Annotated in this window: 46 protein-coding genes, 1 tRNA gene and 2 rRNA genes (2 of these 49 only partly in view); 24 read left to right on the forward strand and 25 right to left on the reverse strand. The window is 65.0% G+C overall.

Going from position 1 to position 55,601, the window contains the following annotated elements:
- The 7 genes from AC1VV3_RS19105 to AC1VV3_RS19135 form a co-directional block, all read right to left on the reverse strand.
- Positions 1-294, reverse strand: the 5' end (the start) of a protein-coding gene (locus AC1VV3_RS19105) for an urea amidolyase associated protein UAAP2 (protein WP_482962147.1). Its footprint begins 342 nt before the window's first position; only the first 294 of its 636 coding nucleotides appear in the window; it begins with the start codon at positions 292-294; its stop codon lies off the left edge, out of view.
- A gap of 13 nt (positions 295-307) precedes the next feature.
- A complete protein-coding gene (locus AC1VV3_RS19110; protein ID WP_482962148.1) occupies positions 308-1,132 on the reverse strand; it encodes an urea amidolyase associated protein UAAP1 in 825 nt (274 codons plus the stop codon).
- Positions 1,129-1,608, reverse strand: coding sequence for a CopG family ribbon-helix-helix protein (locus AC1VV3_RS19115; protein WP_132266068.1), 480 nt, complete (start codon positions 1,606-1,608; stop codon positions 1,129-1,131). The genes AC1VV3_RS19110 and AC1VV3_RS19115 overlap by 4 nt, the downstream gene beginning before the upstream one ends.
- 13 nt (positions 1,609-1,621) lie before the next feature.
- Complete coding sequence (locus AC1VV3_RS19120) at positions 1,622-2,404, reverse strand: ATP-binding cassette domain-containing protein (protein ID WP_314466664.1); 783 nt, start codon at positions 2,402-2,404, stop codon at positions 1,622-1,624.
- Positions 2,401-3,216, reverse strand: a complete 816-nt coding sequence (locus AC1VV3_RS19125; RefSeq protein ID WP_482962149.1) for an ABC transporter permease — start codon at positions 3,214-3,216, stop codon at positions 2,401-2,403. The genes AC1VV3_RS19120 and AC1VV3_RS19125 overlap by 4 nt, the downstream gene beginning before the upstream one ends.
- Positions 3,217-3,297: 81 nt before the next feature.
- Entirely contained in the window at positions 3,298-4,392 is a 1,095-nt protein-coding gene (locus AC1VV3_RS19130) for a putative urea ABC transporter substrate-binding protein (RefSeq protein WP_132266073.1), read from the reverse strand.
- A gap of 195 nt (positions 4,393-4,587) precedes the next feature.
- Complete coding sequence (locus AC1VV3_RS19135) at positions 4,588-5,061, reverse strand: CopG family ribbon-helix-helix protein (protein ID WP_132266307.1); 474 nt, start codon at positions 5,059-5,061, stop codon at positions 4,588-4,590.
- Positions 5,062-5,353: 292 nt separating this feature from the next.
- Between AC1VV3_RS19135 and AC1VV3_RS19140 the strand changes: the two genes are divergently transcribed.
- The 4 genes from AC1VV3_RS19140 (at position 5,354) to AC1VV3_RS19155 (ending at position 11,350) form a co-directional block, all read left to right on the forward strand.
- Positions 5,354-6,442 carry an MBL fold metallo-hydrolase gene (locus tag AC1VV3_RS19140; protein ID WP_482962150.1) on the forward strand — a complete coding sequence of 363 codons (1,089 nt, stop codon included), beginning with the start codon at positions 5,354-5,356 and terminating at the stop codon, positions 6,440-6,442.
- A gap of 17 nt (positions 6,443-6,459) precedes the next feature.
- Positions 6,460-7,473, forward strand: coding sequence for an MBL fold metallo-hydrolase (locus tag AC1VV3_RS19145; protein ID WP_482962151.1), 1,014 nt, complete (start codon positions 6,460-6,462; stop codon positions 7,471-7,473).
- Positions 7,474-7,748: 275 nt separating this feature from the next.
- Positions 7,749-8,723, forward strand: coding sequence for a sterol desaturase family protein (locus AC1VV3_RS19150; protein ID WP_482962152.1), 975 nt, complete (start codon positions 7,749-7,751; stop codon positions 8,721-8,723).
- A gap of 206 nt (positions 8,724-8,929) precedes the next feature.
- Positions 8,930-11,350: a TonB-dependent receptor gene (locus AC1VV3_RS19155; RefSeq protein ID WP_132266080.1), complete on the forward strand. Its 2,421-nt coding sequence runs from the start codon at positions 8,930-8,932 to the stop codon at positions 11,348-11,350.
- Positions 11,351-11,463: 113 nt separating this feature from the next.
- On the opposite strand, the gene AC1VV3_RS19160 is transcribed toward AC1VV3_RS19155, so the two are convergent.
- The 3 genes from AC1VV3_RS19160 to AC1VV3_RS19170 form a co-directional block, all read right to left on the reverse strand.
- Complete coding sequence (locus AC1VV3_RS19160) at positions 11,464-13,041, reverse strand: tetratricopeptide repeat-containing sulfotransferase family protein (protein WP_482962153.1); 1,578 nt, start codon at positions 13,039-13,041, stop codon at positions 11,464-11,466.
- A gap of 142 nt (positions 13,042-13,183) precedes the next feature.
- The gene (locus tag AC1VV3_RS19165; RefSeq protein WP_482962154.1) at positions 13,184-13,789 is read right to left on the reverse strand and encodes a hypothetical protein; all 606 of its coding nucleotides are present in this window, start codon (positions 13,787-13,789) and stop codon (positions 13,184-13,186) included.
- Positions 13,790-13,922: 133 nt separating this feature from the next.
- The gene (locus tag AC1VV3_RS19170) at positions 13,923-14,903 is read right to left on the reverse strand and encodes a sterol desaturase family protein (protein ID WP_132266083.1); all 981 of its coding nucleotides are present in this window, start codon (positions 14,901-14,903) and stop codon (positions 13,923-13,925) included.
- Between the two features lie 259 nt (positions 14,904-15,162).
- On the opposite strand from AC1VV3_RS19170, the gene AC1VV3_RS19175 reads away from it, so the two are divergent.
- From AC1VV3_RS19175 to AC1VV3_RS19185, 3 genes are all read left to right on the forward strand, one after another.
- On the forward strand, positions 15,163-15,564 hold the full coding sequence (locus tag AC1VV3_RS19175; protein WP_482962155.1) for a hypothetical protein: 402 nt from the start codon (positions 15,163-15,165) through the stop codon (positions 15,562-15,564).
- Positions 15,565-15,783: 219 nt separating this feature from the next.
- A complete protein-coding gene (gene rsgA / locus AC1VV3_RS19180) occupies positions 15,784-16,794 on the forward strand; it encodes a ribosome small subunit-dependent GTPase A (protein WP_482962156.1) in 1,011 nt (336 codons plus the stop codon).
- Positions 16,795-16,799: 5 nt separating this feature from the next.
- Complete coding sequence (locus AC1VV3_RS19185; protein WP_165921400.1) at positions 16,800-16,952, forward strand: hypothetical protein; 153 nt, start codon at positions 16,800-16,802, stop codon at positions 16,950-16,952.
- Between the two features lie 112 nt (positions 16,953-17,064).
- Here the strand turns inward: AC1VV3_RS19185 and AC1VV3_RS19190 are convergent, their stop codons facing one another.
- Together AC1VV3_RS19190 and bdcA are read right to left on the reverse strand one after the other, a co-directional pair.
- Complete coding sequence (locus AC1VV3_RS19190; RefSeq protein WP_482962157.1) at positions 17,065-17,319, reverse strand: hypothetical protein; 255 nt, start codon at positions 17,317-17,319, stop codon at positions 17,065-17,067.
- A gap of 213 nt (positions 17,320-17,532) precedes the next feature.
- Complete coding sequence (gene bdcA / locus AC1VV3_RS19195; RefSeq protein WP_132266089.1) at positions 17,533-18,246, reverse strand: SDR family oxidoreductase; 714 nt, start codon at positions 18,244-18,246, stop codon at positions 17,533-17,535.
- A gap of 185 nt (positions 18,247-18,431) precedes the next feature.
- On the opposite strand from bdcA, the gene AC1VV3_RS19200 reads away from it, so the two are divergent.
- On the forward strand, positions 18,432-19,325 hold the full coding sequence (locus tag AC1VV3_RS19200; RefSeq protein WP_314466674.1) for a LysR family transcriptional regulator: 894 nt from the start codon (positions 18,432-18,434) through the stop codon (positions 19,323-19,325).
- Positions 19,326-19,352: 27 nt separating this feature from the next.
- On the opposite strand, the gene AC1VV3_RS19205 is transcribed toward AC1VV3_RS19200, so the two are convergent.
- The 3 genes from AC1VV3_RS19205 to AC1VV3_RS19215 are packed head-to-tail and all read right to left on the reverse strand — an operon-like array spanning position 19,353 to position 26,414.
- On the reverse strand, positions 19,353-21,221 hold the full coding sequence (locus AC1VV3_RS19205; protein WP_482962158.1) for an Svx/AvrXca family virulence/avirulence protein: 1,869 nt from the start codon (positions 21,219-21,221) through the stop codon (positions 19,353-19,355).
- 2 nt (positions 21,222-21,223) lie between these two features.
- Complete coding sequence (locus tag AC1VV3_RS19210) at positions 21,224-24,013, reverse strand: DUF5695 domain-containing protein (RefSeq protein ID WP_482962159.1); 2,790 nt, start codon at positions 24,011-24,013, stop codon at positions 21,224-21,226.
- A gap of 19 nt (positions 24,014-24,032) precedes the next feature.
- Positions 24,033-26,414: a S9 family peptidase gene (locus tag AC1VV3_RS19215; protein ID WP_482962160.1), complete on the reverse strand. Its 2,382-nt coding sequence runs from the start codon at positions 26,412-26,414 to the stop codon at positions 24,033-24,035.
- Between the two features lie 200 nt (positions 26,415-26,614).
- Here AC1VV3_RS19215 and AC1VV3_RS19220 point away from each other — a divergent pair, with 200 nt between their 5' ends.
- Both AC1VV3_RS19220 and AC1VV3_RS19225 read left to right on the forward strand, forming a co-directional pair.
- The gene (locus tag AC1VV3_RS19220) at positions 26,615-28,285 is read left to right on the forward strand and encodes a family 43 glycosylhydrolase (RefSeq protein ID WP_482962161.1); all 1,671 of its coding nucleotides are present in this window, start codon (positions 26,615-26,617) and stop codon (positions 28,283-28,285) included.
- 252 nt (positions 28,286-28,537) lie between these two features.
- Positions 28,538-31,267 carry a TonB-dependent receptor gene (locus tag AC1VV3_RS19225; RefSeq protein WP_482962162.1) on the forward strand — a complete coding sequence of 910 codons (2,730 nt, stop codon included), beginning with the start codon at positions 28,538-28,540 and terminating at the stop codon, positions 31,265-31,267.
- A 60-nt stretch (positions 31,268-31,327) separates the two neighbouring features.
- On the opposite strand, the gene AC1VV3_RS19230 is transcribed toward AC1VV3_RS19225, so the two are convergent.
- A complete protein-coding gene (locus tag AC1VV3_RS19230; protein ID WP_482962163.1) occupies positions 31,328-32,251 on the reverse strand; it encodes an SMP-30/gluconolactonase/LRE family protein in 924 nt (307 codons plus the stop codon).
- A 149-nt stretch (positions 32,252-32,400) separates the two neighbouring features.
- On the opposite strand from AC1VV3_RS19230, the gene AC1VV3_RS19235 reads away from it, so the two are divergent.
- The 4 genes from AC1VV3_RS19235 to AC1VV3_RS19250 all read left to right on the forward strand — a co-directional run bounded on the left by AC1VV3_RS19235 (position 32,401) and on the right by AC1VV3_RS19250 (position 36,029).
- Positions 32,401-33,357, forward strand: coding sequence for a hydroxyacid dehydrogenase (locus AC1VV3_RS19235; protein ID WP_132266100.1), 957 nt, complete (start codon positions 32,401-32,403; stop codon positions 33,355-33,357).
- A complete protein-coding gene (locus tag AC1VV3_RS19240; RefSeq protein ID WP_482962164.1) occupies positions 33,354-34,076 on the forward strand; it encodes a 4-carboxy-4-hydroxy-2-oxoadipate aldolase/oxaloacetate decarboxylase in 723 nt (240 codons plus the stop codon). The genes AC1VV3_RS19235 and AC1VV3_RS19240 overlap by 4 nt, the downstream gene beginning before the upstream one ends.
- Positions 34,077-34,188: 112 nt before the next feature.
- Entirely contained in the window at positions 34,189-35,511 is a 1,323-nt protein-coding gene (locus AC1VV3_RS19245; protein WP_482962165.1) for an NtaA/DmoA family FMN-dependent monooxygenase, read from the forward strand.
- Between the two features lie 65 nt (positions 35,512-35,576).
- Positions 35,577-36,029, forward strand: a complete 453-nt coding sequence (locus AC1VV3_RS19250) for a tRNA (cytidine(34)-2'-O)-methyltransferase (protein WP_482962166.1) — start codon at positions 35,577-35,579, stop codon at positions 36,027-36,029.
- Between the two features lie 64 nt (positions 36,030-36,093).
- Here the strand turns inward: AC1VV3_RS19250 and AC1VV3_RS19255 are convergent, their stop codons facing one another.
- Positions 36,094-38,241 (reverse strand): methyl-accepting chemotaxis protein, encoded by a 2,148-nt coding sequence (locus AC1VV3_RS19255; RefSeq protein ID WP_482962167.1) that lies wholly within the window; start codon positions 38,239-38,241, stop codon positions 36,094-36,096.
- Positions 38,242-38,618: 377 nt separating this feature from the next.
- A complete protein-coding gene (locus tag AC1VV3_RS19260) occupies positions 38,619-39,275 on the reverse strand; it encodes a GntR family transcriptional regulator (protein WP_243654236.1) in 657 nt (218 codons plus the stop codon).
- A 110-nt stretch (positions 39,276-39,385) separates the two neighbouring features.
- Between AC1VV3_RS19260 and AC1VV3_RS19265 the strand changes: the two genes are divergently transcribed.
- From AC1VV3_RS19265 to AC1VV3_RS19285, 5 genes are read left to right on the forward strand one after another with little or no spacing between them, the layout of a single operon-like run.
- Complete coding sequence (locus tag AC1VV3_RS19265; protein WP_132266109.1) at positions 39,386-39,985, forward strand: amino acid synthesis family protein; 600 nt, start codon at positions 39,386-39,388, stop codon at positions 39,983-39,985.
- A 2-nt stretch (positions 39,986-39,987) separates the two neighbouring features.
- A complete protein-coding gene (locus AC1VV3_RS19270) occupies positions 39,988-40,806 on the forward strand; it encodes an alpha/beta fold hydrolase (protein WP_482962168.1) in 819 nt (272 codons plus the stop codon).
- Positions 40,803-42,281, forward strand: a complete 1,479-nt coding sequence (locus AC1VV3_RS19275; RefSeq protein WP_482962169.1) for an aldehyde dehydrogenase — start codon at positions 40,803-40,805, stop codon at positions 42,279-42,281. The genes AC1VV3_RS19270 and AC1VV3_RS19275 overlap by 4 nt, the downstream gene beginning before the upstream one ends.
- A gap of 14 nt (positions 42,282-42,295) precedes the next feature.
- Positions 42,296-42,805 (forward strand): flavin reductase family protein, encoded by a 510-nt coding sequence (locus AC1VV3_RS19280; RefSeq protein WP_482962170.1) that lies wholly within the window; start codon positions 42,296-42,298, stop codon positions 42,803-42,805.
- Positions 42,802-44,241, forward strand: a complete 1,440-nt coding sequence (locus AC1VV3_RS19285) for an NAD-dependent succinate-semialdehyde dehydrogenase (RefSeq protein ID WP_482962171.1) — start codon at positions 42,802-42,804, stop codon at positions 44,239-44,241. Before AC1VV3_RS19280 ends, AC1VV3_RS19285 begins: the two co-directional genes overlap by 4 nt.
- 109 nt (positions 44,242-44,350) lie before the next feature.
- On the opposite strand, the gene AC1VV3_RS19290 is transcribed toward AC1VV3_RS19285, so the two are convergent.
- Genes AC1VV3_RS19290 through AC1VV3_RS19300 form a run of 3 tightly spaced genes read right to left on the reverse strand, consistent with a single transcriptional unit; the run spans position 44,351 to position 46,084 of the window.
- Positions 44,351-44,746 carry a carboxymuconolactone decarboxylase family protein gene (locus AC1VV3_RS19290; RefSeq protein ID WP_482962172.1) on the reverse strand — a complete coding sequence of 132 codons (396 nt, stop codon included), beginning with the start codon at positions 44,744-44,746 and terminating at the stop codon, positions 44,351-44,353.
- The gene (locus tag AC1VV3_RS19295; RefSeq protein WP_482962173.1) at positions 44,736-45,041 is read right to left on the reverse strand and encodes a DUF1330 domain-containing protein; all 306 of its coding nucleotides are present in this window, start codon (positions 45,039-45,041) and stop codon (positions 44,736-44,738) included. The genes AC1VV3_RS19290 and AC1VV3_RS19295 overlap by 11 nt, the downstream gene beginning before the upstream one ends.
- A 5-nt stretch (positions 45,042-45,046) precedes the next feature.
- The gene (locus AC1VV3_RS19300) at positions 45,047-46,084 is read right to left on the reverse strand and encodes an LLM class flavin-dependent oxidoreductase (protein ID WP_134096367.1); all 1,038 of its coding nucleotides are present in this window, start codon (positions 46,082-46,084) and stop codon (positions 45,047-45,049) included.
- A gap of 123 nt (positions 46,085-46,207) precedes the next feature.
- On the opposite strand from AC1VV3_RS19300, the gene AC1VV3_RS19305 reads away from it, so the two are divergent.
- From AC1VV3_RS19305 to AC1VV3_RS19325, 5 genes are all read left to right on the forward strand, one after another.
- On the forward strand, positions 46,208-47,608 hold the full coding sequence (locus tag AC1VV3_RS19305) for a purine-cytosine permease family protein (protein ID WP_132266125.1): 1,401 nt from the start codon (positions 46,208-46,210) through the stop codon (positions 47,606-47,608).
- Positions 47,609-47,631: 23 nt separating this feature from the next.
- A complete protein-coding gene (ribB, locus tag AC1VV3_RS19310; protein WP_482962174.1) occupies positions 47,632-48,768 on the forward strand; it encodes a 3,4-dihydroxy-2-butanone-4-phosphate synthase in 1,137 nt (378 codons plus the stop codon).
- An 86-nt stretch (positions 48,769-48,854) separates the two neighbouring features.
- Positions 48,855-50,207: a hypothetical protein gene (locus AC1VV3_RS19315; protein WP_482962175.1), complete on the forward strand. Its 1,353-nt coding sequence runs from the start codon at positions 48,855-48,857 to the stop codon at positions 50,205-50,207.
- Positions 50,208-50,605: 398 nt separating this feature from the next.
- Entirely contained in the window at positions 50,606-52,735 is a 2,130-nt protein-coding gene (locus tag AC1VV3_RS19320) for a TonB-dependent receptor (protein ID WP_482962176.1), read from the forward strand.
- A gap of 47 nt (positions 52,736-52,782) precedes the next feature.
- On the forward strand, positions 52,783-53,208 hold the full coding sequence (locus tag AC1VV3_RS19325) for a Fur family transcriptional regulator (RefSeq protein ID WP_482962177.1): 426 nt from the start codon (positions 52,783-52,785) through the stop codon (positions 53,206-53,208).
- 985 nt (positions 53,209-54,193) lie between these two features.
- On the opposite strand, the gene AC1VV3_RS19330 is transcribed toward AC1VV3_RS19325, so the two are convergent.
- The 4 genes from AC1VV3_RS19330 to AC1VV3_RS19345 all read right to left on the reverse strand — a co-directional run.
- Positions 54,194-54,270 (reverse strand) — tRNA-Met (locus AC1VV3_RS19330).
- Between the two features lie 207 nt (positions 54,271-54,477).
- Positions 54,478-54,592, reverse strand: a 5S ribosomal RNA gene (gene rrf / locus AC1VV3_RS19335).
- On the reverse strand, positions 54,585-54,734 hold the full coding sequence (locus AC1VV3_RS19340) for a hypothetical protein (RefSeq protein ID WP_482962178.1): 150 nt from the start codon (positions 54,732-54,734) through the stop codon (positions 54,585-54,587). Before AC1VV3_RS19340 ends, rrf begins: the two co-directional genes overlap by 8 nt.
- Positions 54,733-55,601, reverse strand: a 23S ribosomal RNA gene (locus AC1VV3_RS19345) (it continues 1,925 nt past the right edge of the window). The genes AC1VV3_RS19340 and AC1VV3_RS19345 overlap by 2 nt, the downstream gene beginning before the upstream one ends.

Consider the following 55,601-nt stretch of genomic DNA (forward strand, 5'->3'; position numbering starts at 1 on the left):
CTCCACCGAGGTGGCGGCGATGGTCATCAGCGCGTTGCCCTCGTTGGAAAGCAGGCGGGTACCCTCGCGCAGGAAGAGATTGCCCTGCGCGGCCACGGTGTCCTGCGCGCTGTAGCGCTCGGCATCGTCGGCGGCGGCATAGAGCAGGAAGTCGACGGCCTGGTTGCCTTCAAGGTCGACGATGCGCAGCGTCTGCCCGGCCTGGACATGGTGCAGCCAGGGCGCGCGGGCGGGGACGGTCACGTCGTGGATCACGGCGCCCGAAAGGCCGGCGAGATGGGGGTCGGCGGTCATGCAACCTGTCCTTTCAACGACGGAAATAGTCTTCGACATTCCGGAAGGCGCGCAGGCCTTCGGGGCTGGCGGTGCGCAGCGGATCGTCCTCGCCCGTCACCGCGCCGCGCCATGCCGAGGCGCGCAGCGGCGTGACGCTCCAGTTCGGCCGCGGATCGAGGACGTGAGGCACGTTGGCGATCACCACGATCACGTCCATCTCGGCGCGCAGGACCAGGCTGCGACCTGGCGCGAAGGGGCCGACATCGGGCGTGATCCCGCCGTCCGCCTCGATCCGCGCGCCCTTGAACAGGGTGATGCAGGGATGCACGTCGCGGCGGCCGAGGCCATGCTTGGCAGCGCCCAGCAGGAAGCGGTCACGGCCGTTGGGATAGTCGCCGCTGTTGCGGCCATCGCCGTACTTCGCCGCATTGGTGGCCGCGTTCGAGGTGCCGCAGAAGGTGTCGTGGGTACCGGCCTCGTCTTCGAGGATGCTCATGAGCACGCGCCCCATGTCGGACAGCAGCAGCTTGCCCGCGCCCAGATAGGCATTCCACTGAACCTTGACGGTATCGGCGACGTTCAGGCGCTCGGTCGGCATTTCCGCATTGAACACCAGCAGCGAGGCGCAGGCGTCGCCGGCAAGGTCGATCAGCCGCAGGCGCGATCCGCGCGAGAGCCGGCGCGTGGCATAGCCGCCTGCCGCGATGGTTTCCTCCCACACGAGGTCAGCGCCGTCCACGCCCTCGGGCAAGTCTTGGGCAACGGGCGGGAGCACGGGCATGCTCTCCACGATCGTCCCTGCCATGGCGCGGGCATGGTCCCGCGCGGCGAGCGGATCGGCCAGGGTCTGGGTCATGAATGCGCTCCGGTCTGTCTGAATGCATTGCCGTGCTGGTCGTAGAGCGGCGGCAGGAGGGCGGTGGTGGTGACCAGCTCAAGCTGCTGCACCCCGCGCACCCGGCGAATGGCGTCGCACAGTTCCTTCAGCCGAACGGCCGGTCCCTGCACGAGAAGAACTTCAAGCGACTGATCGTCTTCCAGAACGACGTGCTGGGAAGAGATCACTTCCTTCAGGTAACTGGCCTGCGTCTGGGAAAGCAGGTGCCGCACCCGGCCCCGCTCGCCCCGATAGACCAGGGTAATCGTGCCCGCGAGCATCTCGTCCGGGCGCATGAGCGAGCCGTGCTCCGCAAGCGCGTGGCGGATCAGCTCGGCGATGAGCTGGGAGCGCGACGGCAGCGCGCGTTCGGCCACCATCATGTCCAGCTGTCTGAAGAGATCTGCCGGGAGGCTCATGCTGAGCCGCGCCAGGCTTGCGGATTCGGAGCCCATGCCCACTCTCTTTTCAATTATTACCAATTACGTCAATAGTAATATTTTCGAGCTGTTCGGGTGCCGGCTCGGCACGCTCGCGCATCGGCAGGTCGTAGACCACGGTGGCGCCGAAACGGTGGGGCGCGTGGGGATCGTGACGACGCTTGTCGAGCGCCAGAACGCGGGTCCCCAGCGTGAAGGCCTCGCGGATGTCGTGCGTCACCATCACGATGGTCAGCGAGTATTCCCGCCATAGGCGCAGGATCAGCGCGTGCATGTCCGCACGGATGCCGGGATCGAGCGCGCCGAAGGGCTCGTCCAGGAGCAGGATGCGCGGCCTTTTCACCAAGGCCTGCGCGATCGCCAGACGCTGCTGCATGCCGCCCGAAAGGTGCGCCGGATAGAGGTCAAGGCTATGCCCCAGGCCCACGGCGGTCAGCATCGCCGTCGCTTCCTCCTCCGCTGCGCGCCGGGCGCCGCCGAACAGGCGTCCGAGCAGGGGCGCCTTCTCGCACTCCAGGCCCAGGGTCGTGTTGCGGAGCGCCGTCAGGTGCGGGAACACCGAATAGCGCTGGAACACCACGCCGCGGTCGGGGCCGCATTCGGGCGTGAGCGGCGTTCCGTCCATCAGGATCTTGCCCTGGCTCGGTCCTTCCTGTCCCAGGATCAGCCGCAGGAAGCTGCTCTTGCCCGCCCCCGAGGGACCGACGATGGAAACGAAGGATCCTTCCTCGATGTCGAGGTTGAGTTTCTCGATGATGATGCGGTCGCCGTATTCGACCCAGACATCGCAGAAGCGCAGCAGAGTGCTCAATGGCTTGCTCCATGGGCCCAGGGGAACAGTCGCCGGCTGAGGAACGTCAGCGCCACGTCGATCAGGATCGCCAGCAGGGCGATCCAGGCGACGTAAGGCAGGATCACATCCATCGAGAGATAGCGGCGAACGAGGAAAATGCGGTAGCCGAGGCCGACGTCGGAGGCGATCGCCTCGGCGGAAATCAGGAAGACCCAGGCCGGCCCGAGCGCCAGGCGCATCGCCTGTAGCAGCCGCGGCATCGCCTGCGGCATCGCCACCCGGATCATCACCTGCCAACTGCTCGCGCCCAGGGTCTGCGCCTTGATGATCTGCTCGGTCGGCAGGGCGGCGACATGGGCCGTGATGTCGCGGATCATGACCGGGGCGATGCCCACCACGATCAGCGCGACTTTGGCCGTCTCGCCCAGCCCCAGCGCGATGAACAGGATCGGCAGCAAAGCGATTGGCGGAATGACGGCGATGCCGGTCACCAGCGGCCCGAAGGTAGCGCGTACCGGCGGCAGCACCCCCAGCGCCAGACCCACCATCAGCGCCATCAGCGTCGAGATGCCAAGGCCGATGCCCAGGCGCTGCAGGCTGGCGAGGGTATCCGCCCAGAACACCAGTTGTCCGGTGAGCTGGTCGGGCTGGAACAGCAGCGCCGACATGCTTTCGGCCATGGCCCCCGGCAGCGGCAGGATCTTGTCGGCCGGGTTTACCGCATGCCGGCTGGCGGCCATGACGATATAGACCAGCACGAGCAGCAGGATCGGCGTGGCTCCCAGGAACAGCCGCCCCCCTCGCCCGACGTGACGATTCACCCAGCGCATTGTCGTTGTCTCACTTTGCGAGATGTTGGCGTCGTGGCGGGTCGACTGCGAAACTGCCGCAATCGAACCCCGCCTGCCGAACTAGAGCTTTCCGTCGGCCGCCATCTTCATGAAGCTGTCGTCGAAACGCAGCGTGACGTGCTGCGCGTCGCCCAGCGTCTTGCCGCCCGGGAAGGACATGCCGACGGCGTCGGCCGAGTTGGATCCCTTGAACAGCCCCTTGGAGAAGCTGAAGTCCCGCACCCGCGTCATCGTCGTGATCAGCGCCGGAGCATCCGTTGCGGCCACGGCGGACTTGGGATCGGCGTAGAGATGCGTGGTGCCGAGCTGGGAGTCGAAGGATTCCGGGGTGGCCCCCGCCAGCTTCGCCATGGCCGCGCGGGCGGCCTTGCCTTCGGCATCCTGGCGGATCATCAGCGCCGTCGTCTCGTACCAGATGCCCGCCAGCGCCTTGCCCAGGTTGGGATTGGCCTTGAGCGTGGCCGTATCCACGCAGAGCAGGTCGAGGATCTCTCCGGGAATGTCGGCGGAGCTGAACACCAGCTTCGCGCCCGGCTGGGCCTTCATGGCGTTGAGCTGAGGATTCCAGGCGACCGCGACCTTGACGTCGGGGCTGGCGAAAGCACCGACGATATCGGCATCGCCGGTATTGACCGTCTTCACGTCCTTCAGCGCCAGGCCCACCGAGTTCAGGCCGCGCGCCAGGAGGTAGTGCGAAACCGAAAGCTCGACCAGATTGACCGTCTGGCCCTTGATCGCCTTCAGATCGCCCCCTCCGGCATTCGAAATGCCTTTCATCAGCACGCCGTCGTTGCCGTTGGAATAGTCACCGACGATGATCGCGCTGGTGTCCTTGCCGCCAGCGGCCGGGATCGTCAGCGCGTCCATGTTGGCGACGGTCACGCCGTCCAGCTTGCCGGCCGTGTACTGGTTCACCGATTCAACGTAGTCGTTCACTTGCACGACGTTGATCTTGATGCCGTACTTGTCCGCCCACTTCTTCACGATGCCCGCCTGCTGGGCATAGGGCCAGGGCATCCAGCCCGCGTAAATCGACCATCCGATATTGAACTCGGTGCGCTTGGGCGCCTCGCTCGGGCCTTGCGAGCAGGCTGCAGTGAGAAGCACGCCCGCCATCAACGTGGCCTTGGCAATGCGACGGATCGGTACGATCATGAGTCGGTCCCCTTTCGCAGTGCAACATTGCTGCGATTCGAAAGGTTGTCCATCGAAAATTATTACGCTGCGCGTGTTTTGTAATACTTGCGCCAGCTGCCGCGCGTAACGGCGCGGCACAGGGAGCGGTTGCTGCGGCCTCAGGAGCATGTGCGCGGGAACGCGCGATCCGTGCCCCGCTCCCGCCCCGAGAGATCAGGCCGCCACTTCGTCCTCGGATTGCCGCTTGCGTGCGGCGCGGTCCGCCGTCCCCGCCAGCTCGTCCTGCTCATGCAGCGGCGGAAGCAGCGCCGTCGTGGTGACGAGCTGGAGTTGATGCACGCCGCGAATGGCGCGCAGGGCATCGCAGAGATCCTTCAGCCGCGCGGCGGGACCTTGCACCAGCAACACTTCGAGCGACTGGTCATCCTCCAGGAACACATGCTGCGAGGAGATGACCTCCTTCAGGTACTCCGCCTGGCTCTGCGCCAGTTGATGCCGCACCCGGCCCTTGTCGCCCCGGTAGACCAGGGTGATCGTGCCCGCCAGCATCTCTTCCGGCCGGGTCAGCGCTTCATGTTCGGCCAGGGCGTGACGGATCAGCTCGGCGATGAGCTGCGAGCGAGAGGGCAGTCCGCGTTCCTCGACCATCGCATCGAGCTGGCGGAACAGGTCGGCGGGAAGGCTCATGCTGAGCCGGGCCAGACTGGCGGCGTCGGTCTTCACGCTGCATCCCCTTGGGCCATCGTCATAATCCTTGCATCTGCGGCTTCGTCCCGAAAACCGGAGAGTGGAACGATCCTTTGCGATCGACGCTGGGCCGGTTGGGGGACGGGTGTCAAGAGCGTGCCGCGCTTCATGCCCAGAGGGTCCGCGCCCGAAACCCCGCCGTGTTACGGGGATAGCCCGCAAATATTACCATTGCAGAGCTTGGTAATATCGATAACGTGACGGACTTCGTGCGGACATATCGGGGAACTCCGTGGCGCAAAATCCAGCCTATAATTCCGCTTTGTCGGGCAATCCGCAGTCCGCCACCGCGCGGACCTATCCCAACGGCAACCCGGCGCTGGGCTACAACCCGCCCGGTGTGCGCCATACCGACAGCGCAGTGCCGCTGCACCGCAAGACGGCCGTGGTCCATGACTACGCCTGCGACGGTCCGGCACCGGGCAATCTGGCATTTCGCTGGACTTACGGCTCCAACGTCGCGGCCCGGAACCGCGATCCGCGCGTGCAGGTGGTGCAGTACAACGAGGATACGTTCGTGCTGCGACAGAACGTCTGCGTCCATTGGGAAGCGCCGTTCACTTACCTCCTGTTCGGCAATGCCGGCGCGCTGCTGATCGATACCGGCGCCACCGCGAACGCGCAGGCCTATCCCTTGCGCGAGACGGTGGATGCCATCCTTGCCCGCTGGTGCCAGGCCCGCGGACGCAAGTCCGTGCCCTTGACGGTTGCGCTCACCTCGGGAGAGGATGCCGCACAGAACCAGGGACTGGTCCAGTTCGCAGGGCGGCCGGACACGACGATCGTGCCCAAGCCGCTTGCCCTCATGAAGCGTTTCTACGGTCTCGACGCAAGCTGGCCTTCCGGATCGGGCCGGATCGATCTGGGCGGCCGCGTCATCGGCGTCATCCCGACGCCGGGCACGCACCGGGACGGGGTCAGTTTCCACGACCCCTACTGCGATTTCCTGTTCACCGGCGACCTGCTGTTCCCCGGCAAGATCAACATCGGCAACGACCGCGATTTCGTCGCCTCGCTGGAGCGGCTGCGCGACTTCGTGCGGCAACAGCCGGTCAAGTGGCTGCTGGGCGGCCACGTCGAGATGATGTTCGTGCCGGGCAAATACTATCCCCGCTTCGCGACCTACAAACCCTATGAGCGGGTGCTGGAAATGACCCCGGACCTGATCGACGAGGCGCTCGCCCACGCGCGCGAGATTCAGGGCAAGGACATGATGCTGATCCGGCCGGACTTCGTCCTGTTCAACGGCGTCAGCCCCGACCAGAAGACCAGGGTCTGGCCCGAGGGCGTGCCCGACATCAACCCGCCGCGCCCCTTCTGACGCCAAGGACCCTCTCCATGGATCGCCGCACTTTCCTTTCGCGCAATGCCGCTGTCGCCGCCGTCCCGCTGACGGGGCTGTCCCTGGCCGCCCTCTCCGACACGGCGGCCGCCGCTGCGCGGCCGGCGCCCATCGATTTCACGAGCGACCTTCCTGCCGCCGGCAGTTTCCCCAAGCGCTGGATCTGCGGTTCGCCGTCCTGCATGGACAATACCGACCCGCCCGTTCAGGTCCATTGGTACAATCCGCATACGGCCATCCTGCGGCAGAACAAGGCCTACAGCTACGAGGCGCCGTTCGCTCCGCTCTACTTCGGCAACGACCGCGTGCTCCTGCTGGACGAAGGCTTCGTGCAGCTTCGCACCGACTGGGACCTGCGCGGCGTGGTGGACCAGTGCATCGACGACTGGTGCCGCCGCAACGGACGCGATCCCGCCTCGCTGGAACTGCTCGTCGCGTTCAGCCACCTCCACGCCGACCACTACGCCGCGACCAACCAGTTCGCGGACCGGCCGAACACCCGGTACATGGGCCTTACGCACGAGGAAATGGTCGGCTTCTGGGGCATGACCCGGTTCCCCGAAGAGCGCGTGACCCTGGACCTCGGCGGCCGCGAGATCCTGATCTGGGGCTCGCCCGGCCATGTCGTGTCCGAGTTCACGTACTACGACAGCTACACGCAGATCCTCTATACCGGCGACATGTTCTATCGCGGCCGATGCTACATCAGCTTCTGGCAGCCCTGGTTCGACAGCATGAAACGCCTGATCGATTTCTGCGACACTCATCCGGTCACGCACGTCATGGGATGCCATGTCGAGATCAGCAAGGACGGGCAGGACTACCCCTATGGCCTGACCTACCAGCCGGACGAGGCCCCCGTGGAAATGACCGTGCAGCAATTGCGCGAGGCCTATGCCCATGCCCAGAAGATCACCGAGCCCGGGATTTATTTTACCGGCACCGTGTTCCTCTGCAACCAGACGCGCGGGACGACCACCATCGACCGCAATCCCTATCGCTACGATTGAACCTACCGCGGCGAATCGACATCCCGATTTCGCAGCGGAAGCACCGCTCCGACGATTGCGGCGATATGCGCCAGTGTTACCTCGCCGCCGAAAAACGGCATTAATCCTGCGTTTCCAGGCCGACTGTACCAAAACAAGTCAAACCGACATTAATACGCTTGACGAGAAACGTAATATCCATACCGTGTATCAAGTCGCCAGGCAGAGCGATGAAAATCCGGGAGAGAGAATCTGTAACAGCAGGCTGGTCCACTGGCCTGGATGGGGGGTTTTCGATGGAACAACTGCCAATCTCCTGCACGGTTCTCTCGGACAACGAGCGATCGGCCGACGCCGACCGGACCGCAGACACCACGAAGCAGTGGTTGTTCAACCTGGTGCCGCCGGCCTATCTCGTGGTGATCGCGGCGTTCTGGGCCTTCGCGCCCAAGGCGGTGATCGAAAACTCGTGGACGCTGATCGTCACCTCCTCCCTGATCACGCTCAGCGTGCTGGGGCTGGAACGGGTGAACGAGCGCCACGCCGGCTGGCGCATGAATCGGCGCGAGTTCTTTACCGACCTGTTCTACGTGGTGCTGGGCGCGACTGCCATTTCCTGGGTTTCGACCCATCTGGCGGAAGATCCGCTGAAGGCGCTGAAGCAGTCGCTGGGCATCACCACCGAATGGGCCGCGCATTTGCCCTTCCTGGTGCAGGTTGCCCTGGTGATCGTGGTGATCGAGTTCGGGCAGTACTGGATGCACCGCCTGATGCACAATTTCACGCCCTTCTGGCTGACCCATGCACCGCATCATCATATCACCCAGCTCAACGCCGCGAAGGGCTACGTCGGCAACCCCATCGAACTGTTCCTGATCGGCCTGAGCGTGCTGGCCCTGTTCGACCTGTCGGCCGCCGCCGTGTTCTGCGGGCTGAACATCCTGGGCGCGGTCTCCACGTTCGCCCATGCCAATGTGCGCGCGGATCCGCCGAAGTTCTATTCGCTCTTCTTCACGACGATCCGGCACCACAGCCTGCATCACTCGACCGATTACGAGAGCACGCGCTGCAACTACGCCAATTCGCTGATCCTGCTGGACCGCCTGTTCGGCACTTACCGCGAGGGTGAGGCCAGCGTCGTCGGACAGGACGACCTCCGTCGCCTGTCGATCCGGGAACAGTTCGTTTTCCCCTTCCGCCCCCTGCTCGACCGTGCCCAGGCGCGCCGAGCGGAAGCGAAGCGCGGCAATTCGGTGCGGGCGACCGGCTGATCCTCCGGGATCGAACCGGCCGCAGTGAAACGCCGCACTGAAACGAAGACCCTCGACCCGCCGAAAGGCGATGTCGGGAACCAGAGACGCGCAGGCGCGACATCCACGAAGATGGCCGGCCCGTCATGCCAATAAAAGCGGTACCCGAGACCTTCGGCGCAGGCAGGCCGGAGCCCGGGGAACCTCAGCCAAGGACAGGGAAGCACATGACACATCGCGCGAAATTGAGGGCAGCGCTGCTGACCGCAACATTCTTCACGGGCGCCGCCGGTGCCACGCAGGCCATGGCACAGGACGCCCAGGACGCACCCGCCGCGGCCATCCAGGAAGGTGACGCCATCGTCGTCACCGGAACGCGCCGCGCCACGACGATCATGGATACGCCGATCAACATCTCCGCAATCGGCGCCGAAGAACTCTCGCGCCAGCGGATCGACGACGTGCGCGACCTGGCGGACTTCACCCCCGGCCTGACGATCTCGGATACCGGCCCGGGCTCGACCGGCTCCATCGTCCTGCGCGGCCTCAACGCCTCGGATGTCGATTCCAACGGTGCCAACTACGACGACTCCCTCGGCATCTACCTGGGCGAAGTGCCCCTCTTCTACGATTTCAAGCTGCTCGACATCGCGCGCGTGGAAACCCTGCTCGGCCCGCAAGGCACGCTCTACGGCCTTGGCACGCTGGCCGGCGCCATTCGCTATATTCCCAACCGCCCGAACGTGGAGGAATTCGAAGGCGAGGTTCACGGCCGCCTCACCACGAAGAGCCACTCCGACAACTTCGGCTACCAGCTGGACGGGATGATCAACATTCCGCTGGTGCGCGACCATGTCGCCTTCCGTTCGGCCACCGGATATTACTACGATCCGGGCTTCATCGACTATCCGCTGCTGCTGCAGACGCCCGGCGTTTCCCTACCCCAGCCCGGCGGCACGGACGGTGTCACCCGTGAAGAGTTCGCGGCCAATCTGCGCCGCAGCAAGGACCTGAACTTCGAGCGGACCTTCACCACCCGCAACCAGTTGCTGATCCAGACCACCGAAGACCTCAAGGCGATCTTCACTTACGCCTTCCAGCGCACCCGCACGGACGGCGCCCAGTCCAACAGCAACGGCGTGCTGGGCACCGGCAAGTACCAGAACGCCGCCCGCTACGAGGAGCCGGTCAACCGCCGCGCCCACCTCGCCAGCATGGAGATCAACGCGAACATCGCCGATATCGTCGATCTCGTCTCCACCACCGCCTATACCAACGTGCGCACCCGCAGCCAGACCGACAACACCGACCTGCTGCTGGATCTCGACTACGACTACGAACTGTTCCCCGCCTTCTCCAGCTGGAACGAAAGCGACGGCCGCCGCAAGCAGTTCAACCAGGAGATTCGACTGGTCTCACGCCATGGCGGCCCGTTCAACTGGGTTCTGGGCGGCTTCTACAACCAGCAGAAGTACCATAACGACTATGCCGAGCACACGCCTGGCCTGTCCGACTTCTACGGCGTCACCGGCAATCCCGACGATCTCGAATATGTCAGCTACACCAAGTCGAAGGTGACCGAAAAGGCAGTCTTCGGCGAAGGCACCTTCAAGATCACGCCGGAATGGCAGATCACCGGCGGCGCTCGCTACTTTAAGTACAGTTCCGACGTGCAGGGCGCGCTGGTGCTGCCTCTGCTGGGCGACCCGCTCAGCCCCTACGATGTCGATCCCGCCGGCGGCAAGGCCAAGAAGGACGGCTGGGTGTGGAAGCTCAACACCTCGTACAACTTCACGCCTGACTTCATGGTCTACGGCACGTACAGCAAGGGCTATCGCATCGGCGGCCCGAACCGCGTGGCGCCATGCCCCGATCCGGTTCCGGCCAACCAGCAGAATGCCTGCGCCCTGCCGAACGAAGTCCAGTACGGACCCGACAAGACGCGCAATGCGGAAATCGGCGTGCGCATGCAACTGTTCGACCGTAAGCTGTCCTTCAACTTCGATGTCTTCCACATCAAGTGGGACGGCATCCAGGTCGACTCCGCCACGTACTACGGCGTGACCGGAATCACCGTCAATGGCGGTTCGGCCAAGTCGCAGGGCTTCGAAACCTCGTTCCAGTTCAAGCCGGTGCCGCAGCTGGCGATCCAGGGCAGCTATTCCTACACCGATGCGAAGCTGACCGAGGACGTGCCGGGGATCATCACCATCCGCACGACACCGAACGACTACGACGGGCGGCCGAAATTCACGCAGCTCGACGCGCTTTCGGGCGACCGGCTTCCCGGCTCGGCCAAGAACGCGGGCAGCCTGGGTGCGACTTACACCGTCCCGATGGGCGAAGGCAGCATCAGCGCCAACTGGACGGCGACCTACCGCGGCAACGTCGTCTCGCGCATTGGCTGGGACCGCGGCTACGGGGACAAGATCCCCAGCTACGTCCTGCATCGCGCGACCTTGTCCTACGAGACGGACAAGTACACCGTCAGCCTCTTCGCGAACAACATCTTCGACAAGTACGCAGTCGTCTCTGTGGGTCAGGACCGTTCGCGCATCGGCGTCAACGACGGTGTCGCCGTGCGCTACTACCGCCAGACCGTGGTCAACCCGCGCACGGTCGGCGTGGAAGCACGGATCAAGTACTGAGAAACGTCGGATAGCAGGGGGAATGGGGTATCGCGCGGTGCCCCATTCCCCCCGCGCCGATCATCGCAGGCGCCGCCGCCTTCCGAGGCGGCGGCGCTTGTTCTTTCGGGAGGCTAGACCTCGATGCCCTGGGTGCGCAGCCAGTCGCGCGCGGGGGCCAGCGCCGCCTCGTAAGCGCGCCACTTGCCCATCCCGTCCCGGTTCATCGGCCGGCGGACCTGCGCCGCGCTGGGGGTGGCGACGGCCGAGCGGTTCTCATGGAAGGACAGGCACGCCGCGTCCCAGGCCAGGCCGCAGTGCTCCAGCAGCCGGCGCGTTTCCCCTTCCTGGTCCGTGACCAGCGCTTCGTAGGACAGCTGCAGCACGCGGCCGGGCCAGATTTCCTCCCACAGCGCAAGCAGCCCGTCGAAACGCGCATAGTAGCGCGCCGTATCCATGAGATCGTAGGAATAGGCGTAGTAGGCCGACTGGCTGGCGAAGAGGTTCTTGAAGTTGCTCCACACCGTGTCCAGCGGATGACGGCGCAGGCAGACCACTCTCGCTTCCGGCAGGGCGCGCAGGATATGGCCGATGTAGAGGAAATTGGCGGGCAGCTTGTCCGTGAAGCGCGGCTTCTCGCCGATGCGGTGAACTTTCGCGCGCGCCAGATAGGCCGCGCCAAGCGCAGCGGGTTCGATCCTGCCGCTGGCCGCCACGGTCTCGGGGTCGATGACCTGCCGCGAAGGCGCGCCGGGCAGATGTGGCAGCGCCAGTTGCTTGACCGCCAGCGGCATGGCCTGAAGTTCGCCCGCAGCCTCCACGGCCGGATGAGAGGACAGGATGCGATCCACCAGGGTCGTGCCGGTACGCGGCATGCCCACCACGAATATCGGCGCTTCGCTGCCATCCCCCGCGCCGCGCGCCAGTTCGGCGGGCCTTCCCCCGAACAGAGCCTCGATCGCGTCGAAGATGGCTGCGTCCTGCGCGAAGTCGTAGCGGAGCGCGCGTTTCTGCGCGGCATTGGCCGCAGACAAGTGCGCCAGCGAGGCGGCACTTTCGCCGATGTCCTCCAGTTCGCGGGACAACGCGTAACGGATGCGCAGCGCATCTTCCGGCCGCGGGGCCGAGGCCAGCGCCGCCTCCAGCCGCGGGACATGGTGGCTCTGCACCGACTGCCGCGACAGGATCGCCAGGGCATAATGCGCGCGGCCATGCCCCGGATCGCGCGCCAGGATCGCCTCGTAGTGGTCCCGCGCCGCTTCGACCTTGCCGGTAAAGCCGCAGGCAGCAGCCAGGTTGTAACGGTAGTCGAGGTTTTCGGGCTCGCCATCCACCGCCGCGCTGAAAGGCGCCAGCGATCCCGCATGGTCGCCAAGCCGCGCCAGGACGCAGCCGATGGTATCGAAGGTGAGCGGATCGCCCGGCCCCGCCGCCATGGCGCCACGCGCTGCCGCGCCCGCCTCTCCCTCGCGCCGGACGAGAACGAGCAATCTGGCGAGCTGCGCCAGATGCTCTGCCTGCCCGCCCCGCGCGGCAGCGGCCTCGATCAGGGGAATGGCCTTGGCCACATGGCCGGCTTCCGCCGCCGCCAAGCCCAGCAGGAAGTAACCCTCGGCCCGAAGCGGATCGGCCGCGACCAGTTGCTGCGCCGCCGCGGCAGCCTGCGACAGATCGCCCTGCGCGAGCGCGGCACGCGCCTGTCGCTCAAGCATCGCGGGCGAAACGGCCGTCAGCAAGACAGGAAATCACCCATCGCTATCGTCATGCTTTGCAGAACCATGAGGGAGAGAAACCATATGCGCCCGCACAAGTCCATCTCATCCGGCGCGGCCGATGCCCGGGCCTTGCGACCGGCTACGATCCCAGCAACTTCTTCCTGAACAGGGACCGGACGAGCCTGTCCTCCAGAATGCGCCCCACGACATAGAGCGACGCGAAGATACCGGCGAAGACATAACCGGGCGTGGGCGAGTGCTTCTTGTCCTTTTCCTTGGGCTTCTTCGGATCCTTCTTTTCGGGAGCAGGAGCGCCCAGCGCCTTGTCGATGAAGTTCATCGGCAGCGCCGCGTCATCCCTGGCCGATTTCGCGCTCTTGCTTTCGGTCTCCGCAGCGGGCTTTTCGAACTTGCCCAGAACGACGGTCAGCTGGGCAAACGCCAGGAAAAGCAGGGGCGCCAGAAAGCAGAACAGCAGGGCACGGCTGGTCAGGTGGTAATGGAGCACCGATCCGGCCAGCCCCTTCTCGATCCGCAGCACGCCGCCGTCGAACACGGACATCTTGTCCTGGGCGGCCTGGTCCTTTTTCTGGAAGACCAGCCGGTCGCTGTTGCGCTCATGGCTGGTGCCGGTCTGGCGGAAAAGCGGACGAAGCCTGTCAAAGGCATCGTCGCCGGACTGGTCGGGCGCGAGAGCCAGGCTGCCCCGGACATGCCAGATCCAGTCGATGAAACGCAGGTTCATGTGATCTCCTTGTGGAGAGCCCCGCCCTGCCGCTTCGCGCGGCAGGGCTGAAGCCGGGCCGCGAACGACCGCTTCGGGCAAGGCATGGCGGAGCGAAGAGGCCGACCGTGCAGGCAGGCGCTCACTCTGGCGCTCACTCGGCCGGTACCGCCTCGGGACGGGCGACGCGCTCCTTCAGCGTTTTCCAGCCCTCGGTAAAGGGATAGGTCATCTGCTCGCGGATCGACATGCGGCGGCCGCCTTCCATGCCGAGCAGCTCCGCCTCGCCATCGACGCAAGTGCCGAAGATGCGATCGATGAAGATGAAGGTATTGGAATAATTGCTGCGGCTGGCCTCGAAGTCCTGCGAATGGTGCAGGCTGTGATGCTCGGTGGTGTTGAACAGGAAGCGCCACCAGCGCGGGCTGTTGAAGCGCACGTTGATATGCTGGTACGTCCCGATCGCCATGCCGAAAGCCCCGGCCAGCAGCGCGGCGCGCGGCAGGAAATCGAAGAAACCGCCGATACCCAGGCCGATCAGGAACAGCTCCGTCGGGTTGCCCACGGCGCCTTTGTTGATGTTCAGCTGGGTTATATAGTGGTGCACCGAATGCGACAGCCACAAGGGGTACCAGTTGTGCATCCCGCGATGCATCCAGTATTGCCCGAAGTCGAAGATGAAGGCGATCAGGAAAGCCTGCAGCAGCAGCGGCATGCCCAGGAACCAGGTGAACTTGTCCGAGTGGAAGAAGTGCTGGATGCCCTCGATCATCGCGCCATCGCCGATGTAGCCATCGACCATGCGGAGCGCGGTATAGCCTAACCCGACATAGAAAAGGTCGGTCACCAGTTCCTTCCAGGTGAGGTTCCAGCTTTCGTGGCGGGGGAATTTCCATTCCATCGCCAGCAGCAGCACCTTGAAGCCGATGCCGATGCCGATCGCGGTCGATGCCTTGGCGATGGAATTGGGAGCATAGTACCAGAACAGGATCAGCGCGAAGAGCACTGTGGGCTGGAACCAGGTGAAAACGAACTGCTTGACCGGACCGCCCTCGACCCGGGGAATGTTTTCCCAGCCCACCGTGACCGGTGCCTGAGTGCCTATCAGCCTTTTACCTACGCGAACTCCGTCCATGCGCCTGCCCTCGTATTATTCTTCCACCCGTCTTGGTAATACTAATTGGAATCATAGTAATACGGAGTCGTGCTCGCGTCTACAGCATATCGTCGCTAATCGTGCCGGGACCTGCGGGTTTTGATCGACTGCCACATTCCTGCAGGAAAGCCATGCTCCGCGCGCCGCGCCTTGGCAGCCTCCCCGCTCCCAGTGCAGACGCTGGCGCGATTCGCCGAGAAGGCTTGATTTCCCTGCCCCTGGAGTGGCACATAAGGGCATGCTTCCAGAAACCCGCGCGATGATCGCCGCAGCAGCTTACGCCTTTGTCGCCGGCAAGAAAGTCGCCGGAGTGTTCGATCATTCGGCCAAGCGCGATCTGCAGATCGCCGCAGAGAGCCGGGGCACCCTGTTGCAGGGCTTCGATGGCGACCGCGCAGTGAAGTTCGGCGGCACCCTTCCCGAGATCTACGACACCGGCGCGGAAGCCTTCGTTTCCATGGAGATCGACGGTGCCAAGGTCCGCGGCCACGACCGCGGCGCCGACCACGCCTATTCCGCCCAGGTCACTGACCATTTCGTCCAGCTGTACGATTACGGCGAAAGCGCGTGGTTCACTTTCGACATTCGGGGCGCCGAACCGGGCTACGGCTATCATCGCGGTGCCGAGGCCAGCAGCTGATAGCGCCGCGTTCGGGGGGGCTGCCACGCCCCTTGCCGCCGGACAGCGGCTTTTTGCGAACTGGGCATATCCAACGGCCCCGTTGATGTGTATGCGCCGTGATGATCCGGCGCCGATCGATGGGACCTCGCCGCGTCACGCCGCCGCGCGGCTGCCGCCCGGCGTTTCAGCACCGCCCGCAGCTTTGCGGACATCGACAGGAAAGCCCCTTCGCTGCTCATGGATGCGCCCCTCCCTTCGCTGGCAGACCTCGGCTGGAGGCCGTTCTTCAGCAACCAGCTCTCCGATGACGAACGGCGCGATACCCTGCCGGTACGGATCATGGCCGTCTATCGCGGCCTCGTCACCGTCGTCGGCGCCGAGTTCGAGGGGCTGATATCGTCGCGCCTGCCTGCTTCCCGGGGACCGGAAGACCGCCCCGCCGTGGGCGACTGGATGCTCGTCGGGCGGGAAAAGCACGAAGCGCAGCGCCTGCTAGACCGTGAAAACCTGTTCAAGCGCCCCGCGCCCGGCAACGACCGCCGGGTCCAGCTGATTGCCGCCAATGTCGATACGCTGTTCATCGTCACCTCGTGCAACCAGGATTTCAGCGTGCCGCGGCTGGAGCGCTATCTGGTGCTGGCCCGCGAAGTGGGCGTCACGCCCGTGCTCGTGCTCACCAAGATCGACCTGACGGATCGGCTCGACCATTTCCGCGAGGCCGCGCTGGGGCTTCAGGCAGACCTCGAGATAGAAACCGTCAACGCCCGCGACCCTGAGAGCGTTGCCCATCTCTCTCTTCGCTGCGGCCCCGGGCAGACGGTGGCGCTGATGGGCTCTTCCGGCGTCGGCAAGTCTACCCTGGTCAACAGCCTGCGCGGGTCCGACAGCATCGCCACCCAGGCCGTGCGCGAGCATGACGGCAAGGGCCGCCACACCACGACCGTGCGCGAAATGCACCGGCTGACGGGCGGCGGCTGGCTACTCGACACCCCGGGCATGCGCGAATTCAAGCTGGCCGAGGCCGCCACCGGCCTTGCCGAAGTGTTCGACGACATCACGCTTCTCGCCAGCGAATGCCGCTTTTCCAATTGCGGACATCACAAGGAGCCGGGCTGCGCGATACAAGCAGCGCTCGCCGCAGGCACGCTGGAGCCTGAGCGGTTGGAACGCTGGCGCAAGCTCTCCGCCGAAGACATCAACAACACCGCTGGCGTGCCCGAACGGCGTGGCCGCAGCGACAGGAGATAAACACCGTGGCTGACCTCTATCTCAAGGCTCTGGAGTCCGAACGCAGGAGCCTCTGGGCCGAATGCCGCCTGAAAGGCCTTCCGAAGGGCTCGCCCGAGCGGCTGCGGATCGACGAACTGGACAAGCTCCTGGCCGAACACAAGGCCCGCAAGGCCTGAAGACTCTGCCGAAGGATGTCCGCATGGGCATCGGACGGCGGCACTGCGAACTTCAAGCGCGCTCACGCCTGGATGCTGTCGCCAGCACCAGGCAAAGCGCGCAAGTCGCAGCCTAGTTCACGACGTGGATCTGTGCTGCCGGGGTGGTGATGAGTTCCACCGGATCTTCCGGGCGGCGGCTGTCGGCCGAAGCCATGATGGCGTCGTGCTCGGCAAAGACCCGCTCGATTTCTGCCCGCTTGTCGAAAATCATGCGGGCAACGCCGGCCGTCATGCCGCCTTCGTCTCCCACGCGCCCCAGAACGCCGGCCAGGTCTTCCAGCGTGGCCTTTTCCGCCGAACCGTGAAGGCCCCCCTTTTGAATCACGATACGCAATGCATTCGTTTGCCACTACCGAGTCTCCTCAACGTAACCAAGAATGCGCGCCTCGTGGAAGGGTTTCAATTGGGCTATCGGAGTAGGGGTAATTTGGTCTTGCGCATGAGGGAAAGCCGCAACGCGCAGACGGACCGGACGAGGAAATACCCTCGCCCGGCCCCTATTGCTAAAGTGACTGAAGCCTTTTCAGCGGACTGACGATCAAGCCCCGAAGCCGCCGTCGATGGTCTGCATGGAGCCGGTGATCATCGCCCCGTGCGGGCCGGCGACGAAGGCAGCGAGTTCGGCGATCTCGCTCGCATGGGCATGGCGCTTGATCGCCATGAAGCTGTGCATGGTGGCTGCCATGGGTCCTTCGGCCGGGTTCATTTCGCTGTCGGTCGGGCCGGGCTGGATGCTGTTGACGGTGATGCCCCGGTCGCCGAAATCGCGTGCCAGGCCGCGCACCATGCCCTGCATGGCCGCCTTGGTCAGGGCATAGGCCGCCCCGCCCGCGAAAGGCATGCGGTCTGCATTGACCGATCCGATGACGATGATGCGGCCATCGGCGTTCATCCGGCGTCCCGCTTCCACGGCGGCGTGATAGGGCGCGCGAACATTGATGTCGATCATGCGGTCGACCGCGTCGGCATCGAGTTCCAGCGGATCGCCCAGCACCAGCGTGCCGGCATTGACGACCAGCACGTCCAGAGCGCCGCGTCCGGCCACGGTAGCGATCACTTCGCCGCGATCGGCGCTGTCGGCGCGGATCGCCACGGCGCCGGTTTCCGCTGCCAGAGCCTCGGCCGCTTCGCGCGAACCGGCGTAAGTGAAGGCGACATCGCCGCCACCTGCGGTGAACCGGCGGACGATCGCGGCGCCGATTCCGCGGCTGCCGCCGAGGATCAGGACGTTCTTGCCAGTGAATTCATTCATGACCTTGTCTCCATTCTCGTGGTTGTCTTTCAGGCTCTGGAACCAGATCCTGCCGGTGGGCCGCCTCCCCGGGAGGATCCCGGCAAAGTGGTTCGGCCCGCCCTCTGGACTTGTAGATGCCTTGCGGGCATCGTTCGAACTAGCCGGCAAATGCCGGAACTGGACGACGGGATTTCCGAACAATGATGAAGTTCGACGGGATCGTGGCTTTCCTCACCACGGCCGACGCAGGATCCATCAGCGCGGCATCGCGGCGGCTTGGCCTGGCCAAGTCCGTGGTGAGCGAGCGGCTGGCCGAACTGGAGCGCTCGCTGGGCGCGACGCTCCTCCAACGTTCGACGCGCAAACTCTCCCTGACCAGCAGCGGCCAGACCTTCCTGCCCCGCGCCCGGCGAATCCTGCGCGAGGCGGAGGAAGCCGCCGCGGAACTGGCGGCCCGCAGCGGCAGACTGTCCGGCCCGCTCCGACTTTCCGCCCCGGTCGGCTTCGGCATCCTGCATCTGGGTCCCGCCCTCGCACGATTTCTTGGCGAATATCCCGATATCGAGGTCTCGTTGGAGCTTGATGACGGCTTCGTCGATGCGGCTAGCGACGGCTTCGATGCCGTGTTGCGGCACGGTGCGGTGGGCGATGGCCGCCTGATCGCCCGCCGCCTGGCCGCCAGCCGGCGCCTGCTGGTCGCCTCGCCTGCATATCTCGAGCGGGAGGGCCGGCCCGCCTCGCTGGCGGAACTGGAGCGCCACCGCGGCATCCTCTATTCGAACAGGTCAGGCGACTGGCGCTTCGCCACGGAGACGGGATGGTCCGTGATCCGCCCGAATGCAGGGCTCCGCGTCAATAACGGACTGGTCATGCGCGATGCCGCCGCAGCGGGCCTCGGCATCGCCCTGCTGCCCAGCTTCTTCGTGCACGACGCCGTCCGCAGCGGAACCCTGGAAGAGATCGACATCGGGCTCCAGGCCGAGGGCGCGGAGTTGTTCCTTGCCTATCCCCGCGACCACGGCGCGGCCCCCAAGATCCGCGCCCTGGCCGAAAGCCTGCGCCGCAGCTTCGGCGATCCACCCTACTGGGAATCGTGAGCGCGCCGCCCTGCGCAGGCGATCCTTTCAGGGGATCCAGCGGTATCGCGGTCTTGCGGTGACTTCCGGGACGGGCGCGGAAAGATTCGCGCCGTGCCTTGGATCCTTGACGCTCTCGGGATCGACGAAGCCGTGGAACACCCCGCTGGAGGCTGAACCGCCGCGCTGCTCGACATCGCCAAGGTTCTGCGCCGTTCCCGAAAGAACGATGCCCTTCTCGTACTCCCCTATTCCCAGCATCGCGGTGGCGGCACGGGCCTTGTCCTTCAGCACGGTGTCGCCGCGCAGCACCGTGAGGCCCGAAACCACCGCCTCGTCCCTTACTTGCGCCTTGTCGAGCACGACGGCGTGATCCTCGATCCGCGCCTTGCCGGAAACGGTGCCGGCAACCACGCGGGCATAGGGGCCGACATAAGCGCCCGGCGCCACCGTGGCGGCGGGGCCGACCCAGCCGCCGCCGTTCGCGTGACGGTGGCCGCCCGGGATCGGCTCCGGCGCACCGGCCTGCCAGCGGTCGGGCATCGCGCCCTCGAACTGGACCATCCAGGGATAGCGATAGATCGCGTAATAGGGCTGGTCCCAGCGGATCTTCTGCATCCGCGAAGGGGTAGCCATGACGACGAGGTAGAGGCCGGTGTCGCCCGCCTGAACAGCCATCGCAGCCGCGCCCTTTGCGCCGCTCTGCAAGGGGGAGTACCGACTCTTGCCGTCCGCCCCCACCGCGACGACACCCCAGCGCCAGTCGGATGCGGGCGGCGGGATCGTTTCCGGCTCGTCCGCCAGCCCCGGCAGCGCATTTGTCGCGCTGGCTTGCTGGACGATACCCCGGAACGTCACGGTCACCCGCGCGCTGCCGGGATCGGGATGCAGCCTGACCACATTGTAGCCCCAGCGCTGCGGCGCCCACATGTCCGGCACGGCGAAGCGGCGGCGGCGCAGGTCCACGGGATCGAGCACTGTCGCGGAGAGAATGCCGGCGTCGGTGGTCTGCTCGTAAGTCCCGTAGTTCCGGCGAAAAACCGCGCTCTGGTCGCTGCCATCGGGGTTGGTGTAGTCCCAATTGGCGTTCCTCAGCGCCCAGTTCCCGAACACGTCGTTAAGCTGCGCCTGGGTCCAGTTCCGGCTCGCCTGCAGGACGGAGAAGGGATCGGCAGTGAGACGCGCGGGGTCGTCCTTGCCGGGGGCGGTTCGCCAGATCGCGTTGACCGCCTCGAAGCCGTATGTGTCCTTGAGGTATTCGAAGAACTGCCAATTGCAATAACGGCTGCGGGTGGAGCCGTAATAGAGGTGCGGATATTGCTTGAGCAGCACCGAGCAATGCGTGTTTTCGCGGAATTCGGGCAGTTGCACCGTCATCCAGTTGGCATGGCTCTCGAACATCCAGCCGGTGTAGGGCGAATCCATCAGGCGGCCGGTGGCGGCCTGAAGCGCATGCGTCAGTTCATGGGCAAGACCGAAGCGGTCCTTGAGGGCACCGGGATCGATCCACATGCCCATGTGGCCCAACTCATCGGCGCCGCCGGTAAGGCCGTAACCCACGCCGATATAGGCGTTGACCTTGAACTTGCCCGCAGAGCCGCAATGCGGCTCGGGAAATTTCAGAGTGCCGAGGAAATAGTCCCAGACATATTCCAGATGCTTCGCGGCAGCCCTGGCCACTTCGGGGTCGACCGTGCCCGCCTTCCAGTGAAGCGCGAAATGCGGGCTTTCCATCTGGAGCGGCAGCGCGGAATTCGCCGCGTCCGAAGGGTCGGTAGCCGCCACCTTCCAGTCCCCGGCCACGCAGGCCGCACTCGGTGTGGAGCCGGTGACCGGGGAGGCAAGCACCGGCGCTGGCGGGAAGGCCCCTCCCGAAAGAAGAACAGCCAGCACCGAAGCCTGAAGAAGGACTTTCATCGTCAGCGCGGACTCAGCGTGACGGTGGTTTCCGCATCGCCCAGCGCGATCGCAAAGCCGCCGCGATCGGCGGTGCCGGTATCCGCGGCGTAAGTCTTGCCGCCGGCCGTGGTCGTCTCGAACAGGAGACGCGCGCGCGGGGCGATCGCCGTGGCCGGATCGAGCTTCAGCACGACCTTGCCGGTCTTCGCGTCATAATCGGCGCTCTTGATGCGGCCCGATTCCAGCGTGATCCAGAGGCCCGCAGGGGCGATGAAGAGGCGGCGGCGGGCTCCGTCCTTCGGTTCGACATGAACCCTGGCGCCCTTGGCCGTCAGTTCGCCGCCGAAGCCCAGCCAGCCGAACTGCGGATCGTCGACCATGTAAGTCGCCGAGGTGATGGCGTGGCCGTAGAAGCCCATGCCGTAGTCGCCGGTGATGGCGTCCCACTTCATCATGTCGGGCCAGGAGTGGAACGCGGCCGAACCGAAGCCCTGCTGGTCGATATTGGTCACGCCGCCCATCATGCCGCCGTAGGCGACGCGCAGGAGGTGCAGGTCGGTGGGGTTCTGGCGATAGGCGTCGAACAGCGGCACTGCGTTCAGCGCGGAGCCGTAGTGGTGGATCTGCCGCTCGATGCGCGAGACCTTGCCGCCATAAAGGAAGTCCCAGTAGCGGCGGGCATTGCCGTTGTAGCCCCAGCTCGGAATGGTCGGATCATAGGCGAGGATGACCTCGCGCGTTTCGTCCGCCTGGGGCTGATAGCCGAAATAGCGCATCCAGGCGTAGACTTCGGGCTGGCCGGTGGAATCCCAGGCCATCTCGCTGCCGAACGGGAACTTGAGCGTGCGCCAGTGGTCGGCGCGGCCCTTCATCAGGCCCTCCATTTCCGTGGCTTCGGCACTCAGGCCCTCGCGCTTGAGGTCCTTGAGGATGTCGATGAAGACATCGCCCTCCATCTGCCCGAACTGCGCATAGTACGGCGCATCGCGCATCATCGCCACGGACGTGCGGTAGGCCCACTCCAGGTAGAACTTCCAATCGTGCTGCTTGACCAGGCCCTGGTTGTCACGCGCAAGGCGGTAGAGCACCCAGTGGCCGATGGCGACATGCGGATAGTTGTAGGAGCGGCCGAGATCGTCCGAATCCTTCTTCGACCAGGCCGTCCAGCTCTTCCAGTCGATCTTGGGATCGTAGTAGTTCGGGAACTCGACCGGATCGTAGTAGAAGATGCTCTTCTTCACCGCGCCCGCCTGCGGGCCATCCTCGACCTGCAGGGTGCCGAGCACGGTCTCGTTGACGAGGCGCTCCAGCTTGGCGACTTCCTCGGCATTGGGATTGTCGAGCTGCTTCATCATCGCGGCAACCCACGAACCGGCACCGCCCTCGTCGCTCATTCCGGACACCCAGACGCGGCCATCCTGCGTGAGGATCCTGTTGTCCTCGCGGTCGTAGGAAAGGATCGCAGGGCTGCGGTGGAAGGGATCGCCCTTGCCTTCGAACCACTGGTCGGTGGTGGTGAAGTGGCCGATGTCCGCCATCACCTGTTCGAGCGGCTTGGTGATGTAGTAGCTGACCGTCTGCTTCTGGCCATCGGCATAAGTCACGGTCAGCCGAGCCTGGCCCCAGCCGGAAGCCTTGACCTGATAGCGGGACCATCCCCCCCCGTTCTTGTAGGCGCCGCTCTTCTCGGAAGTCGCGGTGAGCGCGCCTTCGGGGAAGGATTCGATCTTCGCCACTTTGCTCGGCGTCTTGAGGAACAGGCTGGCGGTCTGGTCGGTCGGCACGACATAGCCGGGAATGCCCACCGCGACCGGGCGCTTGTTCGCCACCAGCGTGTCTTCGATCTTGCGGATATCGGGGGCAGTCACGAAGCGGAGGCCGATCGTGCGGCTTTCACCCGGAGCAAGCGTGATGCTGGTCGGCGCGTTCCACTGCTGGCCGGCCTTGGCCCATTCCTTCTCGGCGAAGCCCTTGCTGGCCACCGTCCAGTCGTAGAACCCTTCCGAGACCTGGCTCCGCTGGCTCTTGTCAGTGAAGATGTCGCCATTCCTTGCGGCGCGCGCCTCGATGATCGGGCGATAGGCTTCGAGCGGGGTGCCCTTCTCGGGCAGCACCAGCAGCGCCGGTCCCTGTCCGTTGAGGCGCGTGACCTGAAGATAGCCCGCGTCTCGGCCGATGTAGGGATCGACGAAGCTCGCCTCGGCATGGGCCTGGTCCAGATCGCGGTCGAGGATGATGTTGTCGAACACCATCGGCATGCCCAGGCCGCCGATCTCGACCGCGGCGCTGCTGGTGTTGACCAGAGTGAAGCGCATGGCGAGCACGCCCGCCTCGTTCACCCAGCGGCGCTCGACGCGCAGCGGCATTGCCCCGCCATTTCCGGAGGTGCCCATCGACGCGGTGATGTCGGCGGCGGCAAGCACGTCCTTGCCGCCCGGCAGCGCCGCGATCTGCTGGCGCGCATGGGCGGAAGAATAGTCCTGCCACTCGGAACCGGCCGTCTTGAGGCGGATGTGGATGTCGCCGATGTGGACGTAGCCGTCGCTTGCACGTTCGGCCTCGCGGCCGGCCGGCACGAAGTCGAAGGCGGTGTCACCCTTGGGCGAGAGATGGGCCAGCGTCTGGGTATCCGCACGCAAGGCGAGATCGAAGGTTGCCGTCTCCATCTCGGTCTTGCGGATCGGGGGGAATACCTTCTTCGGCTTCGGCGCCTCGCCCTCCTCCGCGTGAGCGATGCTCGTGGGCAACGCCGCCGGCAGAGTGCCGAGCACCAGGGCAATGAGCGGAAGGGGCTTCAGGAGACGCTTCATTTCTGATCCTTGAAGGAAATTAGTGGGCGGCCGTGGCGACGGCGGGCTTGGCCGGCTGTACCGGGCCGAGTGCAGGCGGCGTTTCGCCGAGCAGGTACTGGGTGAAATAGTCGCGCAGCTTCTTCCAGAAGAAGGGCCGGTAGACGTTGTGCGTGGCATTGGGCATCACGATGAGATCGACGTCCCTCCCGGCATCCATCAGCGCCTTGGCGAGCCGGTAGCTCTCGGTGATGGGCACGTTGTCGTCGATGTCGCCGTGGACGAGCAGCAGGTGGCCCTTGAGCTGTCCCGCTACCGCCAGGTTCGAATTGCGCTCCCAGGTTGCCTCGTCGGCATAACCCATCGAGACTTCCGGCCACCAGGTCTTGTCGAGGCGCAAGTCGTGGTTGCCCGAGGAGGCGACGCCCACCTTGAAGAAGTCCGGGCGGCGCAGCACGAAGCGTGCGGTGTCATAGCCCCCGGCCGAACCGCCGAACACGCCCACGCGGTTCGCGTCCATATAAGGGTATTTCGCGGCCATCTGGCGGATCAGCGCGATGTGATCGTCCAGCCCCACCTCGCCGAGGTTCTGGAAGGCAGGCAGGCGAAACTTCTGTCCGCGCCGCGAGGTGCCGGTGCCGTCGATCATCACGACGATCGCGCCGATCTGCGCCACGCTGTTGCCGGCCACGCGCCGCGCGTCGCTCCAGGTGGCAGGCACATCCGTGGTGGTCGGGCCGGTGTAGACGTTGTCGATCACCGGATAGCTGCGCCTGGGATCGAAATGCGCCGGGCGGTAGATCATGCCGTAGATCGGCGTCGTGCCGTCCGCGGCAACACCCTTGAACGGTTCGGGCGGGGTGTAGCCGGTGCCGCGCAGGCGGCTGTCGTCCGCCCGCGCCAGTTCCTTGACGATCCGCCCGGTCGCGCCTTCGCGCAGCACCGCGCGTGTGGGCGTTGTCGGGCTCGACATCTGGTCGACGATCCACTTGCCGTCGGGCGAGACCTGGGCATTGTGATCGAGCGGCTCGGGCGTGAGTTGGGTGAGTTCGCCGCCCGCGATCGGAACCCGGTAGAGCGCGCGCCAATAGGGATTGCGCGCGCCTTCTCCCGATGCTTCGCGGCCGACGCCGGTGACGACCAGCGACGCCTTGTCCTCCGCCACATTATCGACCGTGAGCACTTCCCAGGCCCCGGTGGTCAGCGCCTTTCCGCCATCCGGACCGAGGTCTGGCGTGACGAGGTAAAGCTGCGCCCAGCCGGTCCGCTCGGAGATCGAGAGTTCGCCGCCCAGTTCGGGCGCGGGAAAGATCATGCTGGAAGTCACGGTGACGACCGGCTTCACCGCCTCGTGCACGACGATCCGGGCCACGCCGGTCTGCGGATCGGCGAGGTAGACGGCCTGCTGCCCGTAGCCGCGCTCGGTCCAGAGCGCGCGGACTTTGCCATCCAGCCAGCCCATGTCCGGCGGCGCGGGGTAGAGAAGCGATTCCGCCGGCATCTGGATCGGCACGATCTGCGCCTTGCCCTTGCGCAGGGCCTGCCTGACATCCACCACGAAGCGCGTCGCCTGCGGCAGCTTCTCGGCCCCCGCTAGCGGATAGACGTAGCTGAAGCTGCGCGGGTAGAAACTGCCGGGCGGGTTCTGCTGGGTGATCGAAAGCTTCTTCACCGCACGCGTGTCGAGCCGCCAGCTCAGCAGGTAGCGGCCGTCCGGTGACCACTGCGCCGATACCGGCATGGCCGGTTCCTCGGTTCCTTCGCGCAGGATATCGGACAATTCCGGGATCGAGCGGCCATAAGGCTGCTCCCGCGTACCGTCCGTGGTGAGGGCCACTTCGCGGCCGCTGGCGATATCCACGGCGTAGAGATTGAAATCCCGGGCGACGATCTTCGTCTTGCCGTCCGGCGAAGCAAGGTCCATCTCGCGATGATCGGCCGCTTCGACCTGGAGGGCCTTGCCCGCCGCATCCAGGCTCCAGAGCGCACCGTCGAAGGCGCGGAACCGCACTTCGCCCTGCGCGGGGTCGTAGTCGACATCGGCGATCCGGGCATCGTCGATCGAGACCGGAGCGCCCTTGGCAGCGGTCAGCGCCGCCAGCAGCGCTGCGGTCGAGGTGATCTCCCGGCTCTGCTGGCTGGCAAGGTCCAGCAAGTGGTAACGCTGCTCCAGCCGGTTGCCGGTGCGGTAGAACAACCCGCCCTCCACGAAGCGAGGCGTGACATCGGCATTGTCGATGAGGTCGCCCAGCGCGCTGCCCAGGTATTTCTCGGCATCGGCATAACGCGCGTCGATGCTGGGGACGGCTGCGGCCGCGCCGCGCGTATCGCGCGCTTCGGCTGTGGCCGCGAGCATCGGCACCGCCCAGGCCAGGGCAACGAGGCTGATCGATTTCGCGAGAGGTAAGGTCGAAGCACGCACGGCTGAAATCGCTCGGTTGTTTCGGAAGACCATCGTGTCATGACCTCCGGCCAATCGATAATCAAGGAAAATATACGATATATAATCAGTTTTGTCTTAATGCGCTGTTTGATAGCGCTACCCCAGAACTTGCGCAGGAACCTATTGACTGAAAGCCAGGAACGCCTCCACTGTATACGATATTCGATAGGAGTATCAGCGTGCAATCAACTAGGCGTGGAACTGGCCGGCGCCCTGCCCTTTCCCTCGGCCGCGGTGCCGCCTCGGCCCGAATCCAGGCCTGCGCATGGGCGGCGATCCTTGGAATCGGCCTTTCGCCGGCGGGGGTCGGCGCTCAGGAAACCGCCCCGGTCAGCCGCGAGCTTGCGGTGCCCGGCAATCCCATTCTCGCCGACGGCGACTACTATTCCACCGATCCGGCACCGCTCGTCGCCGATGGCCAGCTCTGGATCCTCACGGGTCGCGACGAGGCGGCCAGCGACGTCAACGACTTCATCATGCCCGAATGGCAACTGCTGAAGACCGCGGATCCCGCCTCCGGCAAGTGGACGCATTACCCTGCCATCATCAAGCCGGAGAATGTCTTCGCCTGGGCCGAGAAGGCCCGCGCCTACGCCGGCCAGATCGTCGAGGGTCCTCGCGCCGCAGACGGCAGGAAGCGCTATTACCTCTATGCCCCCGTGCTGGAGAGAGACAGCGACGCCGAGGACAAGTTCGCGATCGGTGTGGCCGTGGCCGACAGTCCGCTGGGGCCGTGGCGCGATGCCCATCCAGCCGGTCCGATCATCTCGCAGAAGGTGCCCTACCCCAACAAGATCCAGAACATCGACCCCACCGTGATCGTCGACGACGACCAGCGGGTCTATATCTACTGGGGCACGTTCGGCCAGCTTCGCGGGATGGAACTGGCACGTGACATGATCACGCCCAAGGGACCCGAGCAGACCGTCACCGGCCTGACCGGCTTCTTCGAAGCCCCGTGGATCATGAAACGCAAGGGCACTTATTACATGCTCTACGCCGGCAACAACGCCGGCCCGAAATCCGACTGTACGCAGGCCGTCTACTATGCCTGCATCGCCTATGGCAGCGCGCCCTCTCCAATGGGACCGTGGACTTATCGGGGCGTCATGTTGCATCCCGTATCCTCCACCACCTCCCACCCGGGCGCGGTAGAGTTCAAGGGGCAGTGGTACCTTGCCTATCACACGGCGGATGCGAAAGGCGGGGGACACTTCCGCCGCAGCGTTGCGCTGGACAGGATGGAATGGGACGACAGCGTCGTCCCCGCGCGCATTCGCACCGTCGTGCCGACCTTGCGCCCGCAGCCCCCCTTGCCGCCCAGCCGCAACATTGCGCGCGCGGCCTGGGCCACCGCCTCGAACGATCCCGTGCCGGTGCAGTTCTGGATCAAGGCCCTGAACAACGGCGCCGTCAAGGAAGCACCGCTCCCGCCCGACATGTGGGGCAGCTGGTCACCGAACAACCCGCCGCGTCAGTGGATCGAATATCGCTGGGACAAGCCGGTGACGATCGACGGGTCGCGCCTGTGGTTCTGGAACGACCAGCCGGCCGGATCCGGCGTGGGCGTGGCGCCGCCTGCGAACTGGCATCTCGAATACTGGAATTCCACCGGAAAGCGCGGCTGGAAGACCGTTCCCAGGGCCAGCGCCTATGGCACGACCCCCGGCGCGTTCCAGGATGTTTCGTTCCCTGCGATCACGACCCGCTGCCTCCGCGCGGTGATGGACGCTTCCACGGACGGAAAGACCCATGCGGCACTGGCCGTCCAGGAATGGGAAGTCCTGGCTCCGAAGCCTCAGCCCATTGCCGTCCGCTCGGACAATTCGCCACCGGATAGCTGCTCCTGATCTTACCGAACGGGCCAGCAAACCTTCAAAAAACTCAGGAGAGGCGCGGGTTACAAACCCGCGCCTCTTTTGCCATCCGCTTTTCGGATCTGTCGCCGAACCCCATCTAGTCGGACAAAAATGTTTCCAAACCGTCACAATCGCCTTGACTCGTTGCGAATATCGTAGGACGTATACGATATAAGTAAGGGCATCGGATCGAAGGTGCCGCGGATCAAAACAGGGGGTTTTTCGATGAAATCATTGAGAGTCTTGAAGCTTTCGACGGCGCTGACTTCGATCGTCGCGGTCGGGATGGCTGCTCCTGCATGGGCACAGGGCACGCTGGGCACCGCTTCCGAATTGTCGGACCAGAGCCAGGCCGCCCCCGTAGACATCCTCGTGACCGGCGTGCGCGGCAGTGTCGAAGCCGCCGCCACCAAGAAGAGGAATTCCAAGCAGATCGTCGATTCCGTTGTCTCGGAAGACGTCGGCAAGCTGCCCGACAACAATGTCCCGGAAGCCCTCGCGCGTGTCACCGGCGTGCAGATCGAACGCGCCCGCGGACAAGGCCAGAGCGTGACCATCCGCGGCCTCGACCAGGTGCAGACCACGATCAACGGCAATAACACCAACCTCGGTGCTGGCCGCTCGATCGACCTTTCCGACGTTCCGGCGGAACTGCTGAAACAGGTAGACGTCTATAAGACCCGATCGGCCGATCAGGTGGAAGGCAGCATCGCGGGCACCGTGAACGTCGAACTGCGCCGCCCCTTCGATCTCAAGAAGGGCCTCACGGTCGCGGGCAGCATTCGCGGCTCCTACGACGATCAGTCCGAGAAAGTCAGTCCTTACGGCAGTCTCTTGATTGCCGACCGCATCGAAACCGGTATCGGTGAGATCGGCTTCCTGCTCAACGGCTCCTGGACCAAGACCAACTACCGCGAGAACTTCATCGAGAGCGAGTCGCCCACGCAGACCGTCGTCGGCGGCAATACCATCGTCATTCCCTATCGCGCGCAGTACGGCATCGAGCAGGGCAACGTGAAGCGCCCTTCGATCAATGCGGTTCTGCAGTGGAAGGCCAGCGACAAGCTCGATTTCGTGCTGGAAGGCGGCTACGTCGGATCACGCGAAAAGCGCTCGGTGGAGCGTCTCTACGTCCAGGACATGCCTTACGCCAGCAACTACAGCGACATCGTGCTGATGCCCGACGGCAGAACCGTAAAATCGCTGACCGTCAGCAACGCCAATGGCGTCAATGCCGGCATCGATTCCCTGTACAACTCGATCCACTCGGATCTCTACACCACGAACTTCGAAGCGCACTGGCATTCGGACAAAGTCCAGATCAATACCGGCTTGCAATACAACTGGTCGAAGACGGGTAACTACTTCGTCGAGAGCATTCTCAAGCCTCAGGGCCTGACCTCCGCCTCCGTCGATTTCGCCTCGGACATCTACAGCAAGGGCGCACCTTCGATCACGCTCAACGGTGCCGACCTGAACGACGTCTCGTCCTACGGCGTCGACCGCTTCCAGGACAATCTCGGCGGCTCCAAGAACAAGGAATTCGCGGCCCAGGCAGACCTGACGATCCAGCTCAGCGAAACCTCGCTGCTGCGCAGCCTGCAGGTCGGTGGCCGCTTCAACCAGCGTCGTACGAGCAATTACTACGGCTACCGCGACGGCCTGCCCCGCGTGAACGGCGCGCCCGCTCCGCTCAGCCTGTTCCCCGGCTACGATATGGCATCCCAGGTCGGCCCCGACATCGGCGGATCGACGATGCAGTGGTACCGCATCCCCGGCTCCCTGGTGCTGAGCCAGATCGACGACGTTCGTGCCTTCATCCAGCAGTACGATCCCGCCAATGCCGCGCGCTTCTCCACCATCGATCCGCCGAGCGACCGTGGGTCCACGTTCAGCTCCAACGAAAAGAACTTCGCGGCCTATGCGCAGATCAATTACGGCTTCGACATGGGCAAAATCCCCGTCGAAGGGTTGATCGGCGCTCGCTTCACCAACACCTGGGGCACGTCGAGCAGCTTCAGCTACCGGCCGGGCGATGCCTCCAACGGCAATCAGGATATCGTCGAGGCCGCAGAGGGCCAGGGCAACTACGCCGACATCCTGCCCAGCGTCTCGGCCGTCATCCATTTCACGCCGAAAGCACAGCTGCGCCTGTCCTACTCCACGAACGTCCAACGCCCGACCTTTGCCGACGCGCGTCCGTTCTATTCGCTTAACCTCACCAGCAATCCGCCGATCGTCTATGCCGGCAATCCAAGCCTCAAGGCGCAACGCGACCAGGCCTTCGACGTCAGCGCCGAATACTACTTCGGTCGCGGCGGCCAGATCTCGCTGGCAGGCTACTACAAGAAGGCCACCGGCTTCCTGCTCTATAGCCGCGAACAGGCATCGGCGGCCGAAATGGCGGCTTACGGCGTCAACCTTGCAGATTATGGCGCTGCGTTCGGCTATGTCGAGCAGCAGCGGAACGCAGGCGACGGTACTTTCGTGGGCCTTGAAGGCACGGTCCAGTCGTTCTTCGACTTCCTGCCGGGCATTCTCAGCAACTTCGGCGTCAGCCTGAACGCCTCGCACATCCTCAAGGCCCGCGTCGAATACGACGATGAGGAGAGCTTCCCGGGCGAGTTCGACTCCCCCAACACCTCGAAGTGGACGGCCAACGCGACCCTGTTCTACGACACGCCCAGCTTCAGCGCACGCGTGGCCTACAACTACCGTTCGTCTTATCGCATCGGCTTCTGGCTCGACGGCCAGGGCTCGGACCGCGCCCGGTATTCGCCCTATAACGGCGCAACCGACCGGCTCGATGCGGCGATCAACTATACGCCCATATCGTTCATGACGCTGTCGCTGGAAGCATCGAACATCCTGGGCAGCGATGTCTACCGCTATCACGGCAGCGAGGACCTGCTTCCCCTCGGCGTCCGCACTCTGGCGCGTACCGTCCAGGGCAGCGTCCGCTTCCGCTTCTGATCCAGAGCCCATCGACGGGACGCCATGATTGCCACCCGGCAGTCATGGCGTCCTGGCGTTTCAGACGCTTGCAGTGAAGATCGGGCGCCCCGGCACCGGCATCTCGGTGCGATAGATGGTGCCGGTGCTTGATTCCGTGAAATAGAGCCAGCGATTGTCCGGCCCGCCATAGGCTGCGTTAGTGGTATAGCGCCCTTCCGGCACGTCGATCCGCAGCATCGGCTCTCCCCGGTTGCTGAACAGCCAGACGGCGCCGAAGCCGACATGGCAGACCGCCAGGTTGTCGTCCTCGTCGATGGCGAGCCCGTCGGGGCCGGAACCTCCCGACATCTGGATATAGGTTCCGACTTTGCTCACTACCGCGCCGTCTTCCATCAAGGGGCAGCGCCAGACCGCGTTCGCGCGCGTAACGGCCAGGAAAAGCGCGGTCTCGGCCTTGTTGAGCACGAGGCCATTGGGGCTGGGAATGCCATCGAGCAGAAGTTCCAGCCGCCCGCTGCCGGCGCGTACGCGAAACAGGCGGCCATTGGGGTTCTGCCAGCCCGACTGGCCCTGATCGGTGAAATAGATATCGCCATTACGCGCGATGGTCAGGTCATTGCAGCCCAAGAACGGCTCCAGCAGATAGCGATCGAACCAGACCTCGGACTGACCGCTGGCCAGGTCGCAGATCACCATGCCCTTGTGATGATCCGCCACCAGCAGCCGTCCGTCCGCCAAGAACTTCATGCCGTTGGGCTGGCCATCGTATTCGAAACCCACCTCGCAGTGTCCTTCGGGATCGATGCGGAACAATCGGCCCCAGGGAATGTCGGTCACCCAGAGGTTGCCCTCTGCGTCGAAGACCGGCCCTTCGAGGAAGACCGGCGCGGCGGCGCCATGAAGCTGCACGCGCGCCCATTCGGTGGTTTCGCCAAACCGGCGAAGTGTGTCGGGAATGCGGCAGAAAACTTCCGCCATGACGGCGGGCGGCGCTGCGAACATGCTTCTTATCCTCTCCTGAAATCGCCCAGACGGTTTGCACTTATTGGATACATTAAACAGACCGCCCTCCGCTTGACGGCCAATTTTTAGGATCTACCCTTCCATACAGCAACAACACGTATACATATCGCTGGAGAGGTGAAGGTCCCATGAGTTCTCGCGAGCTCGTCTGCATCATCGACCCGATTCATGCCATCGGCGTAGAGCGGATGTCGCAGGCACACGATATCATCGCACCGGCGAACTGGCGGGACGACGCCCGGCTCGCCGAAACCAGCGTCATCGTGATCCGCACCAGCCCGCTCGGCCCGGAGATTTTCGGGGCCATGCCGCGGCTGAAAGCGATCGTGAAGCACGGGGCCGGGGTGGACAATATCGACATGGCCGCCGCGTCCGCCCGCGGCGTCATCGTCGCCAATACCCCCGGCGGCAACAATTCCACTGCCGTGGCCGAAGGCGCCGTGGCCATGATGCTGGCCCTGCTGCGCCGCACGCGCGACATGGACGGCCTGGTGCGCGAGGGTCGCTGGAACGAACGATGGACGGTGCGGCTGGGCGACCTGACCGGCGCGCGCGTGGGCCTCATCGGGTTCGGCCGCATTGCCCGCTGCGTGGCAAGGATCTGCGCAGCCGGCTTCGGCGCGGAAGTCGCGGCCTATGACCCGATGGTGCCGGATACGGAGATCCGCGGGGCGGGGGCGGAACCGCTGCCGCTGGAGGAGATCCTGCGCCGCGACGTGATCTCCATCCACACGCCTTTGACCGAAGCCACGCGCGGCCTGATCGACACCGTGGAACTGGGCATGATGGCGCGCCACGCGATCCTCGTGAACTGTTCTCGCGGCGGCATCGTCAACGAGGCGGCACTGGCCGATGCCTTGAAGGCGGGACAGATCGCCGGCGCCGGCATCGACGTCTTCGAGGCAGAGCCGCCCGCGCCCGACAATCCGCTGTTCGCTCTGCCGAACTGCCTGCTCTCTCCGCATGTCGCCGGCGTGACCGAGGCGGGCATGCGCGACATGGCCCTGAACGTCGCGCAAGTCGTCGAAGACGTGAGCCGCGGGGAGCGGCCGAAGACCCTGCTCAATCCGGAGGCCCTTGCATGACCGCGCCGCTGAAGTCCGTCATCTATCGTCAGATCCCCAGACCCGACCCCGCCCTGGTCGCCCGCGCCGCCCGGTTCGGCGTGGCCGACCTGCACGAGGGCCTGGGTGAAATCGCCGGGCGCATGGCGCTGATGAGCCCTGCCATGACGCCGATCGCGCCCGGACAGAAACTCTGCGGCCCCGCCGTCACCGCATGGAATTTCCCCGGCGACAATCTCGCCATCCACGCCGCCCTCTGGGTGGCCGAGGCGGGCGACGTGTTGGTTCTCACCAATGGCGGGGGGCACCAGGGTGCCCTCTGGGGCGATGTCGCCTGCACATATGCGCAGCGCAAGGGCCTGGCCGGGACCGTGGTGCATGGCGCCATGCGCGACGTCGATGCCATCCGCGCGCTGGGCTATCCGGTCTGGTCCACCGCCGTCTCGGTCGAGCACCCGAAGAAACGCGGGCCTGCCGCCGTCAACGTGCCAGTAGTGGCCGATGGGGTGCGGGTGGAGCCCGGAGACCTCGTGGTCGGCGATTCCGACGGGGTGCTGGTGATCCCGCGCGCCTTGATAGAACAGACTGTAGACAGGGCGGAGGCACGCGCCGCGGCAGAAGTCGAATTCCGCCGCCGCATCGGCGAAGGCGAAGTGCTTTTCGGGATCCTCGGCATGGACAGGATCGTCGCCGAACTCGGCATCGAGATTCACGACTGCACCTGGGGAGGGGACCGCTAGCGGTCCGGCAGGGTCTTGCAGGGAGTGCCGAGGCCGGCGATCGTCGGCTTCGGTGCTTCCTGCAAACCGGCCCCCGGGAAACCGGCATAATTGAGCTGCGAGGAGAGAGCCAATGACCGCAAAGGCTGCAGACCGGCGAATGCATCTGGTCAGCTTCCAGATCCATTCCCCGATCAACCACACCGTGCTCAGCTGGGCGGCCCCCGGCGACAACCGGCTGGATGCCATGGCCGACCTGAAGGCCTGGCAGGACCTAGTCCGCACGCTGGAGCGCGGCCGGTTCGACGGGCTGTTCTTCGCCGACACACCCGGCGTGTTCGACCGTTACCGCGACAGCCACGAGGACGCCGTGAAGTACGGCATCTGCTGGCCCAATCACGATCCCGTGGTCCTGCTCTCCGCCCTCGCCGCCGCCACCGAGCATCTGGGCCTCGCGACCACGATGTCCACGAGTTCCTATCGCCCCTGGACGATCGTGCGGCAGCTTTCCACGCTCGACTATCTCTCGGGCGGGCGCGTCGGCTGGAACATCGTGACCGGGCACTTGCGCGGCGAGCATCGCGCGCTCGGCCTGGAACAGCTGGAGCACGACCGCCGCTACGACGCGGCCGACGAATATATGGAGGTCTGCTACCGCCTCTGGGACTCGATCGGCGAAGGCGCCGTGCTCGCCGACCGGAACGCGGGCGTTTATGCCGATCCTGCCAAAGTCGCATTTGTCGACTTCAAGGGCGAGTTCCACAAGTGCCAGACGGTCGGGCCGGTCCTGCCCTCCCCCCAGAAACGGCCGGTGCTGTTCCAGGCCGGCACCTCCGGGCGCGGGATGCGCTTCGGCATCGAGCATGGCGACGTGGTCTTCGCGATCCAGCCCAACCTGCCCGGCATGCAGCGCACCATGCGCCAGCTTGACGAAGCCGCCGCCGGGCTCGGCCGCAAGGCGCCGGGCGTGCTGTTCGGCGTGCAACCGATCCTCGGCGGTACCGAGGAAGAAGCGCAGCGACACCTGGACGATCTCATCGAACGGCTGCCGCTGGACGGTTGCCTCTCCCGCCTCTCCGGGACGATGGGCGTGGATTTTTCCGGCATCGAACTCGATCAGCCGATGCAGGAACAGGCGACGCAGGCTTCGCAGGGCCTGATGAAGGCTTTCACCTCGGTTCTGGGCGATCGTCCTTTCACCTTGCGCGAAGTCGCGATCAAGTGGGGCCTTGCGGTGGGCATGCCGCAGATCGTCGGAACGCCCGAACAGGTCGCTGCCAGGCTCGAGGAGATCTGGCGCGAAACCGAGTGCCACGGTTTCAACCTCACGCCCACGGTCATGGCCTCCTCGGTCACGAACTTCGTCGACGAGGTCGTGCCGATCCTCCAGAAACGCGGGGTGTTCCGCACAGACTACGAGGGCCAGACTTTCGCCGCCAACCTGGGGCTTCGCTGAAACGCCGGTCGGCATGCATCATGCGCGGGCTTGCATGGTGCATCGACCGGGGCCAATGAGCCTCGATGCGCATTGCACTCTTCGAACCGGAAATCGCTGGAAACGTCGGCGCCATCCTGCGCCTGAGCGCCTGCCTCGGCGCGGCCGTGGACCTTGTCGAGCCGATGGGCTTCGCCTGGGACGACCGCCGCGTGCGGCGCACCGCCATGGACTACATCGACCACGTCACCATCACGCGCCACGCCGATTTCGAGGCTTTCCGCAGCACGATCAGCGCGAGCAGGCTGGTCCTCTTCACGACGAAGAGCGAACAATCGCCCTACACGTTCACGTTCAGGCCCGACGACATCCTTCTTTTCGGCAAGGAGAGCGCGGGCGTTCCCGTCGATGTCTCGGATATCTGCGACGCCCGGCTGCGCATCCCTATGCGACCGCAGGTCCGCTCCATGAACCTGGCGACCTCGGCAGCGCTCGCACTGGGCGAGGCGCTGCGGCAGACCGAAGCCCTGCCGGACTGACCGGCGCACATCGAAATGCCTGCCCGGATCTTCGAACCGGGCAGGCATTCGGGGCGATACGCCGTCAGGCGACGGAGGAGAGACGGAGCTCCTGCCTGCGCGCGCCGGTATCGAAGCGGGCGGCCTGGTCGTTGAGCGATCCGGCCTCGGTGGTGAGATTGCGGGCGGCGGCGGAAGTTTCCTCCACCATCGCCGCGTTCTGCTGCGTCGAATGGTCCATCGTCGAGACCGCCACGCTGATCTGGGTGATCGCGGTGGACTGCGCCTGGTTGTCCTGCGCCATCTGGCCAAGCAGGGCATGGACCTCGCCCACGCCTTCCGAGATGGTCTCGAAGGCGCCATCGACGCGCTGGACGGCATCGACCGCGGTGCCGATGTCGGTCTGGGTGGCGGTCAACTGTTCGCGGGCGCGCTTGGCCTCCTCTTCCGAGCGCATGGCCAGCGCCGAGACGAGATCGGCCACGACCGCGAAGCCGCGCCCGGCATCGCCGGCCCGGCCCGCCTCGACAGCGGCATTCATGGCCAGCACGCGGGTCTGGAAGGCGATCTTGTCGACGCCCTCGATCACCGAATCGATGCCCTTGGCGCTCTGGCTGACGCGGTCCATCGCCGCCACCGCCTCACCGGCCACGGCGCGTCCGCCCGAGACCGTGGAGAGTGCCTCGTCGGCACGGCGCACCGTCCGGGTCGAAGCCGAAGCCGAGGCCTTGAGGCGCTGGTCAATCTGCACCAGCGCGGCGGACGTTTCCTCCAGGCTGGCGGCATTGGCCTCGGTGCGGCGGGCGAGATCCTCGGAAGCCTGCGCGATTTCCGCCGAGCCGGTCTGGATGCCGCTGGCGCTGCCCGCGACCGCACCGATCATGCGGCGCAGTTCGGCCAGGGCGGCGTTGAAGTTGTCCTTCAGCGCGGCATAGCCGGCCGGGAAGGCTTCGGTGATGTCGCGCGTGAGGTCGCCCTGGCGCAGGGCGTCGAGCCCGTCGCCCACGGCGCTGGTGACGATCTTCTGCTCCTCGGCCGAGCGGCGGTCGGCTTCCGCGCGGTCGGCCGCGGCCTGGCGGAACACGTCGGCGGCGCGGGCCATGGTGCCGATCTCGTCCTCGCGGCCCAGTTCGGGGATCGCGCAATGCTCGCCCTTGGCCAGGCGGTCCACCGCGCCCGAAAGCTTGGCCATCGGACGGCCGATGATGCCGCCAGCGGCATAGAACAGCGTCGCCAGTACGGCCGCAACGATCACCAGGCCGCCGATCACCAACTGCCAGGCCATGCTGCGTGCAGGCGCGGCAATCGTCGCCTCGGGAACGTCCAGAACCAGCGCCCAAGTGGTGTTCAGGCCTTCGAACGCGATCGGCCGGACCACGCGGCGAGTCGCCACGCCGTCGACCTCGATATCCGTCAGCACCCGCGTCTCGCCCTTGGCGATGGCCGCCTTCACCTCGTCAAGGCCGGGATCGGCGTAGAGCTTGCCAAGGCGGGCGGCATCCGGGTTGGCCACCCAGATCGCGCCCGCGGAAAGCAGCATGACGCGGCCGGTACCGAAAGGCTTGAGCCTGGACAGACGTTCGGAAATGTTGCCCAGTTCCATGTCGAGCCCCGCCACGCCGATCACCCGCTCTCCCGAGCGCACCGGCTGGGTGATCGACGTCATCAGCACCGTCCGGCCGCCCGCGTCGAAAGTATAGGGGTCGAGGATCGCGCCCTCTCCGCTCTCGAACGACTGGCGGAAGAAGGGCTTGCCGTAACCTTCCATTTCGTTGTTCGGGATCTGGGCAAGCGTGCCGTCGGTCTTGACCCAATAGGGGCGGAAGTTGCCGTCCCTGCTCGATCCGGGCTGGCCGCCTTTGCCCGCGTCCGGTCCATCCCACTGGCCGGGCGCGATCATGGTCCAGGCGCCAAGCGCGACTTTCGACTTGAGAAGGTCCGTCCTCAGCACGTTCGTGGCGGTGCCGCGATCGCGCGCATTGCCGGCGTGCAGATTGCCCATGGTGGCCGCCAAGGTACGGGCGGTCGCCTCGAACGTGGCGATATCCGTCTTCACCTGGTTACCCTCGGCATCGGCCTGGGCGATGGCCGACTGGTCCGACAGCGTGCCGACGGCGGACTGCGTCTCGAAGACCACGGCGGTAAAGCCGATGACGAGCAGCACGGCGATGGCCAGTCCGGCGACCGTCATCAGCTTGCCCGCGATATGCATGCGGTTGAACACGTCTCTCATTTTCCAGCTCCAGGAATGTCTTGGCAGGCCGCAGCGGCTGCGAGGCACGGAAAGTGCGCCTCCCGCGCGGAAGACTCCCGACCGCAAACCAGGAACGGTGCTGCAAAAGCGCAAGACGGCATCGAGGTCCTCTGCTCGGACGGGAAGGCAGTCTTATTATAGGATGGTATGCCAAAGATCGGACGCAGCGATCGATTTGGCCGGATTGCGCGGCTTGCACCCGGAAATGTCGCAAAAAGGCAATTAGGAGTGCAGAATCTGCAATTGCAGGAAGGCCGCAGCGGGGACATATCGCCCCTGCCTTTCAGGCATCCTCTCCCAAAACCTATTCCGGCCGGTCCTTCGGGACCGGCCTTTTTTTGTGCGCCGAAGCGGCCTTACTTGTTCTTCAGCATCTCGATGGCGATCAGCGACGCCTCGTGCACATGTTCGCGGCATGCCTTGGCCGCGGCATCCGCATTGCGGTTGGCAATGGCATCGACGATCTTGGAAAGCCGCTTGAGCCCTGCAGCCTGGCGGCCGACGACCGACAGCGTCATCGCGCGCATCTGGCTGATGCGGCTGTTCAGGCGCTGCACGATTTCCCAGGCGATCTCATGCCCGCCGGTGGTGAAGATCACCTCATAGAAATGCGTGGAGGCATTGAGCGCGGCAATCGCGTTCTTGTCATTGTGCGCCGCTTCGATCGCCGCCAGCGCCTCCCGCAGCAAGGCGACGGTTTCCGCCGAGGACCGGTCCGCGCAGGCCGCCGCCGCCGAGGACTCGAGCTGCATGCGGATCTCGTAGATCTGCTGCGCCTGTTCCGGCGATATCGTGGAAAGGCGCGGACCGGATGGCGTGCTTTCCACCAGTCCTTCGGATTCCAGATTGCGGATGACTTCCCGGATCACCGAGCGGCTGACGCCAAGACGGTCTCCCAGGCTGCGTTCCACCAGCCGTTCGCCGGGCGCTATCTGCCCCTGCATGATGGCGTCGCGCACACGATCCAGCGCGATGAGCCTCAAAGTCTGCGGCCGCGCTTCGATCCGTTCCAAATCATCCTCCACAAAGGGTTCCGTTACTCTTGAAACTCTCATGACAAGAACCGTTGCATGTGTCTAGTCTTCTGGTATACCACCATACAACATTCCAAGGAGGTTGCCCGATGGCTCTGAAGATTCGCAAGCTCGTGTCCTATGTCGAGGAAGTCCGCATCGAAGGCGGCAAGGACGCCGCACGTCCCGTCACCACCGTTCTCGTGGCCGCTGTCGTGAAGAACCCCTGGGCCGGCCGTGACTTCGTGGAAGACCTTCAGCCCGAGATCCGCGCCTATGCCTCCGATCTCGGCGCACTCATCGTCGAGAAGCTGACCGCGACCATCGGCGGCGCAGACAAGATCGAGGCCTATGGCAAGGCGGCCGTCGTCGGCGGCGCGGGCGAGATCGAGCATGCCTCGGCGCTGATCCACACCCTGCGCTTCGGCAACCACTACCGCGAGGCGGTGAATGCGAAGTCCTACCTCAGCTTCACCAACAAGCGTGGCGGCCAGAACACCTCGATCCAGGTGCCGATGATGCACAAGGACGACGAAGGCCAGCGTTCGCACTACATCACTGCCGAATTCGCCATTTCCGACGCCCCGCTCGATGACGAGATCGTGATCGTGCTCGGCGCTGCCGATGGTGGCCGCGTGCATCCGCGCATCGGCAATCGCTACCTCGACCTGGAAGCCATTGCCGCGGAGAAGGCCGCGCAGCAGGGCTGACGGTGGGCGCGAACCCTTTCCCGACGGCCTATGAGGACACGGGCGGAGACAATCCGCCCGTGATCCTGATCCACGGCGTCGGACTGTCGCAGGCCATGTGGAGCGCGCAGAAGACCGCGCTTCAGGACGCCTACCGCGTCATCACGCTGGACATGCTCGGGCACGGCGGAAGCGCCGCGCCGGCCGCCGATGCTGGGCTGGACGACTATGCCGACCAGGTGGCCGAACTGATGGATCATCTGGCCATCGACAAGGCGGTGCTGATCGGGTTCTCGATGGGCGCCCTGGTGGCACGCGCCTTCGCCTTTCGCTTTCCCGGCCGCCTTTCGGGCCTGATCCTGCTCAACGGCGTCTTCGACCGTTCCGAGGCCGTGCGCGCCACGATCCTGGGCCGGGTGGACGAAGTGCGGCAGGCGGGCCCCGCCGCCAATGCCGATGCCGCGATCGAGCGCTGGTTCACGCCGCAGTTCCGTGCTGCCCGGCCCGGCTATATCGCCGACTTGCGCGCCCATATGGCGGGCAACGACCATCACGGCTACCTCACGTCCTATGGCCTTTTCGCCAGCCAGGACAACTTCGGCGCCGACCGCCTCGGCGAGATCGCGGTGCCCACGCTGGTCGCCACCGGGGAGTTCGATGTCGGCTCCACGCCCGAGATGACCCGCAAACTGGCGGCCCGCATCCCCGGCGCGCAAGCCGAAGTCATCGCCCATGCGCGCCACATGATGCCGGTGGAAATGCCGGAAGAAACCAATGCCCTGCTCCTGGACTATCTCGCTACGATCACCCAGGCGCCCATAACTGCCGGAGAGGCTTCATGACGACACGGAAATTCCAGATGCTGGTGGACGGCGCGTGGATCGACGCTGCTTCCGGCCGGACTTATGAATCGCGCAATCCCGCGACCGGCCAGGTCTGGTCGGTCCTGCCCGACGCCGACGAAGCCGATGCCGACCGCGCCGTGCGCGCTGCCGATGCCGCGTTCCGCAGCGCGGCATGGCGCGCCCTCACTGCCACCGCGCGCGGCAAGCTGCTGCGCCGCCTGGGCGACCTGATCGCCGAGCATGCGGGCGAACTGGCCGAACTGGAAACGCAGGACAACGGCAAGCTCATCCGCGAGACGCGCGGCCAACTGGCCTATCTGCCCGAATTCTTCCACTACAGCGCCGGTCTGGCCGACAAGCTGGAAGGCAGCACCCTGCCGATCGACAAGGCGGACATGTTCGCCTTCACCGTGCCCGAGCCGCTGGGCGTCGTTGCCGCGATCATTCCCTGGAACAGCCCGCTCTACCTGACCGCGATCAAGCTGGCCCCTGCGCTCGCCGCCGGGAACACCCTGGTCATCAAGCCTTCGGAACATGCCTCCGCCAGCATCCTGCGCTTCGCCGCGCTGGTCGCGGAAGCAGGGTTCCCCGCGGGCGTGGTCAATGTCGTGACCGGCCTCGGCCCCAGCGCCGGTGCTGCCCTCACCCGGCACCCGCTCGTGCGCCGCATCGCCTTCACCGGCGGACCTTCGACCGCGCGCCACGTCATCAAGGCCAGTGCCGAGAACTTCGCCAAGCTGTCACTGGAACTGGGCGGCAAGTCCGCCAACATCGTGTTCGACGATGCCGACCTGCAGAGCGCGGTGAACGGCGCCGTCGCGGGCGTCTATGCCGCTTCGGGCCAGAGCTGTGTCGCCGGTTCGCGGCTGCTGGTGCAGGACGGCATCTACGATCGCTTCGTCGCCGCGCTGACCGAGCGGATGGCCCGCATCCGCATCGGCGATCCGCTCGACCCGGATTCGGACATGGGCCCCATGGCCACCGAACAGCAGCTCGGCGTGGTGGAGAGCATGGTCGGCCGCGCCCGCGAGGAAGGCGCCGAAGTGCTGGCCGGCGGCCAGCGCCACGCCGGCCGCGAGGGCTGGTATTACGAGCCGACCCTCCTGGCGTGCAGCTCCGACCAGCTCGACGTGGTGCAGAACGAAGTGTTCGGTCCCGTCGCCGCGATCATGCGCTTCTCGGACGACGCCGAAGCGCTTGCGCTTGCCAACGGCACCGAATACGCCCTGGCCGCGGGCATCTGGACGCGCGACATCGGCCGCGCACACCGTTTCGCCCGCGACGTTCATGCCGGGATCGTCTGGGTGAACACTTACCGCGCGGTCTCCGCCATGGCGCCGATCGGCGGCTTCGGCGCAAGCGGTTACGGACGCGAGGGCGGCATCCATGCCGTGCTCGACTACACCGAACTGAAGACCGTCTGGGTCAACCTGTCGGAACAGCCGATGGGCGACCCCTTCGTGATGCGGTGAGAGGAGATAGCGACATGACGACAAGCGCAATCGATCCGGCCGAATTCCGCAAGGCCATGGCCGAATTCCCATCGGGCGTCACGGTCGTGACCGCCCTGGACGAGCAAGGCGCCCTGGTGGGCTTTACCGCCAGCACCTTCACCTCGCTGTCGCTGGACCCGCCGCTGGTGCTGGTGTGCCCGGCCCTGACTTCCGCCACTTATCCGCACCTCGTGCGCGGCGGGCGTTTCGCGATCCACATTCTCGCGGCCGAGCAGCAGGCGCTCGCCATGGCCTTCGCCTCGAAGGGCACGGACAAAGTGGCGGCACTGGAATGGACGCTGAGCGATCTCGGCAACCCGCTGCTCCAGGGCGCCAGCTGCGTGCTCGAATGCAGCCTCTGGCGCGAATACGAAGGCGGTGACCATGCCATTCTCGTGGGCGAAGTGCTGCGCATAGACCGCTGCGAAAGCGGCGTGCTGCTTTATCACCGCGGGCAGATGAGCAATCACGCTCACCTGGAAAAGGAGGTCGCGGGCGCATGACGATCCGGGATCTTCACCCCTTCCGCGATCAGGCTTTCGTCGGCGGGATCTGGACCGTATCGCTCGATACGGTGCCCGTGACCGACCCCGCGACCGGCGAGGTCATCGCGCAAGTGCCCTACCTCGGCGCGGCCGAGACCCGGACCGCCATCGAGGCGGCGGAGCAGGCGCAAGCCGAATGGCGCGCCCGGCCCGCAGGCGAGCGTGCCGACCTGCTGCTGCGCTGGCATGCGCTGCTCCTGGAGCACCAGGAAGCACTTGCGGCCATCCTCACCGCCGAACAGGGCAAGCCGCTGGCAGAAGCGCGCGGCGAAGTGCTCTATGCCGCCAGCTTCGTGCGCTGGTTCGCGGAAGAAGCGCGGCGGATCGAGGGCGAAGTGATCCCCGCGCCCCGTTCGAACCAGCGCATCCTGGTCTGGAGCGAGCCGGTGGGCGTCGTCGCCGCGATCACGCCGTGGAACTTCCCGGCGGCCATGGTGACCCGCAAGGTCGCCCCGGCGCTTGCGGCGGGCTGCGCGATCATCGTCAAGCCCGCGCCGGAAACCCCGCTGACGGCGCTCGCCCTGGCGGCGCTGGCCGAGGAAGCGGGCCTGCCCGCCGGGCTGCTCAGCGTCATCACCGGTGAAGCCGCTGCCATCGGCGAGGCTTTCATGAGCAGCGATGTCGTGCGCAAGCTCTCCTTCACCGGCTCTACCGGGGTGGGCCGCAAGCTTTACGAACAGTCCGCGCCCACGTTGAAGCGGCTCTCGCTGGAACTGGGCGGAAACGCGCCGTTCCTGGTGTTCGACGATGCCGATATCGATGCGGCCGTGGAAGGGGCATTGCTGGGCAAGTACCGCAATGCCGGGCAAACCTGCGTCTGCGTGAACCGCTTCCTCGTGCAGGACGGCATCCATGACGCCTTCGTCGAGCGGCTTCGGCAGCGGGTCGAGGGCCTGGTCCTCGGCCGCGGCACGGAAGCGGGCGTGACGATCGGTCCGCTCATCAATGCGCGCGCCGTCGAGAAAGTGGAGCAGCATGTGGCGGATGCCGTCGCCCGCGGCGGACGTCTGCTGGCGGGTGGAACGCGGCAGGAAGGCCTGTTCTTCCCGCCCACGCTGATCGCCGACGTTCCGCGCGATGCGCTGGTCGCCTCGGAGGAAACCTTCGGGCCGCTCGCCGCCGTAATCCGCTTCGAGACCGAGGAAGAGGCGATCCGTCTGGCCAACGATACCGAGTTCGGTCTGGCCGCCTATGCCTATACCCGCGACATCGGACGCGCCATGCGCGTCGCCGGAGCCCTGGAATACGGCATGGTCGGGCTGAACGAGGCAGCGATCTCCACCGAAGTCGCCCCGTTCGGCGGGATCAAGGCCTCAGGCATGGGCCGCGAAGGCTCCCGCCACGGCATCACCGACTATCTCGAACTGAAATACGTGATGATGGGCGGGCTTTAACCCCCACGTTACGGACCCTTGGGTCGCAACAGAGAAGCGCCGGCATCCATGAGGATGCCGGCGCTTTTTCGTTTCCCGGATCATGACATCTTGAACAGGATGCCGTGCGTCAGCCTTGCGCGTCGATCTCCGCAAAGACCTCGCAGGCGAGACGGAAGCTGTCCACCCCGGCCGGGATCCCCACGTAGACGGCGATCTGCAACAGCACTTCGCGGATCTCCTCACGCGTCAGGCCATTGGTCAGCGCGCCGCGAATATGCGCCTTGAACTCGTGGCTGCGGTTGAGCGCCGCGATCATGCCCAGGTTCAGGATCGAGCGGCTGCGGCGGTCGAGACCGGGCCGGTTCCAGATTTCGTCCCAGCAGTACTTCGTCGTCAGTTCCTGCATGGCCCAGTTGAAATCGTCCGCGCCGTCGAGCGCCTTGTCGACATAGGCATCGCCCAGCACTTCACGCCGGGTGGCGAGGCCGCGTCCGAACTTTTCGTCCTGCGGTCTATCGGTCATCCTGTTCCAGTCCTTCCACGATCACGATTTCCACTTCGGCCGCGCCTTCGCGCGCGGCGCGGGCGGCGCTGTATTCGGGCGAGGCATGGCAGGCCAGCGCAGCCTCCATGCTGGGAAACTCTATCACGACCGTGCGCTCGAAAGGCTCCGGCCCTTCGAGCGCCACCGAACGTCCGCCCCGCGACAACAGCTTTCCGCCATTGGAGATCAGGGCGGCCGGTCCAAGGGCCATGTAACCGGCGTAAGCCTGCGGGTCCGTCACATTGACCCGGGCGATCCAGTAGGCCTTGGCCATCGCGGTCAGGCGAAGGCCGGAAGGACGTGGTCGATGAACAGGCGCAGCGATTCGCGCTTTTCCTCGAACGAGAGGCTGTTATCGACCCAGATGCTGTACTCGTCGACGCCCAGCGCCTCGTAGCTCTTCAGGCGCTCGATCAGCTCGTCCGGCTTGCCGATCATGACGTTCTTGCGCAGCGTCTCGGGCACGTACTCGGGGAACTTCTCCGGGTTGATCGGCGGAACGGCGGTCTGGAAACCATTGACCGGCGGCGTCTTGTTGCCGAACCAGGCGCCGAACGAGCGGAAGAAGAACGAGATACCTTCCGCCGCGGCCTGCCAGTCGTCATCGCCGGTATGGACGTGGGCATGCTGCAGCACCATGATCCGGGGGCGCTCGGTGATCTGCGGCGCGGCTTCGATGGCGTTCTCGAACTTGGTCATGAGATCGGCCACTTCGGCATCGCCCTTGGCGAGCGGGGTCACCATCACGTTGCAGCCGTTGGCGACGGCGAACTTGTGCGAATCGGGGTCGCGCGCGGCGATCCACAGCGGCGGGCGGGCCTGGATCGGCTTGGGCACGCTGGTGGAAGTGGGGAACTTCCAGATCTCGCCGTCATGCTCGACATCGCCTTCCCAAAGGGGCTGGAGCAGCGGCACCATCTCGCGCAGGTACTTGCCGCCGTCCGTCGCGGATACGCCATTGAGCATGCGATCGAATTCGAACTGATAGGCGCCGCGCGCCAGTCCCACTTCGGCACGGCCGTTGCTGATCACGTCCAGCAGGGCGGCTTCGCCGGCCATGCGAATCGGGTGCCAGAACGGCGCGATGAAGGTGCCGGCGCCCAGGCGGATGCGGCTGGTTCGCCCGGCCACGGCCGAGAGCAGCGGAATCGGGTTCGGCGAGATGGTATATTCCATCGCGTGGTGCTCGCCGATCCAGACTTTGTCCATGCCGCCAGCCTCGGCCATGTCGCACAATTCAAGCAATTCTTCGAAGAGCTTATGGTGCGAGACCGAGGCGTCGTAACGCTCCATGTGCAGAAAGATCGAGAACTTCATCATCCATCCTTTTCCCAGCCTCGCTCGTGGCGGGGCTTAAAATTTCTCTTGCGACTCGCTCGAAGCAAGAATACCGTCCGATGGTATACCACAAAAACGATGGTGCAAGAGGATAACTGAAGCATGGGTAAAGCGGGTGATACCTCGGCCGGGGTGATCGAGGAAAACAGCATCGGCTTCGTGCCGCTGGCGGAACGGCACGGAAAAGTGCGCGATCTCTTCACGCTTTGGTTCACGACCAATATCGCGCCGCTGCCGGTGGTGACGGGCGCCATGGCGGTGCAGGTCTATCACCTGCCCTTGACCTGGGGCATTTCCGCCATCGTGCTGGGCCACCTCGTGGGCGCTCTGGTACTGGGTGCCTGTTCCGCACAGGGGCCGCAGATGGGCCTGGCGCAGATGATCCAGAGCCGCGGGCAGTTCGGCCGCTACGGCGCGCTGCTGGTGGTAACGTTCGCGACCCTGCTCTACGTCGGCTTCTTCATCTCCAACATCGTGCTGGCCGCAAAGTCGGTCCATGCGCTGCAGCCCGCGGTGGGCCTGCCGGTCGGCGCCGTGCTTTGCGCCCTGGCCGCAGCCGGGATCGGCATCCTGGGCTACAACGTGATCCACATGCTCAACCGTGTCGGCATGTGGTTCATGGGGGCCGGGCTGATCTTCGCCTTCGTCAACCTCGTGGCGCTCATGCCGGCCGGTCTCTGGACCCAGGGCCAGGGCTCGGCGATCGGCTGGCTGGCGATGTTCTCGCTCGCCGCGGTCTGGCACATTTCCTATGCCTGCTACACCTCGGACTATTCGCGCTACCTGCCGCCCAGCGTCGGCATTCGCGCGCCCTTCCTGGCCAGCTTCGCAGGCGCCGCCCTTGGCGCGGGCGCCTCGTTCACCCTGGGCGCGGTAGCCGTGGCCGGTGCGCCGGCGAACGCCGACCCGATGGCCATCGTCAGCGGCGCCACCGGCATGCTGGCACCGGTGCTGATGGCCCTGTTCGTCTTCAACATCATCAGCCACAACGCCCTCAACATCTACGGCGCCGTACTGTCCCTCATCACCATGGCGCAGACGTTCTTCGCCTCCTGGCAGCCGGGCCGCAAGGCGCGCGTGGTGCTGTCCACCCTGGTGCTGGCCGGCTGCCTGGCCGTGGCGACGACTTCTGCGGACGACTTCGTGCCCCGCTTCATCGGCTTCGTCATCGGCCTGATGGTCGTCCTGGCGCCCTGGGCCACGATCAACATCGTCGACTTCTACTTCATCCGTAAGGGCCGCTATGACATCGACTCGTTCTTCCGCGCCGACGGCGGCATCTACGGCCTGATCGACTTGCGGGCGGCCGCGGCCTACGTCGCGGGCATCGCGGTGCAGCTGCCCTTCCTGGCGAGCAGCATCTACACCGGCCCCTTCGCCAAGGCGCTGGACGGCGTGGACGTGGGCTGGCTGATCGCACCGGCCGTCACCACGGCGGTCTACCTGGCACTCGGCGCGGGACGGAAGGCGGATCTCGCCGCCGCCCCCTGCCCGGCCGAATGAACACGCACACCTGGGAGAGCGACATGGCCACGATAGCCCTGGAGCATGAGAACAAGAGCTTCCTCTCGACTGCGGAGGAAATCATCGACGAAGCCCGAAACGGCCGCATGTTCATCCTCGTCGATGACGAGGACCGCGAGAACGAGGGGGACCTCGTCATCCCCGCGCAGATGGCCACGCCCGAGAAGATCAACTTCATGGCGCGCTACGGCAAGGGACTGATCTGCCTGGCCATGACCGAAAGCCGCGTCAGCCAGCTCGGCATCGGCCTGATGAGCGCCCGCAACGGCACGAAGCACGGCACCGCCTTCACCACTTCGATCGAGGCCCGCGTCGGCGTCACCACCGGCATTTCGGCGGCGGACCGCGCGCGGACCATCGCCGTCGCCATCGACGGGACCAAGGGCAGCGACGAAATCGTCACGCCCGGCCACGTCTTCCCCCTCATCGCCCGCGAAGGCGGTGTGCTGGTCCGGGCGGGCCATACCGAGGCGGCCGTCGATGTCGCCAGGCTGGCGGGCCTCAACCCCTCGGGCGTGATCTGCGAGATCATGAAAGAGGACGGCACGATGGCACGGCTCGACGACCTCATCGCCTTTTCCCGGCTCCACGGCCTCAAGGTCGGAACGATCCGCGACCTCATCGCCTATCGTCGCCGCCACGACACCCTGGTGGAGCGTACCGCACAGGCCCGTTTCCACAGCCGTTGGGGCGGAGACTGGCAGGCCATCACGTACCGCAACCGCGCCACCGACACGGAACAGATCGCGCTCGTGAAAGGCAGGATCGACCCGGCCAGGCCGACGCTCGTGCGCATGCATGTGATTTCTACGCTCACCGACATCTTCGCCGCGCAGAGCAGCGGATCGGGCGTGCTCGAAAGCGCCATGCAGGCGATTGCCGAAGAAGGTGCGGGCGTGGTGATCGCCATCAACCGGGCACGCAACGATCGCTTTACCATGGCCCTGAAGGCGCAGGCGGGCACGCTCTCGCCCGCCGACATGGACGAACTGCGCGACTACGGCGTGGGCGCCATGATCCTGACGGACCTCGGCATCGAGAAGATGACGCTGCTGACCAACACGCACCGAACTCCGGTGGCGCTGGCGGGCTACGGCCTCTCCATCGAAGGCGAGCGGCCAATAAAACCGGGACTCTGAAGCCGGAGCGCCCAGGCGCCGCCTAAAACGCATATTCGACATTCCCGTCATCCTCGCTGCGGCCGCCCTGTCGCCAAGGAAGAGTCATGCTCCCCGTTCTCGTCCCCGTCGTCCTGGCCGCATCCGCGCCGGGCACTCTCGATCATGCGCCTGCCGACTGCACTGCATCCGCAGACAGCTGCGCCGCACAGGTCGCCGTCTTCTCACCTGCCCCTGGGCCCGCCCCCGGAGTTGCGGCTGCGGAGACGCCGAAGGTCGAGGCGGCGCCTCCCACGCCGGCACCCGCGCCTCCGGCTGAAGCCGCAACCAAGGCCCGGCTCAAGATCGGTGCCGCCCTGCGCGGCCGCTATGACCTGCGCTTCAACGATGTCGGCAGCGCGGGCCAGCGCCGGACGTCCAGCCACTTGTCGTTCGATACCCTGGCCTTGACGGCCGACTACGATTCCACGCGCTTCTTCGGCGCGGCCCAGTACCGCGTCTACGGCGGCAGCTTCATCTACGGCAAGAACGGCGGCTACGACGGCCATGTCGGCGAAGTGAACTTCCTGATGTACGCCTATGCCGGCGCCAAGCTCAACGCCACGGACAGCGTGACCGTGGGCGTACAGCCCGTGCCTTTCGACGACCGCTACTGGGGCTCGTCGATCCTCGACGATCTCGGCTTCGTCTACGGCATGGAAGAGACCTACAACCTTGGCATGAAGTTCAAGCGCCAGACCGCGGACTACCGCGTGGAACTGGGCTTCTTCCCGTCAAGCGGACCCAATGGCATGGGCATCAGCACCGATTCCTCGCGCTATTCCACGAACATCGCCAAGGCCGACAGCTACGTTCCGGACGGTTCGCGCAATGATGAGCGCAAGATGATCATCGGCAACGTCCAGTACGCGCTTGTGAACAACCAGGACACCACGCTGAAAGCGACCGCCTCGGCCTGGATTTCCAGCATCTACAATTTCGACACCGATAAGGAGGGCAGCAAACACCTCTTCGCCTTCAGCCTGACGGGCAGCCACGGCCCGTGGAGCGCCAAGGCCCTGGTCGCGCGGCAGGATATCGACCCGCGCAACCCCGGCCGCAACGACATGATCTCGGTCGGCGGCTTCGACGGAAGCTACAACATCGCCGCCAAAGGCACTTACGCCTTCGGCGAGATCGGCCGCACGATCGACACCGGCAAGCTGCCCTTCGACCTGCTCGTCTACGCCAATTACGGCCGCTTCATGAAGGACGCCGCCGGCTTCCGCGACAGCGAGCGCTTCGATCTCGGCGCCGTATGGACGGCCAAGGACAAAGGCAGGATCAAGGTCTTCTCCGAGTTCCTGCTCGGTCGTAACGATCCCTATGTCGGCGCCGGCCAGTTCATTTCCGGTGCCGCCCAAGGCGGCGACGACAGGTTCAAGGCGGCCTTCATGATGATCTTCGGCTACTATTTCTGACCCGCCCCATGCGGCCACCCCTTGCGGTGTTCGGCCGCATGGGGTGGCCGCAGGTCTTTGACTTCGAACCGGGATATGCCGTGGCGGCGTAGGACATCAGCGCAAAAATACGCGTGCAGGCGGGTCCTCTGATCCTACGCGCTACATGCAAACACACGCCCCCCGCGACGCCGATAGCACCCCGGCAAGGCGGCTCGCACAGAGCAGGCGATCTCTCAAAGTGTAGCAAATCGGCATCGGTCTGCGGATCGCTCCGGACAAAATCCCGCAACAGTTAGATGTGATGTTGTAACATGTCGTTAGCAGGACTACCCGATGGCCGCCCGGGCACGGAAACGTCCGCGGGCGAAATGGTACGTTATACCGTCCCATATCATTGACAGCATAAAGGCCCCGCCATGAGACTTCGATTGCTTTCCAGCAGCGCCCTCGCCCTCTTCGCGCTCCCCGCGCTCGCACATGCGCAAGCCGAACCTGCAGACCGCAGCACGAACGGTGACGCAGACGGCTACCATCACACCACCGGCTCCGACATCGTCGTGACCGGCGTGCTGCCGACGAAGCGTCAGGACATGCTGTCGAGCGTCGCCGTCGTGGAAGGCAAGGAACTTACCCAGGCCATCCGTCCCTCGATCGGCGAAACGCTCCAGCACGAACCGGGCGTTTCCGCCAGTTCCTTCGGCCCCAGCGCCTCGCGTCCGATCCTGCGCGGGCTGCAGGGTGAGCGGGTGCGCGTGCTGACTAACGGCCTCGGTTCGATCGACGTCTCCAACACCTCGGTCGATCACGCCGTCGTCGTCAATCCGCTGCTGGCCGAGCGCATCGAGGTGCTGCGCGGGCCGCAGTCGCTCCTCTATGGCTCGTCGGCCATCGGCGGTGTCGTCAATGTGATCGACAAGCGCATTCCGACCTCGGTTCCCGACGAGGCGATCCACCTGGGCGCCATCGCGACATACGGATCGGCCGCCGACGAGCGTTCCACCGCCGGATCCGCCGACGTGCGCCTCTCCAGCCAGTGGGTCGCCCATGTCGACGGCAGCTACCTCAAGAGCGACGACATGCGCATCGGCGGCCACGCGCTCACCCCGGCGCTGCGCCGGCAGGCACTCGCCTCCAGCCTCCTGCCTGCCGATCCGAGCGATGAGGAGCCGATCGATTTCGCAGCCAACGCCGCCGTCAAGGGCAAGCTCCCGAATTCCGGCGCCAAGACCTGGACCGCCGGTGCCGGGCTCGCCTATATCGGCGACGGCGGTAACATCGGCCTGTCCTACAGCCACTACGACAGCCTCTACGGCGTTCCGATCCGCTTCGCGACCGAGGCCGGCCAGGAACAGGAAGCGCCGCGGCTCAGCATGAAACAGGACCGCGTGGACCTGCGCGCGGAAATCGATGGCGATGGCAAGATCCTGGACAAGGTCTCGCTGCGGCTCGGCTATGCGGACTATTCCCATGCCGAACTGGAGGAAGACGGCGAGGTCGGCACCACGTTCTACAACAAGGGCATGGAAGGCCGCCTGGAGTTCACCCAGGCCCAGCACGGCGCCTGGCGCGGCGCCACCGGCATCCAGTTGTTCAACCGCGACTTCAACGTGATCGGCGAAGAGGCGTTCCTGCCGAAGAACTCGACCACACAAGTCGGCCTCTTCACGCTCCAGCAGCTCGATTACGGCGCGCTGAAGTTCGAGGCCGGCGCCCGCTTCGAGCACACTGCCCTCTCGGCCCAGCCCGTAGGAGACCAGGCCCAGTTCTTCGGCGGCAATCGTAACTTCGATGCCTTCTCCGGCTCGCTCGGCGCCTCCTACGGCCTCACGCAGGACTGGCGCATCGGCCTAAACCTCTCCCGCACCGAACGCGCACCGGCCGCTGAGGAACTCTTCGCCAACGGACCCCATGCCGGCACCGAGGCCTACGAACTGGGCGATCCCGATTTCAGGCTGGAGAAATCATGGGGCGTGGAAGCCGTCCTGCGCGGCAGCGGCGAGAACTACACGTTCGAAGCCTCGGCCTATCACACCTGGTTCTCGAACTTCATCTACGAGGACCTTACCGGCGATGTCGAAGACGGGCTGCCCGTCTACGCCTTCCGCCAGGCCGATGCACGCTACTACGGCTTCGAAGCGCAGGGCACCTTGACGCTGGCGAAGATCGGCAGCGCCCGGATCGTGGCCGATGCGCTGGGCGACTATGTCCACGCCAACATCGTGAACGTCGGCGCCGCCCCGCGTATACCACCACTCCGAGTTCTCGGTGGCCTCGGGGTTCAGACGCCCAAGGTCGACGTGCGCGGCGAAGTCGAACATGTCTGGGCGCAGAAGCGTATCTCGGAGTTCGAAACCACCACGCCGGGCTTCACGATGGTCAATGCCGAAGTGAACTTCCGCCCCTGGGGCGACGAACGACCGCTCAGCTTCGCGCTGTCGGCCAACAACATCTTCGACGTCGTCGCCCGCCGCGCCGCGTCGTTCCTCAAGGATTATGCCCCTCTCAGCGGCCGCGACATTCGCGTGACCGCCCGCCTGAACTTCTGAGCCATCGGTGAGGGACGGCAACAGGTCGTCCCTCACCTGCCCGCATCATGGAGGATGTCTCGAAAAACGGGCGGAAGACCCGGCGCAACGGCGAACTAGTCCGGCTGGTCGAAGACCTGCTCAAGCAGGCCTCAGCCCCCGCGTCCGCCTACGACCTGGCGCGCCTTGCCAGCGAAAGAGAAGAACGGCTCTATCCCGCACAAGTCTATCGCGCGCTTGCCGAACTGGTCCGGCAGGGCCGCGTCCGACGGATCGAGGCGCTCAACGCCTATTGCCCGACCCTATCCACCCCCGGCGCGATCGTATTTGTCTGCAACGATTGCAGCCGGGCGTTCCAGCACGACCACCCCGAGATAGACACAGCGCTCCGCCTCGCCCTGGAAAACCACGGCTTTCGCCTCGACCGGCTGATTGTCGAGGCCACCGGAAAATGCAACGATTGCCGCCAGCGGACAGGCGACACCCGCTCCTGACAAGGTGTCTGCGGCGGGGAAGCGGACGGGCCGTCAGCGCGTCGTGACCACACCACATCCAGCATTGCCTCGGCATCCGCCAACCATTGCCGCCTCGCCCCCAGCAGGCTGTCCTCCGCTGCGATTTCCAAACCTGATGATCTCGATCATCGGCCGCATACGCTTGCCCGAAATGCGCCGAGCGGCTAATCCGCTCTCGTGACAGCACGCTATCTTGCGTAGGATCCCTTGGCATGGTCCGCCTACCTCCATCAAAGCGCCGAACGCTGGACGATAGCAGTCGCCTGACGAGGCATGATGCAGCCGGTCGCGCGGGCAATTTGGCCATGACGGTATCGAATGTCATCAAACGCACCGATCGCGGCGTCGCCAGAATACGCGAGCGCGTCTTGCCGCCGTTGGCTGACTGGAACACCTGTCGGCTCGAACGCTCATCGGTGCATGTATCCCCCTGAGCGGGTTGACCTGCGGTGATTGAGACCGTGCCTTATAGCTGACCACTGGCGTTTTCTGGCGGTCTAAGCGCGTGACACGTTCTGGGACAGCCTCATCCGCCGCCTGCGGGAGGCCTGGCTCGGGCGCAATTAAACGGCCCGCCGGGAGCTTGCGATTGGGCGCCAGCAACTTCGGCTTCAAAGCTGCGCGGCATAGTCAGCGTGACCTTTGCGGAAACACGCAGCCTAGAGTCCACCATGCTATCGGCCGCGTGATCGACCGTTCATCCCAGCCTGCGAGGGAGTCGATGCGATCCGGGCCTCCGAGGATTCTCCAGCGCGTGCGGGGGTATCTTCTGTCGGCGATGAGTTCGGAAGGACCAGGTCCGGTTGCCGGGCGCGTCGCGCGTAAAGCCAGTTGTACGCGAGGTGCCGTCTCTGCGGCGTGCTCCCCGCTCGGGTTCTGTCGCGTGTGCGGCGCCAAGGCGCGCGCATATGAGCGCGCTTGCCTGGGCTGGGCTGTCGTGTGTGCGGATATGGGGATGTGTTCATGGTTGCGGGGGCAGGATTTGAACCTGCGACCTTCAGGTTATGAGCCTGACGAGCTACCGGGCTGCTCCACCCCGCGTCACCATTGAGGGCTGAGCGTGTCAGCCTTGAAGCGTGTTTTGTTGTCCGTTCCGGGCGGTGCCGGCGTGGACGGCGGGGTGCTTCTTCCCCGCGTGATGATGGCTGCGTTCGTCATGAACGCGAACAGGGCCCTTATGGGGCCCTGTTTGAGGGCATTTGCCCTTTGTCATTGTGATGGGTTTTTTTACAGCACGCCGGCTTCAATGCCTGGCGACGTCCTACTCTTCCAACGCTTGAGCGTTAGTACCATTGGCGCTGTCAGGTTTCACGGCCGAGTTCGAGATGGGATCGGGTGGGTCACTGACGCTATGGTCACCAAGCAATGGAGACGGCGTGCTGTTTTTTAATCGATGATGCCCGTGCTGCTCCTGTTTGGAGCTGTATATCTGGCTGGATGATCGTCCGATCATCTTTGACGATGCTCTGCTTGGTAGCAGGGCTGTCATTGATGGTGGGATTCATCAAGCATGAACAGAGTTATTAGGACCGGTTAGCTCCATGGGTTACCCCACTTCCACACCCGGCCTATCAACGTGATGGTCTATCACGACTCTATGATACCTAATCTCGAGGGAGGCTTCCCGCTTAGATGCTTTCAGCGGTTATCCCTTCCATACATAGCTACCCTGCTGCGCGGCTGGCGCCACGACAGGTACACCAGAGGTATGTTCAACCCGGTCCTCTCGTACTAGGGTCAACTCCTCTCAAGTATCGACGCCCACGGCAGATAGGGACCAAACTGTCTCGCGACGTTCTGAACCCAGCTCACGTACCACTTTAATTGGCGAACAGCCAAACCCTTGGGACCTGCTCCAGCCCCAGGATGTGATGAGCCGACATCGAGGTGCCAAACGATTCCGTCGATATGAGCTCTTGGGAATCATCAGCCTGTTATCCCCGGCGTACCTTTTATCCGTTGAGCGATGGCCCTTCCACGAGGGACCACCGGATCACTATGACCGACTTTCGTCTCTGCTCGATTCGTCAATCTCGCAGTCAGGCAGGCTTATGCCATTGCACTCTTGCAGCCGGTTTCCAACCGGCCTGAGCCTACCATCGCGCGCCTCCGTTACTCTTTAGGAGGCGACCGCCCCAGTCAAACTACCCGCCACAGAGGGTCCCTGCACCGGATAACGGTGCGAGGTTAGACATCAGAACATAACAGGGTGGTATTTCACCTATGGCTCCACAACAGCTGGCGCCGTTGCTTCAAAGCCTCCCACCTATGCTACACAATTCTATCCTAATGCCACTCTGAAGCTGCAGTAAAGGTGCACGGGGTCTTTCCGTCTAACCGCGGGTACTCCGCATCTTCACGGAGAATTCAAT

The organism is Novosphingobium sp. BL-S-34, assembly GCF_056857015.1.

Excerpts from the sequence above, each read along its gene's own strand:
- AC1VV3_RS19110 (WP_482962148.1), bottom strand. The coding sequence starts at position 1,132 with ATGACCCAGACCCTGGCCGATCCGCTCGCCGCGCGGGACCATGCCCGC.
- AC1VV3_RS19115 (WP_132266068.1), bottom strand. The coding sequence starts at position 1,608 with ATGGGCTCCGAATCCGCAAGCCTGGCGCGGCTCAGCATGAGCCTCCCG.
- AC1VV3_RS19125 (WP_482962149.1), bottom strand. The coding sequence starts at position 3,216 with ATGCGCTGGGTGAATCGTCACGTCGGGCGAGGGGGGCGGCTGTTCCTG.
- AC1VV3_RS19130 (WP_132266073.1), bottom strand. The coding sequence starts at position 4,392 with ATGATCGTACCGATCCGTCGCATTGCCAAGGCCACGTTGATGGCGGGC.
- AC1VV3_RS19135 (WP_132266307.1), bottom strand. The coding sequence starts at position 5,061 with ATGAGCCTTCCCGCCGACCTGTTCCGCCAGCTCGATGCGATGGTCGAG.
- AC1VV3_RS19145 (WP_482962151.1), top strand. The coding sequence starts at position 6,460 with ATGGATCGCCGCACTTTCCTTTCGCGCAATGCCGCTGTCGCCGCCGTC.
- AC1VV3_RS19150 (WP_482962152.1), top strand. The coding sequence starts at position 7,749 with ATGGAACAACTGCCAATCTCCTGCACGGTTCTCTCGGACAACGAGCGA.
- AC1VV3_RS19155 (WP_132266080.1), top strand. The coding sequence starts at position 8,930 with ATGACACATCGCGCGAAATTGAGGGCAGCGCTGCTGACCGCAACATTC.
- AC1VV3_RS19160 (WP_482962153.1), bottom strand. The coding sequence starts at position 13,041 with ATGCTTGAGCGACAGGCGCGTGCCGCGCTCGCGCAGGGCGATCTGTCG.
- AC1VV3_RS19165 (WP_482962154.1), bottom strand. The coding sequence starts at position 13,789 with ATGAACCTGCGTTTCATCGACTGGATCTGGCATGTCCGGGGCAGCCTG.
- AC1VV3_RS19170 (WP_132266083.1), bottom strand. The coding sequence starts at position 14,903 with ATGGACGGAGTTCGCGTAGGTAAAAGGCTGATAGGCACTCAGGCACCG.
- AC1VV3_RS19175 (WP_482962155.1), top strand. The coding sequence starts at position 15,163 with ATGCTTCCAGAAACCCGCGCGATGATCGCCGCAGCAGCTTACGCCTTT.
- rsgA (WP_482962156.1), top strand. The coding sequence starts at position 15,784 with ATGGATGCGCCCCTCCCTTCGCTGGCAGACCTCGGCTGGAGGCCGTTC.
- bdcA (WP_132266089.1), bottom strand. The coding sequence starts at position 18,246 with ATGAATGAATTCACTGGCAAGAACGTCCTGATCCTCGGCGGCAGCCGC.
- AC1VV3_RS19200 (WP_314466674.1), top strand. The coding sequence starts at position 18,432 with ATGAAGTTCGACGGGATCGTGGCTTTCCTCACCACGGCCGACGCAGGA.
- AC1VV3_RS19205 (WP_482962158.1), bottom strand. The coding sequence starts at position 21,221 with ATGAAAGTCCTTCTTCAGGCTTCGGTGCTGGCTGTTCTTCTTTCGGGA.
- AC1VV3_RS19210 (WP_482962159.1), bottom strand. The coding sequence starts at position 24,013 with ATGAAGCGTCTCCTGAAGCCCCTTCCGCTCATTGCCCTGGTGCTCGGC.
- AC1VV3_RS19230 (WP_482962163.1), bottom strand. The coding sequence starts at position 32,251 with ATGTTCGCAGCGCCGCCCGCCGTCATGGCGGAAGTTTTCTGCCGCATT.
- AC1VV3_RS19235 (WP_132266100.1), top strand. The coding sequence starts at position 32,401 with ATGAGTTCTCGCGAGCTCGTCTGCATCATCGACCCGATTCATGCCATC.
- AC1VV3_RS19240 (WP_482962164.1), top strand. The coding sequence starts at position 33,354 with ATGACCGCGCCGCTGAAGTCCGTCATCTATCGTCAGATCCCCAGACCC.
- AC1VV3_RS19245 (WP_482962165.1), top strand. The coding sequence starts at position 34,189 with ATGACCGCAAAGGCTGCAGACCGGCGAATGCATCTGGTCAGCTTCCAG.
- AC1VV3_RS19250 (WP_482962166.1), top strand. The coding sequence starts at position 35,577 with ATGCGCATTGCACTCTTCGAACCGGAAATCGCTGGAAACGTCGGCGCC.
- AC1VV3_RS19255 (WP_482962167.1), bottom strand. The coding sequence starts at position 38,241 with ATGAGAGACGTGTTCAACCGCATGCATATCGCGGGCAAGCTGATGACG.
- AC1VV3_RS19265 (WP_132266109.1), top strand. The coding sequence starts at position 39,386 with ATGGCTCTGAAGATTCGCAAGCTCGTGTCCTATGTCGAGGAAGTCCGC.
- AC1VV3_RS19275 (WP_482962169.1), top strand. The coding sequence starts at position 40,803 with ATGACGACACGGAAATTCCAGATGCTGGTGGACGGCGCGTGGATCGAC.
- AC1VV3_RS19280 (WP_482962170.1), top strand. The coding sequence starts at position 42,296 with ATGACGACAAGCGCAATCGATCCGGCCGAATTCCGCAAGGCCATGGCC.
- AC1VV3_RS19285 (WP_482962171.1), top strand. The coding sequence starts at position 42,802 with ATGACGATCCGGGATCTTCACCCCTTCCGCGATCAGGCTTTCGTCGGC.
- AC1VV3_RS19290 (WP_482962172.1), bottom strand. The coding sequence starts at position 44,746 with ATGACCGATAGACCGCAGGACGAAAAGTTCGGACGCGGCCTCGCCACC.
- AC1VV3_RS19295 (WP_482962173.1), bottom strand. The coding sequence starts at position 45,041 with ATGGCCAAGGCCTACTGGATCGCCCGGGTCAATGTGACGGACCCGCAG.
- AC1VV3_RS19300 (WP_134096367.1), bottom strand. The coding sequence starts at position 46,084 with ATGAAGTTCTCGATCTTTCTGCACATGGAGCGTTACGACGCCTCGGTC.
- AC1VV3_RS19305 (WP_132266125.1), top strand. The coding sequence starts at position 46,208 with ATGGGTAAAGCGGGTGATACCTCGGCCGGGGTGATCGAGGAAAACAGC.
- ribB (WP_482962174.1), top strand. The coding sequence starts at position 47,632 with ATGGCCACGATAGCCCTGGAGCATGAGAACAAGAGCTTCCTCTCGACT.
- AC1VV3_RS19315 (WP_482962175.1), top strand. The coding sequence starts at position 48,855 with ATGCTCCCCGTTCTCGTCCCCGTCGTCCTGGCCGCATCCGCGCCGGGC.
- AC1VV3_RS19320 (WP_482962176.1), top strand. The coding sequence starts at position 50,606 with ATGAGACTTCGATTGCTTTCCAGCAGCGCCCTCGCCCTCTTCGCGCTC.
- AC1VV3_RS19325 (WP_482962177.1), top strand. The coding sequence starts at position 52,783 with ATGGAGGATGTCTCGAAAAACGGGCGGAAGACCCGGCGCAACGGCGAA.
- AC1VV3_RS19340 (WP_482962178.1), bottom strand. The coding sequence starts at position 54,734 with ATGAATCCCACCATCAATGACAGCCCTGCTACCAAGCAGAGCATCGTC.